The 57,671-nt window shown below is 42.5% G+C and carries 46 protein-coding genes and 4 tRNA genes (1 of these 50 running past the window's edge); 35 read left to right on the top strand and 15 right to left on the bottom strand.

Annotated features, from left to right (window positions below; all coding sequences use genetic code 11):
• Positions 1-831: the 5' portion of a MoxR family ATPase gene (locus HII16_RS00250; protein WP_169126391.1), read on the bottom strand. The gene continues 126 nt to the left of window position 1, outside the view; the window shows 831 of its 957 coding nt (coding positions 1-831); it begins with the start codon at positions 829-831; its stop codon lies off the left edge, out of view.
• A 272-nt stretch (positions 832-1,103) separates the two neighbouring features.
• Between HII16_RS00250 and fadI the strand changes: the two genes are divergently transcribed.
• Positions 1,104-2,414 (top strand): acetyl-CoA C-acyltransferase FadI, encoded by a 1,311-nt coding sequence (gene fadI, locus HII16_RS00245; protein WP_169126389.1) that lies wholly within the window; start codon positions 1,104-1,106, stop codon positions 2,412-2,414.
• A gap of 8 nt (positions 2,415-2,422) precedes the next feature.
• Positions 2,423-4,567 (top strand): fatty acid oxidation complex subunit alpha FadJ, encoded by a 2,145-nt coding sequence (gene fadJ, locus HII16_RS00240; RefSeq protein WP_211183350.1) that lies wholly within the window; start codon positions 2,423-2,425, stop codon positions 4,565-4,567.
• Positions 4,568-5,236: 669 nt separating this feature from the next.
• Here the strand turns inward: fadJ and HII16_RS00235 are convergent.
• The 3 genes from HII16_RS00235 to HII16_RS00225 all read right to left on the bottom strand — a co-directional run bounded on the left by HII16_RS00235 (position 5,237) and on the right by HII16_RS00225 (position 13,212).
• Positions 5,237-5,557, bottom strand: coding sequence for a hypothetical protein (locus HII16_RS00235; protein WP_169126385.1), 321 nt, complete (start codon positions 5,555-5,557; stop codon positions 5,237-5,239).
• Between the two features lie 284 nt (positions 5,558-5,841).
• Complete coding sequence (locus HII16_RS00230) at positions 5,842-10,329, bottom strand: EAL domain-containing protein (protein WP_169126383.1); 4,488 nt, start codon at positions 10,327-10,329, stop codon at positions 5,842-5,844.
• Between the two features lie 117 nt (positions 10,330-10,446).
• Positions 10,447-13,212 (bottom strand): insulinase family protein, encoded by a 2,766-nt coding sequence (locus tag HII16_RS00225; RefSeq protein ID WP_169126381.1) that lies wholly within the window; start codon positions 13,210-13,212, stop codon positions 10,447-10,449.
• A 191-nt stretch (positions 13,213-13,403) separates the two neighbouring features.
• Here HII16_RS00225 and sixA point away from each other — a divergent pair, with 191 nt between their 5' ends.
• Positions 13,404-13,880, top strand: coding sequence for a phosphohistidine phosphatase SixA (gene sixA / locus HII16_RS00220; protein ID WP_169126379.1), 477 nt, complete (start codon positions 13,404-13,406; stop codon positions 13,878-13,880).
• Positions 13,881-13,888: 8 nt separating this feature from the next.
• Here the strand turns inward: sixA and smrB are convergent, their stop codons facing one another.
• Positions 13,889-14,446, bottom strand: coding sequence for an endonuclease SmrB (gene smrB / locus HII16_RS00215; RefSeq protein ID WP_169126376.1), 558 nt, complete (start codon positions 14,444-14,446; stop codon positions 13,889-13,891).
• 93 nt (positions 14,447-14,539) lie between these two features.
• On the opposite strand from smrB, the gene prmB reads away from it, so the two are divergent.
• The 12 genes from prmB to HII16_RS00155 all read left to right on the top strand — a co-directional run bounded on the left by prmB (position 14,540) and on the right by HII16_RS00155 (position 26,184).
• Positions 14,540-15,472, top strand: a complete 933-nt coding sequence (gene prmB / locus HII16_RS00210; RefSeq protein ID WP_169126374.1) for a 50S ribosomal protein L3 N(5)-glutamine methyltransferase — start codon at positions 14,540-14,542, stop codon at positions 15,470-15,472.
• A gap of 6 nt (positions 15,473-15,478) precedes the next feature.
• Positions 15,479-16,567: a chorismate synthase gene (aroC, locus tag HII16_RS00205; protein WP_169126372.1), complete on the top strand. Its 1,089-nt coding sequence runs from the start codon at positions 15,479-15,481 to the stop codon at positions 16,565-16,567.
• Positions 16,568-16,760: 193 nt separating this feature from the next.
• On the top strand, positions 16,761-17,966 hold the full coding sequence (locus HII16_RS00200; protein WP_169126361.1) for a carbohydrate porin: 1,206 nt from the start codon (positions 16,761-16,763) through the stop codon (positions 17,964-17,966).
• Between the two features lie 174 nt (positions 17,967-18,140).
• Positions 18,141-19,289 carry an acyl-CoA dehydrogenase family protein gene (locus HII16_RS00195; RefSeq protein ID WP_169126359.1) on the top strand — a complete coding sequence of 383 codons (1,149 nt, stop codon included), beginning with the start codon at positions 18,141-18,143 and terminating at the stop codon, positions 19,287-19,289.
• 197 nt (positions 19,290-19,486) lie between these two features.
• Positions 19,487-20,518: a putative sulfate exporter family transporter gene (locus tag HII16_RS00190; RefSeq protein WP_169126357.1), complete on the top strand. Its 1,032-nt coding sequence runs from the start codon at positions 19,487-19,489 to the stop codon at positions 20,516-20,518.
• A gap of 450 nt (positions 20,519-20,968) precedes the next feature.
• Positions 20,969-21,940 (top strand): Phenylacetic acid catabolic protein, encoded by a 972-nt coding sequence (locus HII16_RS00185; protein WP_169126355.1) that lies wholly within the window; start codon positions 20,969-20,971, stop codon positions 21,938-21,940.
• A complete protein-coding gene (locus tag HII16_RS00180) occupies positions 21,934-22,254 on the top strand; it encodes an iron-sulfur cluster assembly protein (protein WP_169126353.1) in 321 nt (106 codons plus the stop codon). The genes HII16_RS00185 and HII16_RS00180 overlap by 7 nt, the downstream gene beginning before the upstream one ends.
• Before the next feature lie 59 nt (positions 22,255-22,313).
• On the top strand, positions 22,314-22,550 hold the full coding sequence (locus HII16_RS00175) for a phenylacetic acid degradation b (protein ID WP_135437585.1): 237 nt from the start codon (positions 22,314-22,316) through the stop codon (positions 22,548-22,550).
• Entirely contained in the window at positions 22,550-22,759 is a 210-nt protein-coding gene (locus HII16_RS00170) for a hypothetical protein (RefSeq protein WP_135437584.1), read from the top strand. Before HII16_RS00175 ends, HII16_RS00170 begins: the two co-directional genes overlap by 1 nt.
• Positions 22,760-22,804: 45 nt before the next feature.
• Positions 22,805-23,659, top strand: coding sequence for a Phenylacetic acid catabolic protein (locus HII16_RS00165; protein ID WP_169126341.1), 855 nt, complete (start codon positions 22,805-22,807; stop codon positions 23,657-23,659).
• A gap of 179 nt (positions 23,660-23,838) precedes the next feature.
• Positions 23,839-24,987 (top strand): acyl-CoA dehydrogenase family protein, encoded by a 1,149-nt coding sequence (locus HII16_RS00160; RefSeq protein WP_169126339.1) that lies wholly within the window; start codon positions 23,839-23,841, stop codon positions 24,985-24,987.
• A gap of 21 nt (positions 24,988-25,008) precedes the next feature.
• Positions 25,009-26,184: an acyl-CoA dehydrogenase family protein gene (locus HII16_RS00155; RefSeq protein WP_169126337.1), complete on the top strand. Its 1,176-nt coding sequence runs from the start codon at positions 25,009-25,011 to the stop codon at positions 26,182-26,184.
• A 214-nt stretch (positions 26,185-26,398) separates the two neighbouring features.
• Here the strand turns inward: HII16_RS00155 and HII16_RS00150 are convergent, their stop codons facing one another.
• Positions 26,399-27,472, bottom strand: a complete 1,074-nt coding sequence (locus tag HII16_RS00150; RefSeq protein ID WP_169126335.1) for an AraC family transcriptional regulator — start codon at positions 27,470-27,472, stop codon at positions 26,399-26,401.
• A 74-nt stretch (positions 27,473-27,546) separates the two neighbouring features.
• On the opposite strand from HII16_RS00150, the gene HII16_RS00145 reads away from it, so the two are divergent.
• From HII16_RS00145 to HII16_RS00130, 4 genes are all read left to right on the top strand, one after another.
• Positions 27,547-28,584 (top strand): AraC family transcriptional regulator, encoded by a 1,038-nt coding sequence (locus HII16_RS00145; RefSeq protein WP_169126333.1) that lies wholly within the window; start codon positions 27,547-27,549, stop codon positions 28,582-28,584.
• 546 nt (positions 28,585-29,130) lie between these two features.
• A complete protein-coding gene (locus tag HII16_RS00140) occupies positions 29,131-29,865 on the top strand; it encodes an ABC transporter ATP-binding protein (protein ID WP_169126331.1) in 735 nt (244 codons plus the stop codon).
• Positions 29,865-31,424 (top strand): ABC transporter permease, encoded by a 1,560-nt coding sequence (locus HII16_RS00135; RefSeq protein WP_169126329.1) that lies wholly within the window; start codon positions 29,865-29,867, stop codon positions 31,422-31,424. The genes HII16_RS00140 and HII16_RS00135 overlap by 1 nt, the downstream gene beginning before the upstream one ends.
• 18 nt (positions 31,425-31,442) lie before the next feature.
• Positions 31,443-32,120 (top strand): DUF3299 domain-containing protein, encoded by a 678-nt coding sequence (locus HII16_RS00130; protein ID WP_169126327.1) that lies wholly within the window; start codon positions 31,443-31,445, stop codon positions 32,118-32,120.
• A 95-nt stretch (positions 32,121-32,215) separates the two neighbouring features.
• On the opposite strand, the gene HII16_RS00125 is transcribed toward HII16_RS00130, so the two are convergent.
• Together HII16_RS00125 and HII16_RS00120 are read right to left on the bottom strand one after the other, a co-directional pair.
• Entirely contained in the window at positions 32,216-32,509 is a 294-nt protein-coding gene (locus HII16_RS00125; protein WP_169126326.1) for a hypothetical protein, read from the bottom strand.
• Between the two features lie 333 nt (positions 32,510-32,842).
• Complete coding sequence (locus HII16_RS00120) at positions 32,843-33,265, bottom strand: MaoC family dehydratase (RefSeq protein WP_169126324.1); 423 nt, start codon at positions 33,263-33,265, stop codon at positions 32,843-32,845.
• Between the two features lie 339 nt (positions 33,266-33,604).
• On the opposite strand from HII16_RS00120, the gene HII16_RS00115 reads away from it, so the two are divergent.
• The 4 genes from HII16_RS00115 (at position 33,605) to HII16_RS00100 (ending at position 38,908) form a co-directional block, all read left to right on the top strand.
• The gene (locus HII16_RS00115) at positions 33,605-34,741 is read left to right on the top strand and encodes a hypothetical protein (protein WP_169126322.1); all 1,137 of its coding nucleotides are present in this window, start codon (positions 33,605-33,607) and stop codon (positions 34,739-34,741) included.
• A gap of 12 nt (positions 34,742-34,753) precedes the next feature.
• A complete protein-coding gene (locus HII16_RS00110; RefSeq protein WP_169126320.1) occupies positions 34,754-35,227 on the top strand; it encodes a MaoC family dehydratase N-terminal domain-containing protein in 474 nt (157 codons plus the stop codon).
• Positions 35,228-35,383: 156 nt separating this feature from the next.
• Positions 35,384-36,433: a helix-turn-helix domain-containing protein gene (locus HII16_RS00105; protein ID WP_169126318.1), complete on the top strand. Its 1,050-nt coding sequence runs from the start codon at positions 35,384-35,386 to the stop codon at positions 36,431-36,433.
• 126 nt (positions 36,434-36,559) lie between these two features.
• Complete coding sequence (locus HII16_RS00100) at positions 36,560-38,908, top strand: molybdopterin-dependent oxidoreductase (protein WP_169126316.1); 2,349 nt, start codon at positions 36,560-36,562, stop codon at positions 38,906-38,908.
• Positions 38,909-38,995: 87 nt separating this feature from the next.
• Here the strand turns inward: HII16_RS00100 and HII16_RS00095 are convergent, their stop codons facing one another.
• Positions 38,996-40,141 carry an MBL fold metallo-hydrolase gene (locus HII16_RS00095; RefSeq protein ID WP_169126314.1) on the bottom strand — a complete coding sequence of 382 codons (1,146 nt, stop codon included), beginning with the start codon at positions 40,139-40,141 and terminating at the stop codon, positions 38,996-38,998.
• A 269-nt stretch (positions 40,142-40,410) separates the two neighbouring features.
• Here HII16_RS00095 and HII16_RS00090 point away from each other — a divergent pair, with 269 nt between their 5' ends.
• The 4 genes from HII16_RS00090 to HII16_RS00075 all read left to right on the top strand — a co-directional run bounded on the left by HII16_RS00090 (position 40,411) and on the right by HII16_RS00075 (position 47,091).
• Entirely contained in the window at positions 40,411-41,559 is a 1,149-nt protein-coding gene (locus tag HII16_RS00090; RefSeq protein WP_169126312.1) for an alpha-hydroxy acid oxidase, read from the top strand.
• 364 nt (positions 41,560-41,923) lie between these two features.
• A complete protein-coding gene (locus HII16_RS00085) occupies positions 41,924-42,418 on the top strand; it encodes a RidA family protein (RefSeq protein WP_211183349.1) in 495 nt (164 codons plus the stop codon).
• A gap of 17 nt (positions 42,419-42,435) precedes the next feature.
• A complete protein-coding gene (locus HII16_RS00080; RefSeq protein ID WP_169126310.1) occupies positions 42,436-45,918 on the top strand; it encodes an indolepyruvate ferredoxin oxidoreductase family protein in 3,483 nt (1,160 codons plus the stop codon).
• Between the two features lie 12 nt (positions 45,919-45,930).
• Positions 45,931-47,091, top strand: a complete 1,161-nt coding sequence (locus HII16_RS00075) for a CaiB/BaiF CoA-transferase family protein (RefSeq protein WP_169126308.1) — start codon at positions 45,931-45,933, stop codon at positions 47,089-47,091.
• A gap of 199 nt (positions 47,092-47,290) precedes the next feature.
• Here HII16_RS00075 and HII16_RS17000 read toward each other — a convergent pair whose 3' ends face one another.
• On the bottom strand, positions 47,291-48,025 hold the full coding sequence (locus HII16_RS17000) for an AraC family transcriptional regulator (protein ID WP_169126306.1): 735 nt from the start codon (positions 48,023-48,025) through the stop codon (positions 47,291-47,293).
• On the opposite strand from HII16_RS17000, the gene HII16_RS00065 reads away from it, so the two are divergent.
• Positions 48,012-48,380: a membrane dipeptidase gene (locus HII16_RS00065; RefSeq protein ID WP_211183348.1), complete on the top strand. Its 369-nt coding sequence runs from the start codon at positions 48,012-48,014 to the stop codon at positions 48,378-48,380. The two genes, HII16_RS17000 and HII16_RS00065, sit on opposite strands and share 14 nt — an antisense overlap.
• A gap of 63 nt (positions 48,381-48,443) precedes the next feature.
• Here HII16_RS00065 and HII16_RS00060 read toward each other — a convergent pair whose 3' ends face one another.
• Positions 48,444-49,355, bottom strand: coding sequence for a permease (locus HII16_RS00060; protein ID WP_169126302.1), 912 nt, complete (start codon positions 49,353-49,355; stop codon positions 48,444-48,446).
• Between the two features lie 111 nt (positions 49,356-49,466).
• Between HII16_RS00060 and HII16_RS00055 the strand changes: the two genes are divergently transcribed.
• Complete coding sequence (locus HII16_RS00055; RefSeq protein WP_169126300.1) at positions 49,467-49,760, top strand: metalloregulator ArsR/SmtB family transcription factor; 294 nt, start codon at positions 49,467-49,469, stop codon at positions 49,758-49,760.
• A 53-nt stretch (positions 49,761-49,813) separates the two neighbouring features.
• Here HII16_RS00055 and HII16_RS00050 read toward each other — a convergent pair whose 3' ends face one another.
• Positions 49,814-50,524, bottom strand: a complete 711-nt coding sequence (locus HII16_RS00050; protein ID WP_169126298.1) for a TetR/AcrR family transcriptional regulator — start codon at positions 50,522-50,524, stop codon at positions 49,814-49,816.
• A 140-nt stretch (positions 50,525-50,664) separates the two neighbouring features.
• Positions 50,665-52,347 carry an AMP-binding protein gene (locus HII16_RS00045; RefSeq protein ID WP_169126296.1) on the bottom strand — a complete coding sequence of 561 codons (1,683 nt, stop codon included), beginning with the start codon at positions 52,345-52,347 and terminating at the stop codon, positions 50,665-50,667.
• A gap of 457 nt (positions 52,348-52,804) precedes the next feature.
• Here HII16_RS00045 and HII16_RS00040 point away from each other — a divergent pair, with 457 nt between their 5' ends.
• A complete protein-coding gene (locus HII16_RS00040; RefSeq protein WP_169126294.1) occupies positions 52,805-55,195 on the top strand; it encodes a TonB-dependent receptor in 2,391 nt (796 codons plus the stop codon).
• A 145-nt stretch (positions 55,196-55,340) separates the two neighbouring features.
• The gene (locus HII16_RS00035; protein WP_169126292.1) at positions 55,341-55,823 is read left to right on the top strand and encodes a GNAT family N-acetyltransferase; all 483 of its coding nucleotides are present in this window, start codon (positions 55,341-55,343) and stop codon (positions 55,821-55,823) included.
• Here the strand turns inward: HII16_RS00035 and HII16_RS00030 are convergent.
• Together HII16_RS00030 and HII16_RS00025 are read right to left on the bottom strand one after the other, a co-directional pair.
• Entirely contained in the window at positions 55,820-56,254 is a 435-nt protein-coding gene (locus HII16_RS00030) for an RNA-binding S4 domain-containing protein (protein WP_169126290.1), read from the bottom strand. The genes HII16_RS00035 and HII16_RS00030 overlap by 4 nt on opposite strands.
• A gap of 193 nt (positions 56,255-56,447) precedes the next feature.
• Positions 56,448-56,795 (bottom strand): DUF3718 domain-containing protein, encoded by a 348-nt coding sequence (locus HII16_RS00025; protein WP_169126288.1) that lies wholly within the window; start codon positions 56,793-56,795, stop codon positions 56,448-56,450.
• A 438-nt stretch (positions 56,796-57,233) separates the two neighbouring features.
• On the opposite strand from HII16_RS00025, the gene HII16_RS00020 reads away from it, so the two are divergent.
• The 4 genes from HII16_RS00020 (at position 57,234) to HII16_RS00005 (ending at position 57,613) form a co-directional block, all read left to right on the top strand.
• Positions 57,234-57,309, top strand: a tRNA-Val gene (locus HII16_RS00020).
• Positions 57,310-57,335: 26 nt separating this feature from the next.
• Positions 57,336-57,411, top strand: a tRNA-Val gene (locus tag HII16_RS00015).
• A 30-nt stretch (positions 57,412-57,441) separates the two neighbouring features.
• Positions 57,442-57,517: transfer RNA gene (locus HII16_RS00010), tRNA-Val, on the top strand.
• 20 nt (positions 57,518-57,537) lie between these two features.
• Positions 57,538-57,613 (top strand) — tRNA-Val (locus HII16_RS00005).
• Positions 57,614-57,671 lie beyond the last annotated feature (58 nt).

The raw sequence follows: 57,671 nt of genomic DNA, 5'->3' as shown, positions 1-57,671 counted from the left end.
TTCCGGGCTGACAAAGTCGCGGCCGTTTAACCAAGCTCTGGCTCGCGAACAGCGATCTAAGGCAATGGTGGCTCGCGGACTGGCGCCATAGGCTAACCATTTACCTAAGTCATCATCGTATTTATCACCTTGGCGTGTTGCCATGATGAGGTCGACAATATATTGCTCAAGAACCGGTGCTAAATAAATTTCCAAGGCTTCTTTACGTGCAGTGAAGATTTCTTCTTGGCTAATGGTAACCACAGGTAGTTTTTCGCTGTTTAATGCTTCGCCACGATTGAGACGTAGAATGTCTAATTCTGAAGCAGCATTTGGGTAGTCAATTTCCAGATGCATTAAAAAACGATCTAATTGCGCTTCAGGTAACGGGTAGGTACCTTCTTGCTCTAGCGGGTTTTGTGTTGCCATAACCAAAAACAATTCTGGCAACTTGTAGGTGGTTTTACCTACGGTTACCTGTCCTTCAGCCATCGCTTCAAGTAGTGCTGACTGCACCTTTGCTGGGGCACGGTTAATTTCATCGGCTAAAATAAGGTTCTGAAATAATGGACCTTGTTGAAACACAAAGCTGCCATCTTCTGGGCGATAAATATCGGTACCGGTTAAATCCGCTGGTAGCAAATCTGGGGTAAACTGAATACGATGAAAACTTGCATCAACGCCATCAGATAACGCATTGATTGCTCTAGTTTTTGCCAAACCCGGAGGGCCTTCTACAATTAAGTGACCATCGGCAAGTAATGCGATGAGAAGATTTTCGACCAAAGCGTGTTGTCCAACGATTTGGCCGCTTAGGTGCTCTTGTAGTTTAGAAAATTGTTCAATTGCCATGATAATTATAATTTTCCTTCAATGGACGCACAGCCGGAGTTTATTAGCGCACTAACTGCCTGAAGGCTTTGGCTGCGGTATTTCATAACTTATGCTTATATTGGGCTAATGTTATTAAAAATCAACTCTTTTAAAAAGTGTGAATTGTCGTTAGAATCAATAAAACGATCAGGTCTGACCACTTTTGCGGTTTTATGCGATGTTGGCTTTGACTAAATGACTATAAAAAAATTCACAATTAAGAATAGATTTGGGAAATTAAAGGAACAGGCATGGCAAAAATGCAAAACTTAAAGACCGCATCCGGTGAGCGTATCGCGGTTGTTACCGGTCTGAGAACGCCATTTGTAAAACAGGCGACTGACTTTCATGGTGTACCGGCTCTTGATTTAGGCGCTATGGTCGTAAATGAAATGCTGACTCGTACTGATATCGATCCGGCGTTGATAGAGCAATTAGTGTTTGGTCAGGTAGTTCAAATGCCAAAAGCGCCTAACATTGCCCGAGAAATCGCCTTGGCAACGCAAATGAACGTTCATACCGATGCGTACAGTGTCTCACGTGCTTGTGCTACTAGTTTCCAATCTACCGTCAATGTAGCGGAATCTATTCTGCTTGGTAACATTGATATTGGTATTGCTGGCGGTGCGGATTCAATGTCTGTGCCTCCGATTGGTGTATCAAGAAAATTAGCGCGTACCTTATTAGATTTATCTAAAGCTAAGACCATGGGACAGCGCTTAAAGCTGCTTAGTGCGTTACGATTTAAAGATTTGATCCCTGAACCACCGGCGGTTGCTGAATACTCGACAGGCTTGTCTATGGGGCAAACCGCAGAGCAAATGGCAAAAAGCCACGGCATCACTCGAGAAGAACAAGACGCGCTAGCGCATCGTTCACACTCTCTTGCAGCGAAAACTTGGGCCGATGGCCTGATGGCTGATCAAGTTATGGTGGCGCACCCTGAACCGTATAAAAAAGCCGTAGCAAAAGATAACTGTTTCCGTGCAGATTCAGATCTAGCTGGATACGCTCGACTGCGTCCAGTGTTTGACCGTAAACACGGTACCGTAACGGCGGCTAATTCTACCGCATTAACCGATGGTGCTTCTGCGGTGCTATTAATGCGTGAAGGCCGAGCTAAGGAGCTTGGCTTGGATGTGCTAGGTTATATCCGTTCTTATGCGTTTACAGCGATAGACGTATGGGAAGACATGCTTATGGGCCCATCGTATTCGACACCATTAGCATTAGATCGTGCAGGCCTTACCTTAGCTGACCTTGATTTGGTTGAAATGCATGAAGCCTTCGCCGCCCAAACATTAGCCAATGTGAAAATGTTCGGCAGCGAAAAATTTGCGCGAGAAAAGCTTGGTCGAGATAAAGCCATTGGTGATATTGATATGGATAAATTTAATGTGCTTGGTGGTTCATTAGCTTATGGTCACCCATTTGCCGCAACCGGAACACGCCTTATTACGCAAACCTTGACTGAATTAAAACGTCGTGGCGGCGGTGTAGGTCTAACAACCGCGTGTGCTGCGGGTGGGTTAGGTGCAGCCATGGTGCTAGAAGCAGAATAATTGAGGTGATGAATATGGAAAATAATACGACAAAGCAATCTGCATTTACCTTAATTGAGCAAGATAATGGTATCGCGCACTTAAAAATTGATGTTGCAGATGAAACGATGAACGTTTTAAAAGCGGAATTTCTTGAAGACATTCAAGAGGTTTTACAACAACTTAAAAGCAACAGCAATATTAAAGGCATGATTGTCTACAGCGGCAAGGAAAACTCGTTTGTTGCCGGTGCTGATATCACTATGCTTGATGCGTGCAATACCGCCGAAGAAGCAACTGCGATTGCTGCTGGTGGACAGATGATATTCAATCAACTGGAACAATTAAATATTCCAGTGGTTGCTGCAATCAATGGCCCGTGTTTAGGTGGTGGCTTAGAACTGGCGATGGCATGTCATATGCGAGTCGCCAGTGATTCGAATAAAACGGTGTTGGGTTTACCTGAAGTACAGCTTGGCTTATTACCAGGCAGCGGTGGTACGCAACGTTTACCAAAACTGGTTGGTCTGCAAAAGTCGCTTGATATGATGTTGACCGGTAAGCAGTTGCGTCCTAAGCAAGCATTAAAGGCAGGCTTAGTTGATGATGTTGTACCTTTATCGGTGTTACTTGATGTGGCTGAGAAAATGGCGTTAGCCGGTAAGAAAAAATCGAGCCGCAAAGCATCGTTGGTAGAAAAAGCGTTAGAGTCAAACCCGTTAGGTCGCCGCATTGTGTTTGATCAAGCAACCAAGACGGTATTAGCGAAGACCAAAGGAAATTACCCTGCGCCTCTTAACATTATTGAGTGCATTCGTACCGGTCTAGAGAAAGGTATGGCAAAAGGCTTGGCGGTTGAAGCTAAGTATTTTGGCGAGCTAACGCAAACCAAAGAATCAAAACAATTGCGCAACATCTTTTTTGCAACCACGGATATGAAAAAAGAGCAAGGTGTTGACGGCGTTGATGCGCTACCTGTAAATAAAATCGGTGTGTTAGGTGGCGGCTTAATGGGCGGTGGTATCGCCTATGTTAGCGTTAATAATGCCAAAACACCGGTGCGCATCAAGGATATAAATCATCAGGGTATCTCCAATGCCTTAAAATATAGTTTCGATATTCTTAATAAAAAGGTCAAACGTCGTTTTATGTCCAGCGCCGCTATGCAGCAACAGATGCATAAAATCACCGGTACTGTGGATTACACTGGCTTTAATGACGTGGATATGATTATTGAAGCGGTATTTGAAGATTTATCACTGAAGCAAAGCATGGTTGCCGATGTAGAAGAGAACTGCAAAGACGACGTTATTTTTGCAAGTAATACCTCGTCATTGCCAATCAATCAAATTGCGGCGAAAGCAAAGAAACCAGAAAATGTGATTGGTCTGCATTACTTTTCGCCAGTGGATAAAATGCCATTGGCTGAAATTATTGCCCATGAAAAGACATCAGACAGCACAATTTCCACTACCGTTGCGTACGCTAAACGACAAGGCAAAACGCCTATCGTTGTCAAAGATAAAGCCGGTTTTTATGTTAACCGTATCTTAGCGCCTTATGTTAATGAAGCGGCGAGCATGGTACTCGCTGGCGAGCCTATCGACAAAATTGATCGCGCACTCGTTAAGTTTGGTTTTCCGGTAGGTCCAATCAAGTTATTGGATGAGGTCGGCATTGATATTGGCGCTAAAATTAGCCCAATTCTTGAAGCTGAGTTAGGTGAACGTTTCAAAGCACCTGACGCATTTAATAAGTTAATTGATGACAACCGCAAAGGTAAAAAAACTGAGAAAGGCTTTTACCTTTATAAAGGTAAGAAGGCCAACGGTAAAGCCGTGGACGAAAGCGTATATACCTTATTAGGTGTGCAGCCGAACGGTACCTTATCGGCTGATGATATCTGCCATCGCAGTGTGTTGTTAATGGTAAATGAAGCCGTACGTTGTTTAGACGAAGGTATTATTCGAAATGCCCGTGACGGTGATATCGGCGCCATCTTCGGTATTGGCTTTCCACCATTCTTAGGTGGTCCGTTCCGTTACTTGGACAGCCTAGGTGCACAAACAGTTGTTGATAAGCTGAATCACTATAAAGATCTGTATGGTGAGCACTTCACGCCATGTACTGCGTTAGTGACAATGGCTGAAAATAATCAAAGCTGTTATGGATAATATACGGTAAAAGCGGCAAGCGTTTTCCGCTTGCTGAGGAAGAAAGGGGCAAGGCATTGCCTCTTTTTTTTGAGCTTAATTTAACAGTTGTTACAAGGGGTTAACAAATTTGCCCAAAAAACAACCTTAAAGGACTTTAGTGTAAATAGTCTATTTGCTATACTGCGCGTCCATTTGCTGTAGTGAGAGCCGAAAATGTTGTTGATTCCATTGTCCCTAGTCTGCGCTATATTTTTTTATTGCCAAGCTTTTAAGTCTGGCATGGGACGTAAACGTTGGGCAACAGCCGGCTTTATCTTTGGCCCACTTGTGTGGCCAATGTTTTGTTTCGAAAAACGTATGAAAACCTTCAAACTATTCGGAACTAAATACAGTTTATTTAATGCGTAGCCACTTTTGGCTACGCGTTAAATAGTGCTTAGCTCTATGACCACCAGCTATCAGCGGCCATTTCATGAATGTCTAAAGACGGTATGGTAGAGGCTTTGTTAAGTCCCAATAACGATTTAATGAAACCTAGCATAATATCCTCCAGGCCTTTATTTTAAAGGCTTAAGACCACCAGCTATCCGCTGACATTTCACAAATTTCAATGTTGTCTGCAACTTGTTTTGCAGTCATTTTTGATGAGAAAATATTTTTAATCATTGCTAACATTTTTCTATCCTCTTACTGCTTGATACGAATACGGTTGTTCGCTGACGGCTTGATACGAATACGGTTGTTCGCTGACGGCTTGATACGAATACGGTTGTTCGCTGACGGCTTGATACGAATACGGTTGTTCGCTGATGGCTTAATACGAATACGATTGTTCGCTGACGGCTTAATACGAATGCGGTTGTTTGCTGACGGCTTGATACGAATACGGTTATTCGCTGTAAGCTCAATAACTGAGTTATTAGCAGGTGCTAATAACTCAGTAGTTACTGAATTATCTACATCTAGACCCGTGTTTAATAGTGTTGCAAGAATTAATGAGCTAAGCATTTTCAATATTCCTTAATTTATTATTTTTAAATAAAAATGTTTGTACTGGCAGTACTTAAGCGAATATCGTGCCAAGTTTAAAATTAGGTGAGTTATTTAATGAGAATGTGCAATAGTTCAGCGAACAAGCGCAACCAAATTGAATTAATGTTCTTGGTAATCGATAGCGGTTATTAGCAATTGATTACTAGGTGTTTGTTGGTTGGTGAACAGCGATGAATAGATAATATGTGCGTGGATAGCGTTTTAGATTAGTATTTGAGATTCGTGTTTTCGATTGGCTTTTACGTAGGCGTCGATTGATTGGTGATAATATGTGACAACAAGTAACGGCCAAAATCTGGTTCAGCTAGAGGTTTCGAATACAAGTAACCTTGCATCTGCTCACAGTTAAGGATTTTCAAGTAATCGAGTTGCTTTTCCGTTTCAACACCTTCAGCGACAACTTCCATTCCTAAGTTATGAGCGATAGTAACAATGGTTGCAACCATATTGCGACCTTCTTCGGACGCTTCAATATCATCAACGAAGGCTTTATCGATTTTAAGGGTATTGATAGGGAACTGCTTTAAATACGCTAATGATGAATAGCCGGTACCAAAATCATCTAAAGACAAGTGAATACCCATACGACGAATTTGATGCATGGTCTCAATCGCTTCTTGCGGAGAGTTCATAACCGTGCCTTCGGTTATTTCAAGTTCAAGTCGGTCGGCCGGTAAACCGGTTTCTTCGAGTATTTCATTAATGATTTGCACTAAGTTAGGCTGTTTAAATTGTACCGCTGACAGGTTGACAGCAATGCGGCCACTAAATATGCCATTGTCCATCCAGGCTTTTGTGGCCAAACAGGCCTTACGCAATACGATTTCGCCAATCTCAATGATTTGACCGGTTTCTTCCGAAATAGGAATAAATATATCTGGTCGAATGACACCTTTAGAGCCAGCTTCAAAACGCACCAGTGCTTCCATGCCAACAACTTTTCCAGAGCTGACTTCAATTTTCGGCTGATAAAATACTGAGAATAAGTCTTCTTTTAAACCGTGTCTTATCAAGTTTTCAATTTGTAATCGCTTAACCGCTTGTTTGTTCATCGAGTCATTAAAGAACTGGTAACAATCACCACCTTCGTCTTTGGCGTGATACATTGCAGTATCGGCGTTTTTAAGCAATTCATGGGTGTTATTGCCATCATCTGGGTATAAGGCGATACCGATACTACAGGACAGCGAAATCTCGTTATTTTGGATACTGTATGGCTCGACTATGGTACTGAGGATTTCGTCAGCAACCGAGGTAATGTTGTGGATATCATTATTGCCTTTCAATACCAACGAAAATTCATCGCCACCTAGGCGATAAAAGGTGTCTTTGATACCATTTATCGTCGCGATTCGCTCAGTGACTTTACATAACAATACGTCACCGACTTGATGACTTAACGAGTCATTGATTTTCTTAAAGTTATCTAAATCGAAAACGAGAAGGGCGTGTTCGGTTTCTTGGTTTATCAGTTGCGAATGACTGCCTTGAAAGAATGAGCGGTTTGGCAGTCCGGTCAGGGTATCTGAATTTGCTAACTTACGCAGCTCTTCTTCGGTTTGTTTACGTTTGGTGATATCCGAAAATACCGCAACAAAATGCGAGATTTCATCGTTTTCATCCCGGATAATATCCAGCGTGATATCAATTAAATAGGCCTCGCCATTATCACGCTTACTTTCTATTTCACCTTGCCAAGTACCGTTAGCTAATAAATTGCGCTTAAGGTTTTGCAAAAAGGTCGGCGGATAAGAATTAAATTCAAGCTCTTTACCAAGCGCTTGTTCGCGCGTTTGGCCGGTAATCAATTGGTATGAATCATTACAATCAACCGCTTTAAATTGTGCGTCATAGACAACCACGGCGTCTGATATATTGGCAATACATTTCGCAAATAATTTTAAGCTTTCTTCATTGGCTTTGATTTGGTTGATGTCTTTTAAGGTACCCGTCATTCGGATTGGTTCGCCATCATCGTTACGCTCAACCACTTTACCTCGGTCAAGTACCCACATCCATTTGCTGTTCATATCTTTTACGCGATAGGCCGCTTCGTAATGCTCACTTTTGCCTTGTCGGTGTTCGAGCAATAATTGTTTTACGCGAGGGTAATCTTGCGGGTGAATATTACGTCTTTGCTCACCATCTTTGCTTTCCGACTTGCCGTTCTTAGGGAAATTTAATACCCCCCAGATATTGGAGCGGTACATGCGATTGGTAATTAAATTCCAATCCCACATTTCATCGCCAGAGCCCCACAATGCAAGTTTTAATCGTTCTTCCGATTGTTTTATTTTGGCGTTGGTGAGTTGCTTTGTTTTGGTCTGGTTATAAAAGTAGTAACCAATAAAGAAAATGATCAGGCCGTAAATCGCCCAAGCGGAATTGGTTTTCCACCAAGGTGGCAATATATGAACGGTTAATTGTTTGCCTTTGAAGTATTTTGAATTGTTTTGATCGTATGATTCGACCAAAAATGTATAGCTTCCATCATTTAAATTAGTGTAGGTCGCTCTGCGGTAATGGCTGTCTGTTTCAATCCAGTTGTTATCAACACCCATTAATTTATAGCGGTATAAAACTTGTTCGGCAACACTTGAGTTAGGCGATGAAAACTCGATGGTAAAAGGCGACTGGTTATACTCTAAGGTGATAGAATCTAATGCGTATAATAACCCGTCGAGCTTTTTATACTCTTTATTGGCAATAAGTAATTTGGTGTTTATAGGAGGTGATATAACGCCTTTCTTAGGGGTGATATCTTCCGCGTAAAAACTATTAAAGCCTCTAATATTGCCAAAATAAAATTGGCCATCGCTGCCTTTAAAAGACGACATTACCCAAAATTGACTGTTTTGTACACCATAGGAGTTGTCATAATTAAACACGGTTTTATTAGTCGGCGATACTTTTGATATTCCCTTGTTGGTACTTAACCAGGCATTCGATTCGTTATCGAGCAAAAAACTGAAAACATAATCGTTTACTAGGCCATTGACTTCATTGTAATGCTGAAATACTCGTTTTTGTTTATCGTAAGTAAGAATACCCTTTCCCCAGAAACTAAACCAAATAAAGTCGTTTGTGAATTTAACTTCAGCAAGCGTATCCGTTAGAAACAGTTCATGTTTGGGAATATTCAGCTTTTCAAATGTATCTAAGTCAATATCAAATTCAAAAAATTCCCCCGAACTACCAAAGATCATAACTTTATCATTATGATTTGCCGGCAATATATAAAACTTTTCAGATACGCCGGGTATGGGGAAGGATGATAATTGTTGAGAGTCTATATCAAATTTAAATATCTTTCTGTCATTGGAACCATGAAATACAAATCTATCGACCATTTCAAAATCAAATCTATCGTGACCGCGTAAGTGCTTCAGATTAAATTGCCAAATCTCCTCAATTTCATTTGATTCAATCTTCAGGTTTAGCAGACGATATTCATTTGTTAAAATAAGCAATTCACTCGAGCTTCCTCGATGAATTGATCTAATGCCGTCAGTAATTGAAGTGATTACAGGACTTATTAATTGGGTTTTATAATTCTTGTAAAAAATGCCTTCGAACTGGTTGGCAATATACAAACCTTGATTATCGAGTTCGGCAAAATCCACAATATTATTTTTACTATTGCCCTCAGCCATTTCTATATTAAACAATGAGCTATTAATTGTGTGCTTCGTAGCTCCTGATGTGTAGGTGCCTGCCCAAATTGATGATGCCTTATCTTTGAATAGGCTATAAACAAAATTGATATCTAAGCTGGTACTATCAACTCTTTCGTGTCTTCGTTGAGAGATGCTTTCAGTGACTAGGTTATATGAATACAGCCCAGCTTCCGTGCCAAGAAATACTTCAAACTCATTTGCCTTTTCGATAGCTCGCACTTTATTAATGCTTGGGTTATCGCTTTCGATGTCAGCTTTAATATGTTTTTTAATGTTAAAAGAATAATCGACAACATAGATACCGTCACCTGTGGCCACCCAGTAATGATCTTCAATGAGTTCGATTTCATAAATGCTAAAGCTTGCAATCTCTAGATCTAATTTATTATTCTCCTGAGCTGAAAATACAAAATCTAACGATTCATTGGCGATATACAAGCCGTTTTCAAACGTACCAAACCAATAGTTATTGTTGTTATCTTGGAATATGGTTTTAACTTCAACGACATCGTTCGAGAACTGTCTAAGACTGACTTTTGTGAAATGCTGTTGCGTGGCACTTAATTTGTATAGCCCTTCGTTGGTCGATATTAGGATGTTTTTTTGATTATCTTCAAAAATAGACCAAATAGGTTGGTTATCAAAAATTTCAAATCTATCTTCAAACGAATCCGTTGTCGCATTGTATAACGCCAAGCCTGCTTGAGTACCGACCCATAATCGATTGCGCGAATCGACAAAAACAACGCGAATAAGATCTGATGGTAATGCGCTATTGTTGGAATCTTTGGTGTGATATTGGACAAACTCATAACCGTCAAACTTATTCAATCCATCGAGGGTTGCAAACCAAATAAAGCCATTGTGATCTTGCGTAATTGAATACACAGAATTTTCACTAAGCCCTTCTTTAGTGGAGTATTGCTGAAACTTAAGTGGGGATTGTGTCGCTGACGTGGCCAGTGCGGAGAAAAATAACAGGAACACCAATAAACCTGTGGTCAGGATACTAGCGAAATTTTGCTTTTTGTTATTCCTATTTAATCGCACAAATTGTCTATTTCTATTAGCGACTCGAGCAACATAGATCGAGTATATTTTTATTATTAGCTTAGAAATTCATCTTAAAGCAAATCAACTGTGATTAAAAGGTTAAGCCCCTGTAAATCAGGATTTAAATGGTAGCTGACGATGAAACTCGTCAATGTCGGTGATAGCTATAGCGCTGTGGGTCAGATAGGTTAATTCATCGCCGTGTTTAACCGATGCCAGACAAATCTTATCGGGGTCAGACTTACTCGACAATCGGGCTTTGATAAATGCGCCGATATCTTTTAATTGAATGCTTTCTATCGCTGCCATAAGGCGTTCTTTTTGATCAAAATCGAAGTCTTTATTGCAAATACTCATCCAGTAGCGTTGGCTTTTTATACGCGGGCTGGTGTCTTTTTCTTGCAATTGACCAATAAGGCCTTGTTTTAAGTGGGTCCATTCGTTGTCATTCACAGACGCATCAAATTCGTCGATAAATTCGTTTATCGCAGAAAATAACGTATCGGCACTGGTATCGGGTGATTGAATATAAAAAGCGATACCCGGGTAGCGATTCATCGGCACATAACCCACGCCGACCAAATAGCCATATTGTCTTTCGGTGCGCATTTGATGGAAAAAATGCGGTGATATTAAATGACTGGTAATCATGGTGATGGCCATCGTATGGGTATCGTAATCAGGCATTGGAAAATACATCACACTGGCATAGTCATGATCAGGTAGCAATTGTGGCAAAATCGCCGTTTTCTGCCCGGCAAAATCAACCACATTACAAGTTACATTAGCTTGATCATCAATATGTTCACCCAACTCGTCAACGATTAAGTTGGCAATGGTCAGCGCTTGTTGCTGATTCCAATTACCATAAATAAATGACTCAATGGTTAGTTTGGCAAAGTACTGGCCACAAAAGGCAGCAAAATCATCGTATCCCACCTGTGATAAAGCATTAGCCAAATCATTACCTGATGGGCTAAATGGTTTCATTAGCGCGCTGAGCTTTGAAAACAGTTGCGAGATTGATTTACTCTTTTCTGCATTACGCCAGTTGGTGATCAGTTGGTTTTTAAATAAGTCAAAACGAGTAGGGGCCAATGAATGATCCTTCATCGCCAATAACAGGTTTTTAAGTAGCAATGGTTGCTTTTCATTGATGCCAGAAAGTTGCAGTGTCATGCCACCTTGGTGTGGGTATAAATGATAATGAATACCAGCCAATTCGGCGTCGTAATTTTGTTCTAAAACCGAGTCGCTAAATAACTCAACAAACAATCGCGTCATAGCAATGTGCTTTTTGCTGGCAATGGCTGTCGGTGAGTCAATACCGATTACAATTTGTCCCTTGGGCACATAAAACGAACTGTCTTGTTTAAACCAAACTCTAAAGCCCGCTTGTTCTTTGACCAGCTTAGGGACATGCATTTCTTCAACCACTGGGGTCAGTTTTGGGGTGGCGACAATATACGGGTTTGCATCAGGCAGACTTAATTCGTCATGTACTTTGGGCGAGGATAAGCGAGCCAAAACCTCATCGTCAATATCGCTGACATTATAAGGCACCTTATACCATTGACTGGTTTGGTTGGTGATGACATCCGGGTTAATGTGTACCATTCGCATGTTGTTTGGTGTTAGCAAATCAAGAAAGCTTTTCACCAGCTCAGGTTTGAATTGCAACATCACATAATCGCCATAGATGTAATCATCACTAGGGTAGTGATGCATGGCAATCACCAGCTGATTCACTGAATCCAATGCTTTTAACTTTTCTTGGTACTGAAACGAAAACTCTAATATCGCTTTCTTTTCATCATAATAGCCGACGCGAATACCGTCATGTTTTATAAGCTCAATGTAGGCGAAGATCATTTCAGCTATGTCAGCTTCATGCTTTTGACCTTCTTGGGTTAAGCGAATACTGATATTAAAGTCTTTAAAGTTCGAGCCATTAACGCCGCCACCTGCACTTAAGCCTAATGCCCATTGCTTGTTTTTTAATATAGACAAAATACTGCCGGGCCCTTCATGCCCCAGTAAGTAGGCGATGTAGCTAACAGGTTTGTATTGGTAATCTTTGTCGATGCCCGGTAAAGCAAAACTTAATATCAGTTTACGCTCTTCTTTTTCAGGGCGGATATTAATATTTAGGCCGAGATTTTTCTCAAGATATAACGGTACATTAATATCTGGTTTTGCGGATGCATCCTCAGCAATGGCTAGGAACTTTTGTTCAGCCAACAGTTTTAGTGCCTCTAAAGACTGTGGCCCCTCTAATACCAATGTCATGCGGTTAGCACGATAATGCTCATTAAAGAATGCTTGAACTTCGTCCTTAAGCTCACTGTTTGGTCTATCCGCTAAGGTATCGATATTACCGACGCTGAACTTACTAAACGGATGGGCAGGGTTGATGGTTTCTTTGTGAACATCATAAATACGACGCATATCATCTTTAAGTTTTAACTTAAATTCAGAGTCGATGTTCATCCGCTCTTTTTCGATAAACTCTTTAGATAACAAGGGGGAGATAAAAAATTGGCTGAATCTATTAAGTGCCTGTTCAAAGTATTTGTGATTGATATCAAAAAAGAAATTTGTGTGCTCGGTGCCTGTCCACGCATTGTTCGAGCCATTGTGTTGTGCAAGAAACTGCTGGTATTCGCCACTTTCAGGGTATTGTTCGGTGCCTAAAAATAACATGTGCTCGAGAAAGTGTGCCATGCCTTGACGATCGATAGGATCATCAAAATGACCCGCATTTACAGCAAGAGCAGCAGCACTTCGATTTGATTCACTATTATGAACCAATACAACTCTCAAGCCATTTTCTAGAGTAAGGGCTTGATATTGTTTCGAATCGTTAGGGCTTATTTTCAAAGACTGCTCCAGTGGGCGTTATTTGGACGAGCTAAGCAGGGCGTTTGGCCAGCTTATGAAGGCTATTTTTTTAATTATTTTAATAATATAGCTGATTACAATTTATTTCTGAACTATTGTTTATCTATAAACTCAGATTCTTTAGAATAGCGCACTAATAACAAATCGATTGGCTTAACAATCCGTATAAAATGAATGTATATATAATGCGTCATGGTGACGCTGATACCAGGGTACAAGAAGACAAGCAAAGACCGCTCACTGAAACCGGCGAACTCGAGGTTAAAGTGATGGCGAAATGGCTTGGCTCAGAAGGCGTCAAGTTTGACGCTATTTTTGTTAGCCCATATAAGCGTGCTCAGCAAACCGCAATATTACTGCATACGTTATTGGCTGCCGACGTACCATTACAGACCTTTAGTTTAATCACTCCTGCTGGCAGTGCCAGTGAAGTTCACGATTATATTGATGGTATGCTGTCCGTTGAGCGTTGGCAAAACATACTGTTGGTTTCGCATATGCCGTTAGTGAGTTATTTGTCGGCTGAGATGTCGACTGATAAAAGCGCACCTCTTTTCGCGACAGCCAGTGTGTTACACATCGATTATGATTTGCAAAAAATGCACGGCCCAATCGTGCGTCACTTAAGTCCTGATAACTTTTGTTAGTACACGTCTTATTTACAGAGAAAATCGTCTTTTAAATCAATCAATATTAATAACGCGCCATCACCGCCAAACTCTAATGGTGCTTGATGAAACGCCATGATGTCTGGGTGTTGTACTAGCCAGTGTGGAACTTTTGTTTTTAATACGCGATTGCCAATGCCATGAATAATACAGGCACAATTGACGTGTTGCTTGATACACTCGGCGATAAGAGCTGCGATTTCTTGCTTTGATTGTTGTTGCTTTAAACCGTGTAAGTCGAGGGTGATCTCTGGGTAATATTCACCTCGCCTTAATCGTTTGGCCTGAAAACTGTCAACGTCATCGCGAACGAATTTCATTGGCCCTGATTCTTCAAGGTTAGGTTCAAATTCGTCAGAAAAGTAAAACAGTTGTTTTTGCTGTTCAAGTGTGTGTTTTTTTTGTGCCAAACGTTTCGCGGCACTTTTTTGCTTGTCGCTAGCTGCATGCGAAGATATGGTATCCTGCTTGATACGCTTAACCTTCCCTACGGCTTGCTTGAACAAGGTTTTATCGTTTTCGTCTAAGAGATTTTTAAATTTCATAGGCAAATTTTAGCGTTTTTCTGCAGTAAAAAACAGTTAAGCATCAGTAAAATAGTTTATTATTAATTGAAATTAGAAAGTTGGGAGTTTGCTTTGCTCGAAGTCAATGTAAAAGAAGTCATTGAAGATCTAAAAACCATTCACGATTTCTTGCGTTGGTCGGTTAGCCGATTTAACGAAGCTGATTTATTTTATGGTCATGGTACCGATAATGCATGGGATGAAGCCGTTGCATTAACCTTGTTTGCGTTGCATTTGCCTTACAACATGGGTGATAGCATTATGCAAACACGATTGACCAAATCAGAAAAGCAAACCTTGATAGATATCTACTTACGTCGCATTGATGAGCGCGTACCTGCGGCTTATATCACCAATCTGGCCTACTTTAATGGTTTGCCTTTTTACGTTGATGAGCGGGTATTGGTGCCAAGGTCGCCAATTGCTGAGCTTATTAACAATCGCTTTTTTGGCCTTGTTGACGAGGAACCGCAACGTATACTTGATCTTTGTACTGGCAGTGGCTGTATTGCTATAGCCTGTGCGTATCAGTTTCCAAACAGTGACGTCGATGCGGTGGATTTATCTGCCGATGCACTCGATGTTGCGGCGATTAATATTCACAACCATGAATTAAATGAACAAGTTATTCCAATCCAATCTGATCTTTTCTCTAGCTTAACCGAGCAAAAGTATGATTTGATAGTGACAAACCCTCCATATGTGGATGTGGAAGATATCGGTGATATGCCGGAAGAGTTCCATCATGAACCAGAAATGGGATTGGGCAGTGGCCAAGATGGTCTCGATCTTACTCGCAAGATATTGGCACAAGCCGCAGCGCACTTAAATGACGGTGGCAGCTTAATATGTGAAGTCGGTAACTCTATGGTGCACCTTATTGAGCTGTTTCCAACGGTTGATTTTCAGTGGCTTGAATTTGAACGTGGTGGACTAGGGGTTTTTAAATTAAGTAAGCAACAATTACAGCAACATCAACAAACATTCGAAGAGGCGTTAAAGTAGTCGATTATGGCAGGTAATACATTTGGTAAATTATTTCGAGTAACCACCTTTGGTGAGAGTCATGGCCTGGCATTAGGGGCTATCGTTGACGGTTGTCCGCCTGGTATTGAATTAGACGAAGAAGACTTGCAACTTGATTTGGATCGTCGCAAGCCGGGGACTTCTCGCTATACTACCGCTCGCCGCGAAGAAGACTTGGTTAAAATCTTATCCGGTACTTTTGAAGGCAAAACCACGGGTACGCCAATCGGCTTGATGATCGAAAACAAAGATCAACGCTCAAAAGATTATGGCGAGATAGCTAAGTCTTTCCGTCCGGGGCATGCAGATTATACCTATTGGCAAAAACACGGTATTCGCGATTACCGTGGCGGTGGGCGCTCGTCTGCACGTGAAACCGCGATGCGAGTTGCTGCCGGAAGTATTGCCAAAAAGTACCTTAAACAAAAATTCGGTATGGAAATTAAAGCCTGTGTTTATCAAATCGGTGATGTTAAAGCGGAAAACTACCAGTGGGATGAAGTCGAAAACAACCCATTCTTTTTCCCTGACACCAGCAAACTTACCGCATTAGATGAGTTATTGCGCGGTATTTTACGTGAAAAAGATTCGATTGGTGCAGGTGTAAAAGTCGTTGCTACTAATATGCCGGTAGGTCTTGGTGAACCGGTATTTGACCGATTGGACGCGGATTTAGCGCATGCCTTAATGAGCATTAATGCGGTTAAAGGTGTGGAAATAGGCGATGGTTTTGATTGTATCGACCAAAAAGGTTCCGAGCACCGTGACGAAATGACACCGGATGGCTTTCTATCCAATTCTGCAGGTGGCGTGTTAGGTGGCATATCATCAGGTCAGGATATCGTTGCCAATATTGCCCTTAAGCCAACATCGAGTATTGGTGTCAGCGGTAAAACTATCGATATAGATGGAAATCCAACGGATATAATTACCCGTGGTCGACATGACCCATGTGTTGGTATTCGTGCTGTGCCTATCGCCGAGGCCATGGTGGCAATTACCATAATGGACCACTATCTACGACATTTAGCGCAAAATCACGACGTAAATTGTCCAACGCCCGTGATTGAATAGTCCTTTGTTTTTATTGACCTTAAATTGTAACACGCTGTAGCACTTTGTTTTAATTCGTTTTCAGTAAAAACTGATGCTCAAATTAACAAGTTGATTTACTAAATGTTGTATATATTTTCCGCATTCGGTCGCCCCTGCATATTATGCGAACTCGTGTTTGGAGTTGACCACCTTAATTGAATAGGTAGATATAATGAACAAAAGTTTAATTGTTTTAACGATTGCTGGCTTGTTTGCTACATCGGTAAATGCTAAAGATAATCAACGTGTTGGTTCACCTGACTCAACCGAGCATGCGATTAAAGATGCTAAGCATGAACCACGATTGAGTTGGAAAGAAAGCTTAGAAAAAAACTATGGCTTGAGCATCGCCTCTGACTATAACTCTTATTATGTGCAATCGAATGATGTGATGGATGGTGCCGATGATAACGCTGCATCTGGCGTATTCCGTATCATGGGTTCATGGGCTGCCACTGAAAATGGCTCCTTAAACTTTAAAATAGAACATCGCCACGCATATACCGATCAAGCGCCTAAATGGTTTGGCTTAAATGATGTTGGTATGGGCAGCATGACAGGCGCTAATTTTTCAGATCAAGGTGCGCGAGTTACCAACCTTTACTGGCGCCAAAATTTTGGTGATACCGTGCTTTGGGTCGGCTTTCTAGATATCACTGATTACTTAGACGCTTATGCCCAAGCAAGTCCTTGGACTGATTTTACTAACTTAACTTTGGGTACGGGTAACGGCACTATGGGTCTGCCAGATGATGCTGCTTTTGGTATTGCAGCAGGTCATATGCTAACCGATAATCTTTATGTGTTAGGTGGTGTGGTTGATGCGACGGGTAAATCTGATCTAGATGAATTTACCGATAACGTTGATGCGTTCTTAAGTGAAAATGTATATCACAAGTCGATTGAATTTGGTTATACAGGCGCCGGCCAAGGGCGTATTTATTTGGACAACGTGCATGTGTCTTATTGGCATCAAGACGAGGGGTCTCGCCACGACCCATACGGCGACAGTGAAGGTGTAAACTTCTCCGCCAGCTTAATGATGGGCAAGTGGATGCCATTTTTCCGTGCCAGTGTTTCCGACGGTTATGCGCCACTATTGTCTGAATCGGTAACCGTTGGCACCGGCTATTATGGCCTGTTTGAAGAAAAGGATACTTTAGGTTTTGCTTACCAATGGGGTAAAGCAAATGAAGAACAGTTTGGTCATGATGATGATCAATATATCGGCCAGGTCTACTATAAGATGCCGATAACTGATTACTTCCAAGTTATCCCTGATATCCAATATGTTGATGGCGGAGCCATGAACAAAGCCATGGGCAATGACAAAGGCAGCCAAGTTGTATTTGGTTTGCGTGCACGTATTATTTTATAACGCACACGCTATAATTCCGCTAAAAAGCGCCCGCTATTAATGAGTTGGCGCTTTTTTATTGTCAAAATTTTTATACATTCGTGCTCTTTGGCGGCAACCTATTTGCATCGATTGACTGGCGATATGTCCGCTTTTTATGTATCTTTTGCGCAACGAAATATATTGGGGAACGCTATGCATATTGCATTAACTGAAGAACAAACCATGATCCAAGACATGGCGAAAAAATTTGCTGAAAGTGAATTGGCACCTGTTGCTGCACAGCTTGATGAAACAAAAGATCAGACTCTGTTTAAAGAGAATATCGGCAAATTGGCTGAACTTGGCTTTATGGGCTTGAACGTCAAAGCTGAATACGGTGGTGTCGAAGCGGGCGTTGTGGCGTTTTCATTGGCAATCACTGAAATAGCTAAAGCGTGTGCGTCAACGGCGGTAACAACCTCGGTAACCAATATGGTCGCTGAAGTTATTCAAGCGGTTGGTAATGAAGAGCAAAAACAAAAGTATTTGCCAAAGCTATGTTCAGGTGAATACCTAGCTGGTGGTTTTTGTTTAACCGAATCAAGTGCTGGCTCTGATCCTGCCGGTATGAAAACCACTGCCGTTAAAGATGGTGATGAGTACGTATTAAACGGCTCTAAAATTTACATCACCAGTGGTGACTTCGCCGGTTGTTTTGTTGTCTGGGCGGTAACCGATGCCGATGCCAAAAAAGGCAAAGGCATATCGTGCTTTATCGTCGAAGCGGGTACTCCGGGAATGACGATAGGCAAAAGCGAACATAAAATGGGGCAACACGCATCGCCGACGAATGAAGTACATTTTGACAATTGCCGAGTACCGGCGAGTGCGTTAATGGGACAAGAAAATCGCGGCTTCGGGGTAGCTGTTGGTGAGCTAGCCGGTGGTCGTATCGGTATCGGTTCTTTGGCTTTGGGTATTGGCTTAGCGGCTCTTGATTACGCCAAAGAATATAGCAAAGAGCGTAAACAGTTTGGTACCCAAATCAGCAATTTCCAAGGGCTACAATGGATGATGGCTGAGCGTTACACTGAAATGGAAGCGGCACGTTTATTATTGATGCAAGCGGCATTCTTAAAAGAGCAAGACCAACCATTTGGCACGGCTGCGTCTATGGCCAAACTGTTTGCGGCAGAAAAAGCCAATAAAGCGGTTTATGATGCGTTGCAAATGTTAGGTGGTGCGGGTTACATTAAAGAATACCCATTAGAGCGCATGGCTCGAGATGTGCGTATCACCTCGATTTATGAAGGCACCAGTGAAATTCAAAAAGTTATCATTTCACGTGAATTGCTAAAATAACGACATAACGACTGATTTCTATAAATTCGCCGAGAAAAAAGTACAACGCCAGAGCATTATACTCTGGCGTTACTTTTTAGCGAACAGTTACATGTTTTGCACTAATTGATAATAAAAATCACTGTAATATCAGCCAATGTAAGGCACAATAAAGCGGCGGAATTCCGCGTTGACGTACAAATATCAGGGAACATGTCATGTCTTCAGGCACAGATTCAAAACAACTTTCCAACATCAGCCAGTTTATGTCGACCTGCAAGTCTTACTATTCAGGTGTTGCAATCAGCATAATTATTGCTATCGCGTCAGGCGCGTTGGCGAGTCGTTATGATGCACCTGTGATGCTGTTTGCGTTATTGCTTGGTTTAGCACTACATTTTTTATATGAATCGCCGCAGCATCAAGCGGGCATTAATTTCTCTTCTCGGGCACTATTACGTTTCGCCGTCGCTTTACTCGGGGTGCGAATTGCGTTTTCTGACATCGTTTCATTAGGCATTACGCCACCGCTTATCGTCATTGCGTCAATGGCATTAATGATGCTGTTTGGCATTGTGTTAGCCAAAGCATTGGGTTTGTCCAAAGTATTTGGCGTGTTGTCTAGCGGTTCGGTCGCCGTTTGCGGCGTATCTGCAGCCGCGGCAATATCGACGGTATTGCCGAAAAAAGAATACGAAGAAAAAATGTTTGCTCTGACGGTCATCGGTGTGACCACATTGAGTACTCTAGCCATGGTGGTTTATCCTGTTTTAGTGTCTTATTTAGGATTGTCAGATGAGTTAGCCGGTGTATTCATTGGTGGCTCAATACATGATGTGGCGCAAGTGGTCGGTGCCGGTTATTCCATCTCACCTGAAGCGGGCGATATCGCCACCTATATTAAATTACTGCGGGTTGCCTTGTTGTTACCTATCGTGATGATCATCTTTTTTGCCTTTAAAGAAAAAGACGGCAAGATGGAAGGTGGCGTCTCAACCTTTATCCCAACGTTTTTAATTGGATTCTTTGTTTTAGCGGTGCTGAACAATGTCGGCTTGATACCTGAGCTTGTTGCTGCAGCCGTGAAAACTTTATCGAGCTGGTGTTTGGTGGTATCGATTGCAGCCATTGGTGTTAAAACCTCACTAAAACAAATCGTCTCAGTTGGTTGGAAGCCGGTGTTTTTGATCACCGCACAAACCATAGTGTTTGCCGCATTAATACTTGCTGGTATTTATCTATTCGCCTAGCGCTATTTATCGCTTAGACATTTGTCTGTAAATACCAACTTAGCCCGTTGCAATGACGGGCTTTTTTATGTGAAAAAATCACCAAAGAGTCGTGGCTTAACTGTCTTTAAATCGCTTTCTAGTGCCTATTACCGTTAGGTTTTTTACTGTGTCATATCCTGCGAATTCGCCATTTATTGGCAAAATTAATGCAAAAAAGTTCAGCAAGTAAACTGTTTGGCTCAAAATGAATATTATTACTGAGCGCGTATTTACCACAATTTAGCTAATTCTATTTGCTAATCCCTTGTTTTAACTGATGTATACGCGGGTTTTGTCGGCAATGAGGGGGTCTTTTTAGCAGGATGAAAAGTTATCGCTAAGGCTAGGTAGTCCTGCTAATTTTACTAGCACAAGATTGAATCAATCTGAACAAGAACAACAAGAATTCAGACTTTATTGGAGAAGACTATGGAATCAACAGTTATTCGTCCCATGCCAAACCCACCAATGGTAGCGGACGATCCTGCCGAGCAGGCGTTGCTAGACAGAATCGCGGCAGGTGAGCTGATAGAAGACATCAGTGAAATGACACCTCGTTATCGTAAAGTGTTAGAAAACACTCTTGAGATTGCCGCCGCTGGTGAAGTGACGGTATTAACTTGGGCACAAACCGGTTATGACACCGCACCGGATCTCGGCGCAAAAATTGCGATTTCAGGCTCTATTCAAGATGAAGTAGGTCATGCACATCAGCAAGGTATGTTATGGGAGCGTTTTGGCGTCGATATGCATGCTGAGGCATTTGAACGTCCTGCAGACAAGTTCTGGTCAATGCCTGTTTTAGAGTTTGAAGTAAAAAATTACATTTACTTTTTGGTTGCCCAAGCACTGCTTGACCGTGCTGGACGATACACCACATGGGATATCGAATTGCACTGTTCGTTCGCTCCATATCGCCGCGCATTAAAGAAAGTTAACTTTGAAGAAGTGTTCCATTTTCGTCACGGTTCTTACTGGATGGAATACTACTGGAATCATTCAGAAGAAACCCGCCAGATGGTTCAAGAAGCCGTCGATTGGGTATTTCCGCACGGTGTATTTTGGTACGGCCGCCCAGATAATATGAAAGGAAAAATGGACCAACTAATCTACGGTGTTCGTAAATGGTCTAACGATACCATGCGCGATAAGTGGTTACAGTCAGCATGTAAATTAGCTGAACGTATTGGCTTTAATGTGCCAGCTCACTTTGACGAAGACGAAGGTAAGTACGTATTAGACCTGCCTTACCCGATGACTTGGGATCGTCAAACAGGCGATTGGATTCAGGAAAAGTGTGACTGGAGCGATGTTGTTGCCAACATGAAAAGTGGTGGTCGCATGCGTCCTGAAATTTATGAGCGCTTACAGCGCGAAGAATGGGGTAGTTCATTGTGGTAAACGATCAATTAGAACAGGTTCATAAGGCGCTTAATGATGTTATCGACCCACATATGGGCGTATCCATTGTTGATATGGGAATGGTTAAGCGTGTCGAAGCAACACTCGACGATGAAGTGTATGTGGGCATTGTGAATCCGTGCGTTGGTTGTCCTGCATTGGAAATTATCCTAGCCGATATCCGCAAAGAAGTTGGCAAACTAGACGGCGTAACAAAAGTTAAAGCCCGCGTTGAATGGGGCCATCAATGGGACAAAGAAGATATCTCATGTGAAGGTCGCGCACGTGCCGCCCGACATGGCTACGTTATTTAGCAAATAAGAATAAAGTAAAAACACCCAGAGCGATTCTGGGGGCTTGGAGAGATTTTACCATGAGTAAACTAGACCATAAAAAAGACGCCCATGTATACGAGGTATTCGGTCGTCACAAAATAGACAAAGACCTGGTTCATCTTGGTTGTATTTACGCTCTTAACGATGAGTTAGCGCGAGCACAATCGTATATGACTTACTCAGAAAAACCTTGGGTAGAGTTAATGTGTATCCGCCAAGACAACATTTTGAGTGTTGTCGCCCAAGATGAAAACGTGGTTATAGGTTTCGCCTAATGACAGATAACGCCCCAAATGAGCCAAAGAAAAACGTCAAAACGTTTCAGGACGAATACGACCAAACGGTTGAATGTCCTTGGTGTAACAGCACAGATACCGTCGTCGCCAGCCCCTTTGGTGGTACCGTGTCGGAAATCTTGTTTCGTTGTAACAGCTGCAAAAACACCTTTGGTTGGATGAAGTGGCAACACAAAATGCCGAAATAGTCATGACGGCAAGTGGCAAGAATTTAAAATTATGGGAAGAGAACAATGAGTACTGATAATAATTTAATGGCGGACCTATTATGTATCGCTGATTCACAATGGGTACTTGGCCATTGGTATACAAAGAACCTATTGAACAGTCGTAACCTACAGGATGCGACGGCGTTGGCGGCGATGTCGCAAGATGTCTGGGGCCATACTCGTGCCTTATTCCGTTGGTTGGAAGAAGAAAATGATTTACCTGACTTTCAAATTGAGTTTGGTCGAGATGCTACTCAAGTACACAATATGGAGGTGCTGGATAAGGCACCGCAATCCTATGGCGATTTCATTCTGAGCATCTTTTTGGCGGAATACTCGGTTTGGCGACTGATGGCAACGTTAAAGGACGGTAACGATCCTGCGGTTGCTTCTATGATGACGGCCTTTGGTAAAGAGTGTTATTTTCACCGCTTGAATATCGATGGTTGGTTTGCCTTGCTAAGTGATGCAGAAAAACAAGAAATCATCGAGGCCTTACCGCAACGTTTAGGTCAAGCCATCGCTTGGTTTGGCACAAAATCAGCATCTGATGCCGATCCATTACGTATTAGTGGTCAACGTTCACAAGCGGTATGGGATGCCAGAGAACAGTTTATTGCCGAAATTAGCAAAAAATTAGCGAATGTACTCGATCTTAGCGAAGATAAGATTGAAGCCATGGCAGATCCGGTGAACGCTGCTGAGCGCAATAATGCTCGTCGTCGCGTCGTCGAATCAGCCATGCCGGCCAACTTATGGGAATACGTATTGCCGTCGTCAGAAGATGCAGTCAAAACACGTCGTCCGTTATCAATTGGTATTGATGAAACTATCGATCTATTTGATAAGCCAGAAACGCGAAGCTTCGATTACAACTAAGCGAGAGCTCATTCAAACATATTATCTAAAACCCGGTATCTACCGGGTTTTGTTGTTTTAACACTTGCTATGCCTGTTTTGATAAAGCCAATTGTATTGAACTCGGTATTATCAATAGCAATGTGAATGAATGCTCCGCTTTAAAAATAATAACAGGTGCGGATTAACAAGAGGTTCTTATGGATTTTTCATTAGATGAAATGCAAACCATTGCCGTTGATGGTTTTCAAAAGTTTTTACAAGCCGAAATTAAACCGATTGCTGAGCAATATCGCGATAAATATATTAACACTGAATTGGCGAAAGAGATTCAAGCGAAACTAGCGCCTTTTGGTGTTGTTAATGGCTTCTTGCCAGAGGAGTTAGGCGGCTTCGATATGGATCTTGTGACCCAAGGCATGTTGATGCATGAGCTAGCAAAAGTCTCGCCTGACATCGCGATAACCACATTAATTTACTTTGCGTCCGGTAAAATGGTCGCCGCCACACCTGAGCCTTTGCGCAGTAAATACCTTGATAAGTTTCTGTCTTGTGAATTGATCGCCTCAGTGGCTATTTCGGAACCAGGCACTGGCTCTGACATTTCATCGGCAAGCTGTCGCGCCAAGCAAGACGGAGATTATTTTGTCATCAATGGTGAGAAAATGTGGATTTCATCCGGTGATTATTCTGATTTTATGTATGTCTTGGTCAATGTGACCGAAGGCGATGAAACCGGGTTGGCGGTGTTTTTAGTCGACCGAAACGAGCATGGGTATGAAACCACGAATATTGATAAGACCGCATTAAATAGTCAGTCGACAGCGCAAGTGTTTTTCGATAATTGCCGGGTACCTAAAGAGAATATGGTTGCAGCACCAGGTAAGGGCTTAAAAATGCTTTTAACCTTGTTGCAGTCCTCGCGCCCTATCGTTGGCTTGATGTCTATGGGGATCGCTCAAGCGGCGTTCGATGAAGCGTTGCAATACGCTCTTGATCGCAGTCAATTTGGTAAACCAATTGCGGCGAAACAAATTGTTCAGGAAAAGTTGGCGGAAATGATCACTAAGATCGAAGCTGGCAAACTCATGGCCTATCGTGCGCTAGATTGTATTGCTAAAGGTAAACGCTCTGATATCGATGCCGCTATGGCAAAATGGTATTGCACTGATATGGCGTGTGAGATCGTTGATGAAGCAACCAAGATACATGGTGGTAATGGCATCACTCGAGAATTCCCTGTGGAGTATATGGCAAGAGCTGCCAAAGTATTTCGTGTAACCGAAGGCACCAATGAGATCCAAAAATTAATGATTGGCCGTGCCATTACTGGCTTAAATGCGTTTTAGGGTTATAAGAGGGTTTAGTAAATGAATTTTGATTTAACCATGGAACAGCAAATGATCGCCGATACCGCGGCGGACATTGCCAAGCAATATGGGCCAGAATACTGGCGAGAAAAAGACGACAATAAAGCATACCCGATTGAATTTATGAATGAGATTGGTTCGCTTGGCTTTTTTGGCCTACCACTGGAAGAAAAGTGGGGTGGCGCTGCCGCAGGTTTAACCGATGTGGCATTGGCAATGGAAGCGCTTTGCCGCGGCGGCGGCGGAGGTGGTCCTGCGCTAGGCTACCTGTTTGGTCTTCTCGGCACCTTATCTGTGTCACATCATGCCAATGATGCGCAAAAACAAAAGTACTTACCTGCATTTGCCGCGGGTGAGAAAACCTGTGCGTTTGCGTTATCAGAACCAAACGCGGGTACCAATTCACTAAACATTGAGACCTTTGCCGAAAAAGATGGAGATGACTACATCATCAACGGCGGTAAATGGTTTATCACCAACATCGATAATACCGACGCCGTGCTAATTGTTGCCAGAACCAGCAAAAAAGAAGACGTTAAAAACAAAGCGGTAGGAATTTCGTTATTTCTTGTTGATTTACCTTGCGAAGGTATCACCTATACGCCTATCGATAAGCAAGGCTATCATTACTATAAATCGTTTCAGGTGTTTTTTGATAACGTGCGCGTCTCCAAAGAGTGTTTGTTAGGTGAGGAGGGCAAAGGTTTTTATCACTTGCTTGGCACACTTAACCCAGAACGAATCTTGATTGCCTCCGGCGCCGTTGGTACCGCTAAATTGGCACTACAACACGCCATAGAATATGCCAAAGAGCGCAATGTTTTTGGTCAGCCTATTGGTGGCCATCAAGCGGTTCAGCATCCATTAGCGGCGGCTTATGCCAAAGTGGAGGCCGCGTGGGGACAAGTGTTAAAAGCGGCGACCTTGTTTGACCAAGGCAAGCCAGACAAAGAGGTTGGTGATGTGGCCAATATGGCCAAGTATCTTGCAGCAGAATCGGCCTTAGATGCCACGTATCATGCAATGCAAACGTTAGGTGGTTGCGGCTTTGCTCGCGAGTATCATGTTGAACGTTGGTTCCGCGAGTGCCAGCTGTTCCGACTAGCGCCTGTCACTCAACAAATGACCTTAAATTATTTAGGTGAACACGTATTAGGCTTGCCAAGGTCGTATTAGTGTCTTGCGTGTCTTGCGGTGTGACATTGCTGCGAGGGATTGCTTTGGGAGGGGGGGCGCTGCGCGGTATAGCTAATAACGAAAGGTCTCTTTAAAACTATCTAAATACATAAGTGACCTTTTTGATAGATGATCTATTAATATGCAGGTTTGACCGTCATTGTACTGCGCAGCAAACCCATAAACAGCAATGCCCAAATACATTAGACAGGGATCAGAATTTTAAATTGTTGATTCTGTCAGTATATGATTTGCGATACTCTGCCGGGCTTTCATTCATCCAGCGATTATAGGCTTTGTTAAATGAGCTGGAGCTGGTGTAGCCCAATTTAAAGGCGATTTCTTTTATTTGCACACCAGGTTGCTGTAACAAGTGACGGGCGATTACTGGTGTTACTTGGTTTTTCAGCTTTTGTATATCGGTGTCTTGCTCTGCCAGTTTTTGATTAATGTATTCCAAACTTAAGCCCAAGTCTTTACTGATATCCGCCGTATCAATATTGTTTTGCAATATACTATCAACAATCCAAGAGCGCACTTTTAACACCATATTATCAGGGAAAAGTTCGCTGATTCTCTTCGCTGCTAACTGATAGTAAGTTAGGTTTGAATAACTATCACCCGCTGGCAACAGTGTTTGCAATCGTTCCTTTTTAATAAATAGCTTACCCACCTTTTGCTCACTTACAACGACTTCACAGCCAGCTATTTGTGAGAATTCAGAGCGAATGTTTTCACTAGAACCTACAGGTAATGACAGTTTATCTGGACAAAAGCTGGCGCTGGAAACGGTACGTAAATTAGAAATGCTAGCAGACATAAAACCTTGGATAGTCTGGGTAAAAATATTGTCTTCAATAACGTCTTGATCAGGAATAAAGGTCAATATGCCGTATTCATCAGTCTCTTCAAAACTGGCAGAGTTAAAGATAAACAAAATTCTTGAAAACTCGGCCCAGAATTCAAAAAAGCAACGTAATGTTGTCGCGCTGCCAACGGTTAAACCAAAAATACCAAATAACGCTGGATTGATAGGGTTAGTGAAACTTAAATGAATAGGGTACTCACGTTTGCTTGCCGCCCAATGTTGGATAATGTTTTTAATATATCTGCGACCACTGGTCGCTAAATCAGGCGCTTGACTATAGGTATCGAGCAGTCGAGTGACTTCTTTGTCTTCTTTTTCGACGATAGAACAGTTGATCTGTCTAAATGCGTCGAGCAAAAACAGATAACGCTTGGTGAAGCGAGAACTATCCAAGTTCGCTGTTTTATCTTGAAAATTCATTAATTTTTGTCATTATTTACGTTATGATTACAAGTCATTTTATGCGGATAATAACAAGGTAGCAAGGTGCGACTATGCGAATATTAGACTACCAACATTCTGTATTGCGCTCATATCTTCACATGTTGATTCAAACGTTAGAATCAACAGGAGATAGCTTTGAGTCCATTCGTCAATATTTACAAATAGTAGATAGCCAAGATCTGCTGGCTCAGTGTGGTCGAGTCAAAGGTACGTCATTTTTGGGCATTTACGCGATGATCGCGAACCACCCTAGACACAAATATTTAGAACTTGAACTTGGCAAAAACTATCGCCCAGTTACCTTTAATGTACTGGGTCCTTTGTGTTTTTCAAGTAAAACCCTGAAAGAAAATGTAGAACTGCTGATTGAGAATTTTTCCTTGATCTCTACTGGTGGTAAGGTCAGTAAAGCAGAGCTTGATGATGGCTGGTTGATCACCGCAGGCTCTAAGCATCATAAATTCAGCGAGCATCGCCTAGGCTTAGCCGGCTTGGTCGTGTTATATGCGCACATTAGATTTAGTCTTGGTAACGATTTTAAATTTAATAGAATTTATTTAACCATGGGACAGCCGGAAGCGGATATTAACGCACGCATTAAAGAAACCTTCCAAACTGATATTGAATACAACGCGCCATATAACGGCTTTAAGCTGACACACGGTCAGTTAGCCATTGAGCAGCTTGGCCATGATCCACAGCTGTTTGCGGTCAATAGTCAGCTAATTGATGACTACAAACAGCGTTTTTCTCGGTTTGAATTACCGACGCGAATTTACGGCAACATCATTGAACTGATGAAAAAAGGCATTTTCTCAAAAGAAGCAATCGCTCGAGAATTAGGCATGAGTACTCGCTCGCTGAGTCAAAAAATAAAACAGTTTGGTCTCAATTATCGCGATATTTCTGAAAATGCACGGATGACCTTAGCCCGTGAGTATCTAGCCAATTTTGACTTGAAACTCGTCGAAGTCGCTGAGAAGTTGTGCTTTTCTGAGAATTCTAATTTTACTCGCTCATTTAAGGCGCATACAGGTCAAACACCAAGAGAATTTCGTAGTCAGCTAAAAGCGAACGATATGAATTAGGTTATACGTTTAATAGGCTTTTATCTAAGCCAACAACAATCTAAAAAAGCCAGTGTTTTCCCAGCAATGAAAACACTGGCTTTTTGTCGTTAATGCATTGAAATAAAATTACTTTTATTTGATATCTGAGGTTTTTTTCTAGGCTTAGTTATAGCGAATGAGTCTTGCTGAAGGGGTTGGGCAAGCGCGTTGAAGCAACTTATAGCATCTGTTGTTAAAGAAAAAAGCAACACCAAATTTACAATACATTATCGATCCCCATACTAATTTCGAAGATGATAGCGCAACGGTTTTTGGTGTGCCTATTCGCTTGGTTATTTAGCATGTAAAAAAGCCTATTGGAATATCATTTCACGCCAAATAAATGTGTTTTAATTGTGTTAACTATGATTATCAAGGATGAAATCGAACAGGTTGTATTTCATACAGTTATGTTTTTTCAGTTTGTAAATTTAAGGTAACATTGTTCTACAAATACTTTCTTGAGATAGCATCGGCTAATCGTTATATTAGGCAGCCATTGCTAATAACAGGACAAAGGGTTTAATGAGCGCGGTAATTGACATAACCAATCTAGATTTCAGCTGGTCGCCACAATCGGACTTTCGATTCCATGTTGACCGCTTTTCTATCTCTAAAGGCGAAAAATTATTCCTCAAAGGCCCAAGCGGCAGTGGTAAAACCACATTGTTAAGTTTGCTATGTGGTGTGACTCGTGCCAATAGCGGCGAGCTAAAATTATTAGGCCAAGACCTAACCAAGATGTCAGGCGCGGAACGAGATCAATTTAGAGCGGATCATATTGGTGTTATTTTTCAAATGTTTAACCTGATCCCGTATCTCAGCACGATTGAAAATGTGATGCTGGCAGTCAACTTTTCTCCGATTCGTAAACAACGAGCATTAAAGAATTCAGACACCCTTGAAGACGAAGCCATCCGCTTATTATCGCATTTAGACATGGGCGATGAACACTTATTGCATAAGCCTGTTAATCAATTGAGTATCGGCCAACAACAGCGTGTCGCCGCCGCAAGAGCGTTAATGGGTAGCCCTGAAATTGTGGTTGCCGATGAGCCAACATCATCGTTAGATGCCGATCGCTGCCATTCTTTTTTGCAATTGCTATTCAAAGAATGTCAGGAAGCTGGCGCAACCTTGATTTTTGTTAGCCATGATATGCGTTTACAACAAGACTTTGATCGCAGTTTGTCATTGCACAGAGAAACGCTGATAGATGCTAAAGATATTGTCACCATTTGTGATGGAGTATCAGCGTAATGGCTATTGCAAATTTAGCGATTAAAAGCTTTCGTAATCGTAAAGCCACAGTCTTATTAACCATATTTTCTATCGCCATGAGTGTGGCCTTGCTTATTGCAATCGAGAAAGTGCGAGTACAAGCCAAAGACAGCTTTACCAGCACCATTTCGGGTACTGACTTGATTGTTGGTGCGCGCACAAGTTCGGTAAATTTGTTGTTGTCCTCGGTGTTTCAAATGGGCACCGCGACACAAGGTATTAAATACGAATCATTTGAAGAGATAAGTGCCAACAAGCTAGTGAAATGGACGATACCTTTTTCACTGGGAGATACCCATAAGGGGTATACCGTAATGGGCACAACCGCAGAGTTTTACCAGCATTATAAGTACGGAGTGAAGCAATCCTTGCAAGCACGCCAAGGGCAATGGTTTGTTAAACAAACGGATGTGGTCATTGGTGCCGAAGTTGCGGAAAAACTCAATTATAAGCTCGGTGATAAAGTGATTATTTCCCATGGTGGCGCGGATAGTTATATTCATCATGATGAAGACCCTTTCTATATCGTTGGTATTTTGGCGCCCACCGCGACACCAATAGATCGCACGGTGTTTATTTCATTAGAAGGTATTGAAGGCCTGCACAAAGAGCAAAAAATCATCGAACAGGGTATTGACCCTTTTGCCATAGCAGATAGTGGCACATTGTCTGTGAAAGACGCGTTAAAAAAGGCGTCTGCGACTAAACCAAAAACTAAACCAAATACTAAACCAAGCGCCCATGTCACAGAAGCGAAGCATGCAGCGCATGACGAACACGATGAGCAGCATCAACATGATGAGCATGCAGCGCATGAAAAACACGATGAGCAGCATCAACATGAAGAACATGCGGCGCATGACGAACACGATGAACATCATCAGCATGATGAACACAATGAACATGCAGTACATGCAGAGCATCAACAACCACTAGCTAACGAGAGCTTTGATGCCCATGATCATGCCCACCATCATCATGCAGCCGATTCCATAAGTGGGTTTTATGTTGGTCTATACGAGCGACCACACGCGCTCACCATGATGCAAGTAATCAATAAATTTAAAGCGGAACCTTTGATGGCAATAATGCCAGGGGTCGCGTTATTAGAACTGTGGTCAATATTGTCTGTGGTAGAAAAGACCTTGTTCGCAATCTCCATTATGGTGGTCATTATTTCACTGGCGTCAATGTTGATCATATTGTTGAACAGTCTCAGCCAGCGTCGCCGAGAAATGGCGATATTGCGCGCGATAGGTGCTCGTCCTGGACATATATTTGGCTTGATGATGGGGGAAGCAACCGCCATTATCGTTGCCGGTTTAGTGGCTGGACTTGGTTGTTTATATGCAGTTTTATTTGCAATTAAGCCATTTGTCCTGAATAATTTCGGCATCTATCTTGATATTGGTTTACCGTCAAATCAAGAGCTGGCTTTGCTGTCATTAGTTGGTGTCGCTGGTATATTAATCAGTTTAATTCCAAGCATTCAAATTTATCGTTACGCTTTATCCGATGGCATGTCGGTCAAAAGTTAAATAGGAAACCGTTAAAGTATGAAAAAACTACTTGCATTAATTTCGTTATCCGTGGCTCTGTTTACGGCCAGTGTTTCGGCCGCTGACTACAAAAAAGTGACTTGGGAAACGCTCAATGAACACGTGGTCAAAAAAGAAATAGAAAACCCATTTGAAGGCATGGAAATCGAAGATATTCGTAAAATGCAGCAAATTGCCATCGTTAACGACATCATTACTAGCGGTCAGGAAGTTGACGAAGAAACGCAGAAACTAGTTGATCAAGCCAATGCTGATTTAAAAGCCAAAGGTTATGATGTAGAAAAGTTGTTTAAAATACGCGAAGACATTATTGCTCAGCGTGAGCAAGAGTTTGCGTCAACAAACCCTGCATTAGATGACGCTAATATTCAAATGCGTGGTTTTTTACTACCTCTTGAATTTGAGGGAAAAAAGGTTAAAGAGTTTTTGTTAGTGCCATATGTAGGAGCTTGTATTCATGAGCCACCACCGGCAGCGAATCAGATTGTATATGCTAAGCTAGTGACCCCTATTGAGCCACCGTCACTGAGCATGTTCACGCCAATCGAAGTTAAAGGTAAAATGGCGTCTGAACAAGCATCACCTGAATTGAATTTAGTCGATGGCGCGAAAGAGATACCGACAAGTTATACATTAACAGTCGACAATATAGAGTTTATTACAATGGATCAGTAATGGTTCTAAGCGATTGACATAAAAATGCCCGATATCATATCGGGCGTTTTTTTATGGGTATTAACATCAACCTGTCATTACAAATACAAGCAAGGTTACTTTTTGTCTTCTGCTGCTTCAGGTTTACCTGGTTTCATTTTTTTGATGTCTTTACCGTCCATAAGTAACAGTAAATCAGCGAAAGCACTGCGCAACTTTTGCGTTAAGGTTCGTGGAAATCGAGTACGGTTTCGTGTCGCTATAGCATCTCTAGCATATACAGACTCTAAAGCTCTCTCTATGGACTCAACATTCTCAATATTAAGCTCTGGTCCATTAAGGTTGAGTTCTGATTGGTACTGTTGATACAAATCCACGACTGTTTCTTTAACGCTTGTTAATCTTTCCATTTTCTAAATCCTTATTCCTTCAATAACGACAATAAAATATCCCCGCCCCGAAAATTTATTCAGGTCAGTATCTACAATGTAAAAAAAATGTTGCTTTGTAAAGCGGCGAATAATGAATTTATATAATCAATATGTTCCGACTTAATCAACTTCGTTATAAGGAGGTTAGAATCTTAATAACTGTTGAACTAAGGTGCCGCTGAAGAGGTTACGGTGTGATTGGGTATTTGGATCAGTTTAGTTGTTTATCAGCTTTTCTAACCATAATAACAAGACATTACGTTAAGACTGATGACTTGCAGTCAAAGCGCAATGTATTAGTGATGACTAATTTCAATCGTCTCTAAGTAATACTTTCATGCGAGCTGAAATCAGCAGTTCGCCCTGACTATTTGTCATCTTTCCAGAAAACACTGCGATATAACCTTGTAACGACTTTTTGGGCTCCAAGCGTTTAGTCTTCCAACTAATGGTTAATGCGTCATCAGCGGCCACGGCCTTATGAAATCGGTAACTGCAATCGAGTCCCATAAAGGTACCAGAGTCCTGAAATTTTTGCGTCAACACACCTCCGCATAAACCAGACATATGTGCGCCGCTAGCAATAATGCCTGGATAACCGGCTTTAATCGCAGCCTCACTATCGAAATGAATAGGATTGGTGTCACCAAGCGCTTTAGCACCGGCTTTAATATCCTGTTTCGATAGTATGATGGTTTTACTGTAGTAATCACCAATAAAGGTACGCTTGCTCATTCTCCGTGCCTCGCAATAAAAAGATAATGAGTTGCACTCATGTTATCTTTGCGTTGCAGGTTTAGCAATGTTTTTTATTTTGCCGTCGTTATATTGTTTTATGGCTTGATTTGCATATTTGTCATTTTGCCTGTAATGAGTTAGGCTCATTGGTGTTTTCGAATAAGTGGCTTTAACAATAATTAACAATAAAGGTCGCTGTATTTGCTTGGCATCGGCTGGTGTTTGCTTTATTAACTAAAGCACTAACGTTAACAGCGCTAACAACATTGTTGTGTAATACATCAAAACGACCTAATAAAAACACATTTTTTAGTAAACGTTTAAAACGAGGTTTCTGTGGGAAATACATTTTTAACCAGAATTATCATGATACCAGCGGCGGTTTGGTTATCGGTATTTTTTGGCGGGTCTATGGGATCAGGTGTAGAGCTGGTGCAATACATAACCTCCAATGGGCCAATCGGTGGGTTCGTGGCGATTGGCAGTGTTGCTTTGGTGGTGATGGCCGTTATGTTTTGTTGCTTTGAGCTTTCTAGGCGCTATAAAGCTTATGATTATCGACAATTTAGTAAAGTAATTTTAGGCAAGCTATGGTGGTTGTATGAAATCGCTATTTTATTGTCGATGATCATCGTTATCGCTATTTCATCGACTGCTGCGGGCACCGTATTAGGCGAGTACTTGCAAACTAATCATTATGTGGGGCAAGTGGCATTGCTAGCTGTTGTGATCTTTTTTACCTACAAAGGTCGAGAGTTCATTGAAAAATCTATGACAATTGCGTCAATGTCGTTGTTATTGATCCTCGCAATTATCGCCGGTTATGTCTACGTAAACTTAGGTGAGATTGTTGCCTTTGAGTTAGCGAACGATGAGGTTTCATTGGCCGCCGCCAGTGTCGGTAGCCAATATGCTATGGTCAATGTGGCATTTTTTCCTTTGCTATTGTTTGCTGGTCGTCACATTAAAAAATCGACCGACTCAGTGGTTGCCTCGATCAGCGCCGCTATTGTTGGCGTATTACCGTTAGCTGCATTGCACTTTGCCTTTTTATCTTATTATCCAGAAGTCTTAACATCAGGCGTTGAAGTGCCAGTATATTGGTTACTGGAGCAACTGGAAAGTACGTGGTTGATAGATGTCTATGTGCTCATTCTGTTTGTACTTATTTTGCAAACCGGCGTGGGTATGATGCAAGGCTTTGTTGAACGTATTGATAATTATATGCAAGAGAAACACAATAAGACCTTATCAGCAACGCAGCATGCAGGGGTTGCCGGTTCGATGGTATTGTTAAGTTTGGCGTTATCAACGTTAGGCATTGTTGCGCTGATATTAGCGGGCTATAAGTTTCTATTTATGATTTTTATCGTGGTGTTTTTTATACCGTTATTTACGGTCGGCATATACAAATTACTAAAAACATCAGGTAAGGGTAATGCTATTGTCATCGAAGGTGCTAAAGCGCAATAAGCAGAGACTAATATGAGCGGACAAAGAATTCAATTAGACGGAATAGACTCTATACGAGCTCTCGAAGGAGAGACGTTGTTCTGTTCAAAGCCGCTATTGGTGACGACGACGATGATTCAAGATTTTTGTCGTAGTGTAAATCAATTAGATTGGTTTCATTTTGATGAGCAGCGAGCGAAACAGTCCAGTTTTGGTGCTATTGTCGCACCCGGTATGTTTACCATGAGTTTGATCCATTCTGTGTTTTTCGAACATGTTGAATTGCACAATATGAAAGCGCTGTTTTTAGGTACCGATCGATTTCGTATTTTAAAACCGGTGAAAGCCGGTGACAGTCTCACATTACGGTTTTCCTGTCATAAAGTTGAGCAGCGTGAGCAAGGCATTGCCGTACATTGGGATTTTAGCTGGCATGTTAATGCTGAAACTAGCCCGGTAACGCTAGGCAACTTTATTGTTCGTTATTGGCCACAGCTCTCACAATAAAGCCTCGTATAGAGATCTCGCATAGAATTAAAGCTCACCTTGGCGGGCTTTTTTGGTATTGCCCTGAGTAAACAATAAGCGGATTTTAAGTAACTAACGTAAATCAAACGCTCGTCTATACTTTGCATTACCTACTTGTTAACACCAAACTGTCAGATGACAAATCAAAATAGTACGCTGTCGCACGACCATGGCTCGCACCAAAGCTTTTTTCAAGCGCTGCACAAAGTATTGGTGGAGTATGATATTGAGCAAGATGTCATTAGTAACATAATGGCCGCAGGCAATCATCACAGCAGTCATCATTATGACAACCGTTTAGAGCATTTTGACTTTGTGCAAACACTAGAAAAAGCCCGAGAACTAAGTGGCATTTCTCATATAGGCTTGCTTACTGGACAAAAAATGAAGCCGGAATATATTGGCAGTTGGGGTGTATTACTGTACTCGCAGGACACCTTGTTGGATTTTCTTAAGGTCTACGAGCGCTTTTCAAAATATTTAACCATTAAGGTTTCGCTCGTTGCCTACGATGATTTTTATGATGTCACTTACCCATTTACTCGCGCCGTTAATGTTGAAGTCAATGAAGCTGTATTGAGCTTTTTACTGCTATTTATGCGTCGCTTTAGCATGTCGCATATTAAACCAATTGAAGTGGCATTACCTGCTGACTTTATCGCCTTAAATGGCGAACACTATAGCCAATACTTCGACTGTCCCTTATTATTAAGTGAGCACCATATGCGTCTACGATTTAAAAAAGACGATATGCATTTGTCGATATTTACCGCCAATAAAGCCTTGCAAGAGGGCTATAAGGAAATGACCGAGCAAAGCTTCTATTCACTGTCGAGCAATAATTTTTTATTGCTGGTAGAGAAAAAAGCAAAAGACTTTATGGTGGCGCAAAATTTATCTATGGACAACCTCGCTGAGTATTTCGCCATGTCAGCGGCTGATTTTGAGAAAAAGATTAATGCGTATGGCTATCAGTACGAGCAAATGTTGGAAGAGGTACGCTATGAAATTGGTAAAGAAGCATTAACTGAAACCGACATGAGTATGAGTGATATCGCTTCACGACTCGCCTATAGCAGCGCAGATGAATTTGCCGCGCATTTCATGCAGTGGACCGGAATTTTACCTGAGGAGTTTCGCGAAAGGGGCATACATGTACCAGGATTACGGACTATAAAATTCTAATATTAGCGTAATATAATAAGCCTATGTTAGCTCTATGTTTGGTCAACTGTTTGACACAAATAGATAAAACCCTACCACAACGTTCAACATAAGATGGTTGTATATTCCTTAATAGAAACCCATTTTATGGCCAATTCTCGTGTTACACCAACATGCACCCATTGGGGCAACTACTTAGTTGAGTCCGATGGTGAGTCACTGTTGTCTATCAATCATTACGATGTCGATAAAGAAGCAACAGCCATTGGCGATTCACTGATCGATGGCTTAGATAAAGGCGCGCGTATTCCTCAGCCGATGATCCGCGAAAGCTATTTTAAAGATGGCGTTGACAGTTGTGGGGCAGGCCGTGGCAATGAAAAGTTTGTGCCAGTAAGTTGGTCGGTCGCTCTTGATTTGGCTGCGCAAGCGCTTAAGCACACCAAACAAAATTATGGCACAGATGCGGTGTATGGCAGTTCTTATGGTTGGGCAAGTGCAGGTCGATTCCATCATGCACAAAGTCAAATACACAGATTTTTAGGAAAGTATGGCGGTTACGTCGACTCGGTGAATACCTATTCGTCAGCCGCTGCCGAAGTGATTATGAATCATGTTACGGGCATTCCTTTTCTGTTATTGGTACGAGAAGCACCGAGCCCGAAAGAAATCGCCGACAATTCGCAATTATTTGTGCTATTTGGCGGCGCGGCCATTAAAAACTCACAGGTTAACGCCGGAGGCATAGGCTCGCACAATGCCGTTGAGCAATTGTCTCAGCTTAAATCAGCGGGTGTTAAAGTGGTTAACATATCGCCTATTCGGGATGATGTTATCGAACAAGTAGACGCTCAATGGCTGCCGATTCGCCCCAATGGCGATGTGGCGTTGATGTTAGCCTTAGCGCATACCCTCTACAACAACAACCTGCATGACGCCAATTTTCTTGAGCGCTACACCGTAGGCTTTGACCAGTTTATTCCCTATTTAACGGGCCAGTCTGATGGCGTGCCTAAAAACGCTAAGTGGGCCAGTTTGCTCACCGAAATTAGTGAACAAGATATTATTGACCTAGCTTTTGAATTGGGCAATAAACCCAGTACCTTGAGCATCAGTTGGTCATTGCAAAGACAACAGTACGGTGAGCAAACCTATTGGATGTTAACAACCTTGGCAGCGATGTTGGGGCATATTGGTAAAGTTGGTGCCGGTGTTGGCTATGGCTATGGCTGCATTCATAACATGGGCTTTGGTGGTCGAAAAGTACCAACCTACAAAATGGGCGCCCTTGGAATGGAGATTGGCGAGCGACCGGCGCTTGGTGATAAAAAATTTATACCGGTTGCGCGTCATGTCGATATGTTGAATAACCCAGGGCAGTCATATCAGTACAATGGATTAGATCTTACCTACCCAGACATTAAGCTAATTTATTGGGCTGGTGGCAACCCATTTCATCATCATCAAGATTTGCACGCTTTGACAAAGGCTTGGTCAAAACCTGATACCATTATCGTTCAAGATGCGTTTTGGACCGCCTCAGCCCGTCATGCTGACATTGTTTTTCCGGTGACAACCATGTTAGAGCGCAATGATTTAGGTGGTAGCAGCTATGATGCATTTATCTCCCCTATGCGCCAAGCGGTAAAACCCTATGCGCAAGCACGCTCAGACTTTGAAATATTCTCTGGATTGGCACAAAGGTTAGGGTTTGCTGATGAGTTTACTGGCGGTAAAACAGAAATGCAGTGGGTAGAAAACCTCTACAATACCACCCGTGAAAACGCCAAAGCAAAAGGCGTCGAATTACCCACATTTGATGCCTTTTGGCAAGGTGAGCAGTTTTATGTTGGCGATCAATTACCGGATATCCGTTTTACTTTAGAGCGATTTCGCCAAGACCCTGATAAATATCCTTTACGCACCCCATCTGGAAAGATTGAGATTTTCTCTAGCACCATTGCCAACTTTAATTATGACGACTGTCATGGCCATCCCATGTGGTATAGCGAGCGGGAATGGCTTGGTTCCGAACATGCCAAAGCGTACCCGCTGCACCTGATCTCTAATCAACCGAAAACCCGCTTACATAGTCAGTTTGATCATGGTGTTACCAGTGTGCAGCATAAAATAAATGGGCGTGAACGAGCTCGGCTAAATCGCTATGAAGCCGATAAAAGAGGCCTTAAAGATGGTGATATTATGCGTTTATTTAATGATCGTGGTCAGTGCCTTGCCGGTGTTGAAATCAGCGATGAGTTGCGTGATGGTGTTATTGAGTTACCGACCGGCGCTTGGTATGACCCAAAGCAGCTTGGCGAAAGTGTATTAGATGCTCATGGCAATCCCAATGCCTTGACCGCCGATGTAGGCACATCGCGACTAGCGCAAGGGTGCAGCGCCCACAGTTGCCTGGTTGAGGTGGAAAAGTACTGTGGCGAATTACCTGATATTAGCGTCTTTAAACAACCGAAAAAAACACAACCTGTCGATTGATTTGTGGGCTAATCATGTATTTAATTCATGGCTTATGCGGCGTTAATCGCCGCGATTATTGCTGCGCGGATTGCCCCCTATTTTAGTTTATCGGTTAAGGTAATCGTCAATTTGTTGACACATATCTGGCGCGCTTATGGTGCTAAAGATATCTACCTCCGCGCCTTGCTCTCGCTCCACTAAAGCGAGTTGTTCTAAAAATTGAATGTGAGCCAACAATTCAGATATAAACATCACGTACACTTGATCGCGCACCTTACGCTTATAAATCGGCATGATGCTTTGGCTCACGGTTTTTCCTTGCTGCAAAGCCGCTAAAAGTTGATTTAACAAAGCACAATGATTGGCAATGATTTCGTCGACTCGAGCGTGCAAGCCAATAAAAGGCTTATTATGAGACGGTAGAACTAGAGTATCACCCGGCAGGGCCTTTAAACCGTGCAGGGCTTTTAGCCATCGTCCCAATGGGTTTTGTTTACGATGGTCTTTAAATTTGGGATTTTTCGGGTACAAGGTGACCATGGAGGGAATATCCGGCAGTACTTGGTCACCACTAAACAGAATATTTAACTGTGGGCAATACAAACTGACATGTGCTGGCGAATGGCCGCTGCCAATAATGATGTTAAATTGATATTTCCCTAACGTAATGCTGTCACCATGGTCAACAAACTGACAGTCCTTAGGTAAACCATCCACGGCTTTATCGTAACCGTTGTCGCGCTGTTGTCTGACTTTATCAGCATGCTCTGTAGACATGCCGGCTCTGAGTAAGTAATCCAGATAATAATCTGGAGGTGTTGAACCACTAATCGAAAATAAATACGCCATGATCTCAAATTCACGCTTGGACATGATCACCGGACAGTGAAATTTTTGCTGAAGCCAGTTGGCTAAACCAACATGGTCTGGGTGATTGTGGGTAATAACGATACGGGTTATTGGTTTACCTTGTAAGGCACTATCGAATAATTGTTGCCAATAGCGTTTGCTGTAGTTGGTGCCCATGCCGGTGTCTATTAAGCACCAGCCATTTTGCTCTGCAATAAGGTAAACATTGATATGATCTAACTTGAAGGGCAGTGGAATGCGCAACCAATAAATATCGTCAGATATTTTTTGCGTTAAATAGGGTTCAGGCGCAGCAAAAGGAAAGCGTAATGAACTATCACTGCCGTTGATTTGGCAACTGTTACCATGCTCATCATCTTCTTGGTATTTTTTCTCATTCATAAGTTTGCTGCCTCAATCTTGTATTCGCATCTTATCTTGCTTGCTCATTATGAAATAAATTTGTCTATTTTTGCGTTTTATTTGCCATATATGGCGGCATTGAAAACGGCCATGCTCAGAATGACAATTTTGTTAGGCTAATAGTGTGTAAAGTGGCCTGAAAAGCATCGCACAATGCTAAACGCAATTTCAGGATACGCTGGTTAAGTGAGATACGTTGAATAAAACGAATACCTGAACCTAACATATTGAAGTCAAGACGATAGGTTATGCAACAAGATAAAATACCCGCTCGCCTTAAACATTGTTTAAGTGTTCGAGATGTACAAAAAGTGGCTCATAAATCATTGCCTTGGTCGATACGAGAGTATATCGAAGGTGGCGGTGATGATGAAAAAACTCTACGGGAAAATAGCCGTGGTTTTGACGATTACACGCTAATGACCGATATGGGCACTGGACAGGAAACCGCCGATACACAGACTGTTATCCTTGGCCAACCATCGGCGTCACCCATATTGTTGTCACCATGGGGTGTGCATCAATTGATGCATAAAGACGGTGAGCGAGCAACCGCGAAAGCAGCAATGCAAGCCGGCTGTATTTATTCGATGTCGAATTTTTCAACCACCTCTATCGAAGATGTTGCTCATATCAGTGACGCACCTAAGTTTTTTCAATTGCAACCGGCTCGTGACAAAGCCATCATGCTTGAACAAATGCAACGCGCCAAGGCTGCCGGTTACAAAGCGTTAATCGTCACCATTGATAACCCCATTCATGGTAATCGAGAGCGTGATCATCGCAGTGGATTTGGCCTGCCTCCAACATTCCCTATGCGCAGTTTGTTATCGTTGATGGCTCATCCTAAGTGGGTATTCAACTACCTGCGAAATAAACCTAATTTCGCCAACTTTTCCCGTTACTTTGCCGATGGTAAAGACCATATGTGGCTATTTCATAACTTGGTTACGCCAATTACCTGGGACACGTTACAGTTTGTGCGCGACAACTGGGATGCGCCAATGGCAGTAAAAGGCATTATGTCCAGTAAAAATGCCAAACAAGCGGTGTCCATTGGTTGTGACGGGGTAATAGTGTCTAATCAAGGCGGTCGTAACTTTGATGGCATTACATCGACTATTGCCGCGTTAGAGGAAGTGGTTGATGCCATATCTGGTCAGGCTGACATTATTCTTGATGGTGGTATTCGCCGTGGCAGTGACGTGGTCAAAGCCTTGGCGATAGGCGCGACAGCCTGCTCAACTGCGAGACCTTTTGTTTACGGTTTGTCTGCAGCTGGTCAGCAAGGGGTCGAATACGTCATTAACCTGCTACGCGCCGAAGTAGAACGTGCCATGGTGGTCAGTGGCGCCAAAGACATCGCCAGCATTAATGCCGATATGCTGCGCCGATAACCCAGCTGCTACTCACATTGCGGGTGAAACAACCCAGCAGACATCATATCCATTTTCGAGACAAGGCTATACACGCAGGCAATACGCGCAGGCAATACGCGCAGATAATACCTCTAAAAGATGGGCCCAAACAATGCACCTAGCTGACCGGGCGGTTTTACCTTTAATGGCAAAGTTGCAAGATTATTGCCGGTTATGATTGCTTAAATCTTGATAAGCCCACTGTTAGGCAATGTCTTTGCCGATTCTGACAATTTTTTTTAGCAGACAAGTGCTACTTTTTAATCATCATCACAAAACATAATAATAAATTAACTTACCCTGCGGCATTAATGTGGCGTTGAGTATTAAGGAAGAGAAGACAATGGTAGATAACATGACACCCGAACAACGTATGCAACAACTGGGCTACGACATTACTGCAGAGCTGCAACTGCCGGCTGGTTTTGAAGTCTTGCTATCGATGGTAAAGGTTTTAGATAAGCGCGTTATCGTATCTGGGCATGGCGCATTAAATCCTGATGGCACCATTGCCGCTCACCTTATGGGCAAAGTCGGTGACACTGTCACAATTGAACAAGCTCAAGAAGCTGCGAAACTAACAGCTCTAGCCATGATTGGCAGCTTAAAGCGCGAACTTGGCGAATTATCACGCATCAAATCTTGGGTCAAAGTGTTAGGCATGGTCAATTCGACCCCTGACTTTAATGGCCAGACCCCTGTCATTGATGGCTTTTCACGAACCATCATTGACGTTTTCGGTAAAGACGTTGGTATGGCCTGTCGCAGTGCAGTGGGCATGGCGGCGTTACCAATGAACCTATCGGTTGAAGTCGAAGCAGAATTAGAACTGCACTAATCGGTTAGGTGATTAACATGCAAGATTCAAAGGTTTCTCTACAGGATAAGTACGAGCGCGATAAAGACAGTGCCTATATGACAGGATCACAGGCATTGGTCCGTGCTTTGCTTGAGCAGCGTTGGCTTGATGAAAAAAACGGTTTAAATACCGCCGGTTATATTAGTGGTTATCGTGGTTCACCGATGACCGCTATGGACGTTCAATTATGGCGCGAAGAGCAACGGTTGACTGAAAACCACATTAAGTTTGTTCCTGGTATCAACGAAAATATGGCGATGACGTCGGTTTGGGGCACACAGCAAATCGACTATTTTGGTGATCAAAACTACGATGGTGTTTTTGCTATGTGGTATGGCAAAGGCCCAGGTGTTGATCAAACCATTGACGGTTTACGCCAAGGAAACTGGCATGGCAGTGCTAAACACGGTGGGGCACTTATTCTTGCCGGCGACGATCCAAATATGTCTTCAACGATCAATAACTATCATAGTGAAATCTTATTTGAAGATCTGCTGATGCCAGTATTGTTTCCTGCCGATATTCAAGAGGTGCTTGATTATGCCTTAATGGGGATTGCGCTATCTCGCTTTAGCGGGGCTTGGGTCGGCTACAAGCTATTACCAGAAACCATTGAAACGTCCTCTCGAGTCAATATTGCCGACAATCGATTTGACATTGTCTACCCAGATTATGACTTTCCAGAAGGTGGTCTAAACGCGCGAAAGCAAGACTCACCATACATTCAAGAGCAACGCATTAAGCAACATAAGCTCAAAGCCGCGCTGCATTTTGCTCGAGCCAATAATCTCAATAAAATTACCTTTGATAGCGAAAATGCCAAAATAGGTATTGTTGCCATGGGTAAGATTTGGCGTGATAGTTTGCAATCTCTAAAAGACCTTGGACTGGGTGAGTCACACCTACAGCAACTTGGCATTCGTATTTTGAAAGTGTCTATGCCGTTTCCAGTCGACCTACAGACCTACCGAGAATTCGCCGATGGCTTAGAGCATGTCATCGTAATCGAAGATAAGCGAGAAATTCTTGAAAAAGGTATTATTCAAGCCTGTTACGATTTGCCTGAAGCACAACGTCCTAAAGTGCACGGTCGTTACGACCAACAAGGCAATACCATCTTGCAAAATTTTGGTAACATCAATACCGACCATATTACCAAGGCATTGGCCACGCACTTATTGAATATTGCACCACAGCACATGGTCGAACAAAAGTTACAAGACTTACAGCAATCCGGTTGCAAATTAGCGGCCCTACCAAGCTTAAATATGGCTCGTTTACCGTATTTTTGTTCTGGCTGTCCACACAATAGTTCAACGGTTACCCCCGAAGGCAGTCGCAGCTTTGGTGGTGTTGGTTGTCACTATATGGCGAATTGGATGGACAGAGACGTCGATTTATATACCCATATGGGCGGTGAAGGAGCAACGTGGATTGGTCTATCACCTTTCGTCAAGACCGAGCATATGTTTCAAAACCTCGGGGATGGTACCTACTATCACTCCGGCTCTGTAGCGGTTCGTGCCGCCATTGCCGCAGGCATAAACATCACTTATAAAATATTGTATAACGATGCAGTTGCGATGACCGGTGGACAGCCGGTCGATGGTCCTATTTCGGTTAATAACATTGCCGAGCAAATGCGCGCTGAAGGTGTTGAACGCATTGCTATCGTTAGCGATGATATTGCTAAATATAACAATTACCCTGCGTTTCCAGCGGCAACAACAATACATCATCGTGATGATTTGAATTTACTACAACAAGAACTTAGGCAGATCAAAGGCGTAAGTGTGCTTATTTACGATCAGACCTGTGCATCGGAAAAGCGCCGTCGACGCAAACGTGGCAAGTTTCCAGATCCTGCCAAACGTATGTTTATCAATGACCGTGTGTGTGAAGGGTGTGGTGATTGTGGCGAGCAATCGAACTGTTTGTCAGTCGAACCGCTAACCACCGAATTTGGCCGCAAACGCCAGATAAACCAATCAACTTGCAATAAAGACTATCGCTGTAATGATGGATTTTGTCCGAGCTTTGTCACGGTCTTGGGTGGCGACGTGAAAAAAGGAAAGGGCATTAGCGCCAAGCCAGATTTATTAGCAAACTTGCCAGAGCCACTGCAGCCGACTATTCATGGCGATGATACATACAACATCATTATCACCGGTGTCGGTGGTACTGGGGTGGTTACCGTTGGTCAAATCTTGGGGATGGCGGCTCATATCGACGACAAAGGTTTATCGGTAGTTGAGCAACTTGGATTTGCGCAAAAAGGTGGTCCTGTTAAGTCGCATGTGAAAATAGGCAATAGCGCCGACTCAATTAAGGGCGTTCGAATTACCTCGGGACAAGCGGATTTGCTGTTAGCTTGCGATATGTTAGCTGGTAGTGATGATGAAACCTTGAGTATGGTGCAACAGGGCAGAACCTATGCGGTGGTCAATAATCATCAGGCGATAACCGGAGAGTTTACCCGTGACGGTGACTTACAGTATCCAATTGATGCGGTTGAAAGCCGTTTGCAGAGCGCTCTGGGCAGTGAACTCGAATTCATTGAAGCCAGTAAAATAGCGACTCAATTAATGGGAGATGCGATTGCGGTCAATTTATTTGTGGTCGGCTACGCATGGCAAAAAGGTCGTTTACCATTATCACAGCAAGCCATTATGCAAGCCATAGCTTTGAATGGTGTCGCCGTTGAGTTTAATCAACAAGCGTTTACTTGGGGACGTAATTTCGCCCACGACGCAAACACGACACTGCAACAATTAAACAATAATGCCAATGACTCGGGGCCTGTGACGTTATCGGAACGTATTGCTTTAAGATTTGATGAACTGGTGCAATACCAAGACCAGTCATACGCTGAACGTTATCAGTCACTAGTTAATAAGGTTAACGAGGCGGAAAAACGCTTAGATATAACAGACAGTAGTCTGACCGAAGCTGTCGCTATATATGCCTATAAATTGATGGCATATAAAGATGAATACGAAGTGGCACGTTTGTATAGCAGCAAGGAGTTTCTAACCAAATTAAACGCCCAATTTGAAGGCGATATTAAACTGCAATTTAATTTGTCACCGCCACTTATTGCACCGAAGAACAAATCGACCGGTAAACCTAAAAAAATACAACTTGGCGGCTGGTTGTTAAAAGCATTCGCGATATTGGCTAAATTTAAAGGTTTGCGAGGCAGCGCTTTTGATATTTTTGGTAAAACCGCAGAGCGAAAAATGGAACGTGCCCTTATCGAAGAGTACTTTTTATTGGTCGATGATTTGCTACTAAATCTTGATCAAAGCAATTACCATTTGGCTGTGCAGTTAGCAAAACTGCCGGACATTATTCGCGGCTATGGCCATGTCAAGGAAGCGAATGTTGAGCAGTATCAACAAGTGCTGAAGCAACAGCTGCATACGTTTAAGCATGCGCATTTAGCGGTCGAAGCGCAAATCGATGTCGTCAATGTATAACGGTAAATAGATATGGAAAATGATAAAAAAGCGGGTCCATTAACAGGCTGTACCTTTATTGAGATTGAAGGCATAGGTCCAGGCCCTTTTGCCGGTATGATGTTAAGTGATATGGGCGCTACGGTGATAGTGATTGAACGCCCTGATGGTAATGACTCTATTGATTTGGCCGACAAAGATATTCTCAAACGTGGTAAGCAGTCTATCGCTGTTGATTTAAAGTCTGACAAAGGTCGCGACTTAGTTTTGCAACTCATCGCTAAAGCCGACGGTTTAATTGAAGGAATGAGGCCTGGGGTTATGGAGCGTTTGGGCTTAGGTCCTGATGCTTGCTTAGGCGTTAATCCAAAACTTGTTTATGGCCGAATGACCGGTTGGGGACAGACTGGACCTATGAGCGAACGAGCAGGCCATGACATCAATTACATTGGCTTGTCAGGCGCACTTTGGTATGCCGGGAAACCAGGTGATGCGCCATTTGCGCCACCGACACTGGCCGGCGATATAGGCGGTGGCGCGACTTACTTAGTGATTGGCTTATTGGCTGGTGTACTGAATGCCAAAGCTAATGGGCAAGGGCAAGTCGTCGATGCCAATATCGTCGATGGTTCTGCCAATATGATGAATCTGATTTTGTCGATGGTAGCCAATAATATGGCCAGTTTTAATCGTGGCCAAAGTATTCTGGATGGACCGCATTGGTTTGATAGTTATAAAACCAGCGATAACAAAGCGGTTACCGTCGGGCCTTTAGAGAGTAAGTTTTATCATATAATGCTCGACGCGCTCGGGCTTGGCGAAGATGATGACTTTAAGCAACAGTTTGACCCAAGTTTGTGGCCTAAGCAAAAGCAAAAATTACAACAAATATTTGCCGCTCATACTCAGGCTCACTGGGACCAGGTTTTCGCTGGACGTGATGCGTGTTACGCGCCGGTATTGAGTCCACAGCAAGCAGCCCAGCATGAACATAACCAACAGCGTGGTTATTATTTTGAGAAAGACGGTATATTGCAGGCGGCCGCCGCGCCAAGGTTTAGCCAAACCCCAAGTTTTGACAAGGGTGATATTGCGTTGCGAGGCGCTGACAGTCAGCGCATATTGCACACATTAGGGCTAAGCGATAATGATATAAATGATTTGGTTGATGAAGGTATTGTTGGCTTGCGATAGCAGAACTAAGCGTGGTTTTGATTGCCAAAAAAGCCAAGTGAAATGCCATTTAAGCTATTTATGTGCGCATTTGATCTGTTAATCTAAACAGGTCGGTGGGAACCGATAGCCAAAGTTTACCCCCGGGTTTTCCTTTGGTGCTTATGTAAAATCCTGATTTATCAGGTGATTAGCCCCTAAATAGGATTTAGGGGCTTTTTTATGACGAACTCGAAAACGTTTTTTTATAACGACTTGGTGCGACGCCATACCAACGCTTAAAAGCGCGAGTAAAACTGCTGCTATCAGCAAAACCCAATAAGTGGGTTAACTCGCCAACCGGTACCTTCATTTCTTCTAAATAACGACATGCCAGCTCCTGCCGCGTTTCATCTAAGAGCTGTTGAAATGATGTATTCTCTTTTTTTAGTTTGTCATGAAAGGTCCTTGGACTCATATATAGCTGTTTGGCAATGCTTTCCCGAGCAAAATTATTCGCCGGTAATGAGGCGATTAATAGCTCTTTAACTTTTGCCGTTAGACTGGTTTTCGATAAGGTTTCCAGATATTTAATCACTAAACCATCAAGCTGACGACAAAGCTCAGCATTCTCGGCAGGTAAGGCTAAGTCGAGTTCGTCGCGATTAAGGAAAATACGAGTTGAGTCACAATTATATTCGATAGCACAGCCAAAGTGATCAACGTATTGTTGCTCTGTAGCGAGGTTGATTTGCCCCATCAACTGCAATCTGTACGGCATATAATTAGGGCGAAATATCTGCCTGATCATTTTGATCAACACCGCAACGATGGTGGTTGAATGAAAATGGCGGGTCGTTTCTGGGTGTTTAACCAAAGCACGAAACTCAACATAAGGGCTTTTCCCATCCAGCTCTAAAGAAAGTGAGGTGATGGCACTTACCGTTAAAGAAATGGGCGGAATGGTATCTATCACAGCGACTGAGTGGATGATGGATGGTGTATGGACAGAAGATATTACACCTAAGCAAATTGCTGAAATGATTGACGGTGCGGTTAAAGTTGTTGGTATTGACCATGTAGGTATTGGCACCGACGATATGATGACGGTTGGCGCGGTAGCCGACTTTGCAAAAGCAAACCCTGACGCATATACCGATAATGGTTACATGGTTGATGCGTTTAATCGCGGTGCAACAGGTGCTGCTGAAATGTCTAAACATTTAGCACCAGTAATTGATGAGCTATGGAAAATGGGTTACTCGGACGAAGATATTCGTAAACTCATGGGTGAAAACTTAATCCGAGTGTATAAACAATCTTGGAAGTAAACACTTTAGGTTATAGATAGTTTAAGGGCTGACCGAATGGTTAGCCCTTTTCTTTGTTAGGGATTAAAACAGCGCGCTGTATAAGTAACCGCTGATCACCGCCATAGAAATGATGACAGCTACAAAGGCTATAACCAACTTCTTTTTGAATATTGATTTCAATAAAATCACTTCGGTTAAGCTGGCGCCAGCGCTACCAATGATCAGAGCCATAATCGCGCCCATTCCCATGCCTTTTGCCGCGAGTGCTGCACTTAACGGGATCACCGCTTCTGCTCGAATGTACAGCGGAATACCGATAACCGCAGCGACTACAATGGCAAATGGATTGTCATCGCTCGCATATTTGGCAACTAATTCGGTTGGCATAAAACCGTATATTAACGATCCAATCGAAATACCCAATAAGAGATATGGTAAGACTTTTTTAAAGTCTTCAATTGTCGATTGCCACACTTGTTTATAAGGGCTGATAACCACTTTACCTTTGCCGCAACCTGTGGCGCAGCCAGCGGGCTTTGGTTCTTGATAGGCGCTTTCTTTTACCGCATTTTCAAATCCTGCTTTTTCCAAAAGAAAACCAGCGAGCATTGAAATACCCATGGCCATGACAAAATAAAATACGGTAACTTTTATGCCAAAGGTGACCATAAATAAGCCTATGATGATTGGGTTAAGCAATGGACTGGCAAATAAAAATACCATCATGGTGCCAAAGCCGGCTTTGGCTCGTAACAAACCTTTTAAAAATGGAATGGTTGAGCAAGAGCAGAATGGCGTGATCGCACCTAGTAATCCTGCAACCCAATAGCCTCGACCGTTTTTGTCACTAAGGATTTTTTCGATCTTTGCTGGTGGTATTTTCAATTGCAACCAACCAACCAAGTAACTGATGATCAGAAATAGGGCGGTTAATTCGACCGTTAAAAATAGGAACATATTGAGCGTTTGCATTATCGCTTCATTGGTAAACATGGGTATAAACCTTTATCTGTATTTCTAGAATAATCGAAATATAAAGATCTTTTATGGTAAAATCAAGTTATTTCTAGTAATATCGAAATATAAGTTACGAAAGAGACTAAAATGGATATAGAAACGACAGCCAAAGCTTTTAAGGAATTAGGGCATGCAACGCGCTTATCGGTATTTCGTAGTGTGGTGCGAGCCGGTTACATCGGTATTGCGGTAGGCCAGTTACAGCATCGCTTAGAGATCCCTGGTTCTACTTTGTCGCATCATATTAGCGCATTAGTTAATGCCGATTTATTAACGCAACGACGAGAAGGGCGCACATTATATTGCGTTGCCAATTTTGACATGGTGCAAAAAGTGATTGGTTTTTTAGAAGATGAGTGTTGTATTGAAGAGCAGCAATAAGACAAGCTCGAGAATCATTTGCCTTATTGCCAGTAAATGTTAATTTACTTGAGTTAACTGAGTTTATCTAGTTTTTGCTCAAGTTGTTCTAATTTAGCCAGAATAGCACTGTTATCGTTTTGCCGAGGCTGTCCAGAGCCTTTATTGTCGGTATTGAGTAGCGCACGATAGACAACATCGGATATTTGATCGGCAATACTGTCGACATCCAAGCGATTACTGCGGCCAGTCACATACCGCCAAGCATGGTATTCAACGCCACCATAAATCATGTCTCGAATTAACGTAATCGGTGCATCACTGCGAAAGGTATTGTTTTGGATGCCTTCTTTAATGATTTTATCAACGTTACTCGAGTAGGCTTTATTTAGCTCAAAAATTTTCGTTGCTTCGTAATCAATACCAACCCGCACGTGTTGGACAATCATGTCACACAGTGCTGGCTCTGCTTTTAATACATTTAAATGGTGCCAGATCATAAAGTGCAAGCGGTTTTTGACACCGGTAATGCCTGCAAGGTTATGGGTATAGTCGGCTAATGCGTCGTTATACCAACGCTCTAAGACACTTATTAGCACGTCTTTTTTGGTTTTGAAGTAACGATAAATGGTTCCTTCAACGATGCCAATTTGCTTGGCTACATCTGCCATCGATGTCGCCTCATAACCTTTTTCGACAAACATTTTGTGTGAAATATCAAGTATTTCGGCAAGTCGCTCTTCGGGCTTTTGTCTTATTCTTTTTTTCTTGGCGTTTGTTGTCATAACATACTGCTCTTTTGCAAACCTTACGCAAGCTATTGTGCCAGTGTATTTTCACCTTGTAAAAAAAATTGCGATCAAAAGCCGCAATTTAAATTAACAATGCGGTTTAAATCTGCTTTGAGTTATTGAACAACTCAATGTTAACTGGCATCTGCTAAGCGCTGTGCCATTTCATCTCGCATCACGAATTTTTGCATTTTACCGGTAACCGTCATTGGGTATTGTTCGACAAACTCAATGTAACGAGGGATCTTAAAATGGGTAATTTGACCTTCACAAAATGCTAATACTTCATCCACTGTGCAAGTTTCACCTTCTTTTATTTGAATCCAGGCGCAAACTTGTTCACCCAATTTTTCATCAGGGACGCCAAATACCTGTACTTCGGCAATTTTAGGGTGATGGTATAGGAACTCTTCTATTTCCCGTGGGTAGATATTCTCTCCACCGCGAATGATCATGTCTTTGATTCGGCCCGTGATCATTACGTATCCATCTTCATCCATGCTACCGATATCACCAGAGTGGAGCCAGCCAGAGCTATCTATGGTCTCCATGGTTTTTTCTTCGTCATTCCAATAACCTTGCATCACCGAATAGCCCCGAGTACACACTTCACCAGGTTCACCTATTGCGCACACGTTGCCATTGTCATCGATGATTTTTATTTCGACATAAGGCACCGCTCGGCCAACGGTTGCGGTGCGTTTCTCTATTGTATCTTCAGGCAACGTTAAGTGGTTAAGTGGGCTTACTTCAGTTTGACCGTAGCCAATCAAAATATTGTCCATATGCAGATCGCTGATCACTTCCTTCATCAACTTCATAGGACACGGAGAGCCGGCCATAATACCAGTGCGCAAGCTGCTCACATCATATTGTTTGAATTCAGGATGATCTAACATCATCACAAACATGGTTGGTACACCATGTAAGCCAATACATTGCTCATCACTAACGGCCTGTAAGGTGGTAAGCGGATCATAACTGGCCGCGGGAAATACCATGGTCGCGCCTTGAGACACACAGGCAAGTGAGCCAAGCACCATGCCAAAGCAATGATAAAGGGGCACCGGAATACATAGTTTTTCACCCGCTTTTAGCTGCATACCCGTTGCCGATAGCGAGGCATTGTTTAATATATTGCAATGGGTAAGGGTGGCACCTTTTGGCGAGCCGGTGGTGCCAGAGGTAAATTGAATATTTATTGAATCATCAGGCTTTAATTGTGACTTAAGTGCCTGCAACAATAGCCGTTCATTGTCGCCGCCCATATCGCACAGTTGCTCAAAATTAACCATGCCTTTGCTCGGTTCATCGCCCATGCGAATCACAAATTCGAGATGCGGTAGCTTCTTTGATTGCAATGCGCCGGGTTTACTAAGCTTTAACTCTGGCGCCAATTCATTGAGCATGTCTAAATAACGCGATGACTTGAATGACTCGGCACATATAATGGCGCGGCACTCAACCTTATTTAAGGCATATTCCAGCTCATATAATCGGTACGCTGGGTTTATACAGACCATAATGGCGCCGATTTTGGCTGTCGCAAATTGTGTCAACACCCATTCGTAGCTATTTGGTCCCCAAATGCCAACTCGATCACCAGGCTCAATACCTATGGCGAGCAGCCCGGTGGCTAATCGATTGACTTGTTCATTGAATTGTTTATAGGTCCAACGGATATTTTGATGTCGAACGACAAGGGCTTCGGTATCCGAATGTTGTTCACTGATATTGTCGAGATAATTGCCTATGGTTTGATAAATAAGTTGGCTACTACCTTCCCCACAATAATAGCTTTGCTGTAATGCGCTCATTCTTGGCTTCCTAATAATTTGCTTTTGTCGTGTTGTTTAGGCCTTGTTTTAATTGTTTATAGCCTGCTTGCTATTTTTATAAAACCTGCGGTCAAACAAGTCAATATGAGTTGGGCTCATTATTGTGAATTGATACATTTACAGGCGAGTTTTCATCATGCTGGCCGATATTGACAAGTTTTAACATACTTTTTTCGTAAGTGATTTTCGCTAACAAGTGACTGAAACCGGTTGGAATTCATACTACGGCCGTAATTTTGAACTTTAATGAATCTGACTCATTAGTGTTGACAATCAATTTTTAACGTCATAATGTTAGCCATGTGAATAAAGTTTGGCCTATCCAACCAATGATTTAATTCACTGTCTGTTAATGAGGCAGCTACACTGCAAGGACGTGGTGCAATAACAATAAAAAAAGAATAAAAATTACATAAGTATCCAAAGAGAAAACGTTATGAATATCAAGTTCAACAAGATTTCCCGAGGCGTAGCGCTAGCCTGTGGTATAAGCATGGCTTATATGCCGTCAGCAACAGTATCGGCACAACAACAAGCGGCTGAAGACGATATTGAAATCATTCAGGTACGTGCGACCAAGCGTGCAGAGAATGCTAAAGATATCCCTATGGCCATCAATGTCACCACAGGTGAAGCCATTGAAAAGCAAAGTATCACCCACTTAGAAGACTTATCTGCAACAATCCCTAACTTTATTGTTGGCGATTCACTCACCACAAACAACGTTTACATGCGCGGTATGGGCTCAGGGGCTGATCGAGGTTTTGAACAATCAGTATCTATGTATGTGAATGGTGTGTATATGCCACGCTCTCGTCAAACTCGAGCATCATTTTTTGATGTCGGCCATATTGAAGTATTACGCGGTGCTCAATCGGTATTATTTGGTTTGAACTCAACCGCTGGTGCGGTGAGTATCCACAACAATGTGACTAACCCGGGTGACGATTTTCATGCCAGTGTGTTAGCTGAGTATGAAACCGAATACGAAGGTACGAAAGCCGACGTTATTGTTGGTGGTTCATTAACGGACACCTTTGCCGTACGTGTTGCTTTGCGAGAGGCAGACTCAGATGGCTGGATGAAGAACGTTGTTACAGATGTGCCAACATTATTGGCCACAGGTGAATTAAGCCAGCAAGATAGCTATGTTGGCGGCCGTGATGAATCGGTTCAAAGAATCACCGCCGTATTTGAACCATCAAGTAGCTTTAAAGTAACTGCGGGCTATGAAACCGGCGAGTTTACTGTAGATGGATCGATGGGGGAGATTTTTAATATTAAACCAACCGGTGAAGCGTTTGGCTACCCACTTTACGATGATGGTACATTAAATTGGCAACAATCTTCAGATACATCATTGATTAACGATGCCAGTGGCATGACCATTAACTTTAATGTCAATGGCGGTGAAACGTATCAAGAGTCTGATAATGCCTTTGTACAAACCAGCTATACATTTGGCAACGGTTATGAGTTGCAAGCGAATCTAGGTTATTCCGACTTTGAATACTCTGCTGCAGTGGATGTGGATACCACGTCTCTACCGTTGTGGGACGCTTATAATTTTGAGACCTATGAGCAAACCTCTGGTGAGTTGGTGTTCTTATCTCCAACCGATGGTCGCTTCTCGTACATCGTTGGTGCCTATTACCAAACCAGTGATTTTTATACCGCACAGCCAAATATCGTTGATTTGAATTGGTTCGGCAGTGCGATAGTTGAGCGCGGTGATAACCCGCTAACGGTTGAGCAAACCATGATGTCGGTTTATTTTTCAGCTGACTATGACATCACTGACAACTTAACCGTCATCGCTGGTGCTCGTTGGACTGACGATGAAAAAGATTATGATCGTCAAGCTTACTGTCAGTGGGATATGGGCGCAGGCTTTATGAATACTGCTGACATTTTTGGTTCACCAGTAAACCCTGGTGGCGCTTTTGTCTGTTCTCCAGCAGGTTATGATGGTAACTCAGATACCATTGATTCAGATAATGTAATGCCAGAGGTCACCATTAAGTACCAAATCAATGACGACTCGTCTATTTACGCTAAGGCGGGTGAAAGTGTGAAATCTGGTGGAATTGCCACCGCAGGTTCTATCGCACCGGAAAGCCTAGTGTTTGATGATGAAACCGTGTTTGCGCTTGAAGCAGGTTACAAATTGTCTTTTATGGACGATGCGGGTAGCTTCGGTATTACCGTATTCCAAAGTGAATTTGATGATTTACAGGTTAAGACATCGGTATTAAATGATATGGGCGCGCCGGTAAGCATTGCCTCTAACGTAGGTGAAGCGACAACCGCAGGTGTTGAAATGGACGTTAATATGATTTTGACGGACTGGTTAACCATTGGTGCCAACGTCGCGTATTTGGATGCTGAGTATGACAGTTTCCGCAATGGTCCATGTAATTACAATGCCAACTTGCCTGAAGATCCAAATGGCCAAGGCGGTTGTGATTTGAGTGGTGAAACCATGCCGTATGCGCCAGAGGTGTCAGGTAGCGTATTCGCTGATTTAAATTTTGATTTAACCTCAAATCTTGTATTGCAAGGTGGCGTCGTGGTTGCTTACTCTGATGAGTATTATACCGATGGAGCCTTAAATGAAGATTTGGTGCAGGGTTCTTATACCAAAGTGAATGCACGTCTAGGTATCGCCTCATCTGAAGGTACTTGGGAAGTTAATGTCATCGGTAATAACTTGACCGAAGAAGAAATTCTTACCGGTGTTCAGGAGTTCGGTGGTTTTGCTGACTTAGGTTACTTAGCTGCGCCTCGCACGGTTACCATTCAAGGCGTTATCCGCTTTGGTGGCTAAGCAAATAAGCTGCTATGTATCCTAAATGCGCTATTCGCGTAATTATAAAAAGCCCGCTTTAGCGGGCTTTTTATTTACTTAACGTTATTGAATTTAGCCCATGCCTTGTATACATTGAATGCCTTTATCGTCAATGGATTAGGTCATGTCAGAACATATTGTATTAGCACAACTAGAAAACCCACAACATCAGCAAGACTTACTTATGCTGCTCAACGCTTATGCCGTTGATCCTATGGGCGGCAACGAGGGCTTGTCAGACTACACCAAAAAAAATCTGATAGAGGCGATGAAACATAACCCTCAAGTATTTTCTTTACTGTGTTATGTTGACGATAAACCGGCGGCTATTTGCAATTGTGTTATCGGTTTTTCCACCTTTAAAGCCAAGCCATTATTGAATATTCATGATATGGCGGTGCTGCCAGAGTATCGAGGCCGTGGCTTAAGTCATAAATTATTAGCGCGCGCAGAGCAAGAAGCTCTAGGGCGAGGTTGTTGTAAACTGACGCTGGAAGTATTAAACGGTAATGAAGTCGCCAAAGCCAGTTACATTAAATTTGGTTTTACTGGCTATGAACTTGATCCGCAATTAGGCTTAGCTGAGTTCTGGGAAAAGGCGCTTTAAAACGAGATTGATTTACGCCCAGTGCGTGAATGAGTGTCTGGCTCAGCTTTATTGTCTGAGCCTTTTTGTTTTTGCGGATTTTTACGACGGCCGGTACTGGGCTGTTTTTTTGCTTTGTTGGTTTTCTCTTGCTTGCTCGGTTTGTTTTGCTTGGCTGGCTTTTTAGCAGATACCACGGCAATTGTTGGCTCTGGGGCGACATAATTTGGGTTTAAGATAGGCATAACTGCCTCCCCATTAAACTGCACAATGTCTTCAAAATAAACTTTCTTGCGCTTTTGATATTCAACTTCGCCGTTTAAGAACACGTAGCCTTCTGAGATCATCATTTTCGCTTCTCCACCACCGCCAACCAGGTTGGCAATTTTTAACAGTTTATAGAGCTCTATAGGCTCTTGATTTATTTCAATGGCGAGAACTTCGATTTCCACAGTGTCATCTCAAAAAGGATAGATGCATTAAGTGTATCATGAGCATTTTCACCCACACCATTAAATTCACTGATTTTATTAAAGTAAACAGGGTTTATTGCGGCGTTAGATAGTAAAACGCCACCTGTATTTTACAGATGGCGTTTATCGACAGAACAGGTTGGCAGTCTGATGTGACAGTAATTAGCCAAGCTTATGGTGTAGTAACAAAGTTTACTTCAAACTTCTCAATTGATGCTAAGTCAGTGATGCTGGCTTGACCTAGTGCGTCACTCAAGCGCTCAGCTGTTTTATTAGCACCATGGCTTTCGGCAAAAGCAATGATGTCTTGGCCATTACATACTACGCCTAAGGCGACGGTTTCTTTATCAAGGCGATATTCTTTTACGGTGCGCTCAAAGCGTAAGGTATTGCCACTCATGGCTGCTTTACACGTGTCTACCAAAGCATTATGAATATGGTCGTCCATATTATTGGCATTTACGTTCATGGTGGTTGCTGAAAAAAGTATTGCTGTTGCTAGTGTTGTTAAGGTTTTCATAGTCGTCTTCCTGTGTGCAGTTCTTTAAGTTAAAAAGTCAGTTTTTATTTGGTTTAACTTACTAGACGTATGAATAGCGGAAAAAAGTTGCATGCTATTTTTGGGGGGATGTAACAAAGTGTTGCGGTCAAAAAGTGACCAGGGTGGCGCTAAAAACGGCTTATTTACTGAAATGTATGGCATTTATTGCTGTGCAGGTTACATTTGTAAGAAAAGTGTTAAACATACTTTTTTACATCCTGTGATAAATTTCGGACTAATTTTGTCAAAATCCACTGCAAAACTAGCTTATAAATTGACTTGATTGCTGTAAAAAACAGCGAACGATCAAATAATCACAAAATAAATTAAAGATACTGTTGACAGTTTTTTAGTGATCCCTATAATACGCATCACTTTCTTGCTGTAGCAATGCAATAAGAGAGTCGCAAAGTAAATGGACGGTTAGCTCAGTTGGGAGAGCATCGCCCTTACAAGGCGAGGGTCACTGGTTCGAGCCCAGTACCGTCCACCACTTACTTTTGCGCTTTGAATTTGTTTGGACGGTTAGCTCAGTTGGGAGAGCATCGCCCTTACAAGGCGAGGGTCACTGGTTCGAGCCCAGTACCGTCCACCATTCAAATTCAAATATCAATTATTACTTGTTGGACGGTTAGCTCAGTTGGGAGAGCATCGCCCTTACAAGGCGAGGGTCACTGGTTCGAGCCCAGTACCGTCCACCATCAAGTAAATATCCCTATATGGACGGTTAGCTCAGTTGGGAGAGCATCGCCCTTACAAGGCGAGGGTCACTGGTTCGAGCCCAGTACCGTCCACCATATTTCTTTAATATTCAAATCAATTAAAAGCAGTAATCGAATTAGTTCGATAATTTCG

Origin of the sequence: Thalassotalea sp. Y01, from assembly GCF_012932945.1 — a bacterium.
GTDB lineage: Bacteria > Pseudomonadota > Gammaproteobacteria > Enterobacterales > Alteromonadaceae > Thalassotalea_A.
Note: the sequence above shows the minus strand (reverse complement) of the source record. Positions and strands in the feature narration are given on the sequence as shown.

What these genes read in the sequence shown, in the direction of transcription:
- HII16_RS00045 (WP_169126296.1), bottom strand. Translation starts at nt 52,347, where the DNA reads ATGAGCGCATTACAGCAAAGCTATTATTGTGGGGAAGGTAGTAGCCAA.
- HII16_RS00050 (WP_169126298.1), bottom strand. Translation starts at nt 50,524, where the DNA reads ATGACAACAAACGCCAAGAAAAAAAGAATAAGACAAAAGCCCGAAGAG.
- HII16_RS00200 (WP_169126361.1), top strand. Translation starts at nt 16,761, where the DNA reads ATGAACAAAAGTTTAATTGTTTTAACGATTGCTGGCTTGTTTGCTACA.
- HII16_RS00040 (WP_169126294.1), top strand. Translation starts at nt 52,805, where the DNA reads ATGAATATCAAGTTCAACAAGATTTCCCGAGGCGTAGCGCTAGCCTGT.
- HII16_RS00055 (WP_169126300.1), top strand. Translation starts at nt 49,467, where the DNA reads ATGGATATAGAAACGACAGCCAAAGCTTTTAAGGAATTAGGGCATGCA.
- sixA (WP_169126379.1), top strand. Translation starts at nt 13,404, where the DNA reads ATGAATGTATATATAATGCGTCATGGTGACGCTGATACCAGGGTACAA.
- HII16_RS00110 (WP_169126320.1), top strand. Translation starts at nt 34,754, where the DNA reads ATGAGCGGACAAAGAATTCAATTAGACGGAATAGACTCTATACGAGCT.
- smrB (WP_169126376.1), bottom strand. Translation starts at nt 14,446, where the DNA reads ATGAAATTTAAAAATCTCTTAGACGAAAACGATAAAACCTTGTTCAAG.
- HII16_RS00195 (WP_169126359.1), top strand. Translation starts at nt 18,141, where the DNA reads ATGCATATTGCATTAACTGAAGAACAAACCATGATCCAAGACATGGCG.
- HII16_RS00170 (WP_135437584.1), top strand. Translation starts at nt 22,550, where the DNA reads ATGACAGATAACGCCCCAAATGAGCCAAAGAAAAACGTCAAAACGTTT.
- HII16_RS00160 (WP_169126339.1), top strand. Translation starts at nt 23,839, where the DNA reads ATGGATTTTTCATTAGATGAAATGCAAACCATTGCCGTTGATGGTTTT.
- HII16_RS00090 (WP_169126312.1), top strand. Translation starts at nt 40,411, where the DNA reads ATGCAACAAGATAAAATACCCGCTCGCCTTAAACATTGTTTAAGTGTT.
- HII16_RS00235 (WP_169126385.1), bottom strand. Translation starts at nt 5,557, where the DNA reads ATGCTTAGCTCATTAATTCTTGCAACACTATTAAACACGGGTCTAGAT.
- HII16_RS00060 (WP_169126302.1), bottom strand. Translation starts at nt 49,355, where the DNA reads ATGTTTACCAATGAAGCGATAATGCAAACGCTCAATATGTTCCTATTT.
- aroC (WP_169126372.1), top strand. Translation starts at nt 15,479, where the DNA reads ATGGCAGGTAATACATTTGGTAAATTATTTCGAGTAACCACCTTTGGT.
- fadI (WP_169126389.1), top strand. Translation starts at nt 1,104, where the DNA reads ATGGCAAAAATGCAAAACTTAAAGACCGCATCCGGTGAGCGTATCGCG.
- HII16_RS00155 (WP_169126337.1), top strand. Translation starts at nt 25,009, where the DNA reads ATGAATTTTGATTTAACCATGGAACAGCAAATGATCGCCGATACCGCG.
- HII16_RS00095 (WP_169126314.1), bottom strand. Translation starts at nt 40,141, where the DNA reads ATGAATGAGAAAAAATACCAAGAAGATGATGAGCATGGTAACAGTTGC.
- HII16_RS00175 (WP_135437585.1), top strand. Translation starts at nt 22,314, where the DNA reads ATGAGTAAACTAGACCATAAAAAAGACGCCCATGTATACGAGGTATTC.
- HII16_RS00135 (WP_169126329.1), top strand. Translation starts at nt 29,865, where the DNA reads ATGGCTATTGCAAATTTAGCGATTAAAAGCTTTCGTAATCGTAAAGCC.
- HII16_RS00035 (WP_169126292.1), top strand. Translation starts at nt 55,341, where the DNA reads ATGTCAGAACATATTGTATTAGCACAACTAGAAAACCCACAACATCAG.
- HII16_RS00100 (WP_169126316.1), top strand. Translation starts at nt 36,560, where the DNA reads ATGGCCAATTCTCGTGTTACACCAACATGCACCCATTGGGGCAACTAC.
- HII16_RS00145 (WP_169126333.1), top strand. Translation starts at nt 27,547, where the DNA reads ATGCGAATATTAGACTACCAACATTCTGTATTGCGCTCATATCTTCAC.
- HII16_RS00080 (WP_169126310.1), top strand. Translation starts at nt 42,436, where the DNA reads ATGCAAGATTCAAAGGTTTCTCTACAGGATAAGTACGAGCGCGATAAA.
- HII16_RS00025 (WP_169126288.1), bottom strand. Translation starts at nt 56,795, where the DNA reads ATGAAAACCTTAACAACACTAGCAACAGCAATACTTTTTTCAGCAACC.
- HII16_RS00125 (WP_169126326.1), bottom strand. Translation starts at nt 32,509, where the DNA reads ATGGAAAGATTAACAAGCGTTAAAGAAACAGTCGTGGATTTGTATCAA.
- HII16_RS00075 (WP_169126308.1), top strand. Translation starts at nt 45,931, where the DNA reads ATGGAAAATGATAAAAAAGCGGGTCCATTAACAGGCTGTACCTTTATT.
- HII16_RS00085 (WP_211183349.1), top strand. Translation starts at nt 41,924, where the DNA reads ATGGTAGATAACATGACACCCGAACAACGTATGCAACAACTGGGCTAC.
- fadJ (WP_211183350.1), top strand. Translation starts at nt 2,423, where the DNA reads ATGAATATGGAAAATAATACGACAAAGCAATCTGCATTTACCTTAATT.
- HII16_RS00190 (WP_169126357.1), top strand. Translation starts at nt 19,487, where the DNA reads ATGTCTTCAGGCACAGATTCAAAACAACTTTCCAACATCAGCCAGTTT.
- HII16_RS00150 (WP_169126335.1), bottom strand. Translation starts at nt 27,472, where the DNA reads ATGAATTTTCAAGATAAAACAGCGAACTTGGATAGTTCTCGCTTCACC.
- HII16_RS00130 (WP_169126327.1), top strand. Translation starts at nt 31,443, where the DNA reads ATGAAAAAACTACTTGCATTAATTTCGTTATCCGTGGCTCTGTTTACG.
- HII16_RS00105 (WP_169126318.1), top strand. Translation starts at nt 35,384, where the DNA reads ATGACAAATCAAAATAGTACGCTGTCGCACGACCATGGCTCGCACCAA.
- HII16_RS00065 (WP_211183348.1), top strand. Translation starts at nt 48,012, where the DNA reads ATGGTATCTATCACAGCGACTGAGTGGATGATGGATGGTGTATGGACA.
- HII16_RS00165 (WP_169126341.1), top strand. Translation starts at nt 22,805, where the DNA reads ATGAGTACTGATAATAATTTAATGGCGGACCTATTATGTATCGCTGAT.
- HII16_RS00120 (WP_169126324.1), bottom strand. Translation starts at nt 33,265, where the DNA reads ATGAGCAAGCGTACCTTTATTGGTGATTACTACAGTAAAACCATCATA.
- HII16_RS00140 (WP_169126331.1), top strand. Translation starts at nt 29,131, where the DNA reads ATGAGCGCGGTAATTGACATAACCAATCTAGATTTCAGCTGGTCGCCA.
- HII16_RS00185 (WP_169126355.1), top strand. Translation starts at nt 20,969, where the DNA reads ATGGAATCAACAGTTATTCGTCCCATGCCAAACCCACCAATGGTAGCG.